The organism is Fictibacillus sp. 5RED26 (assembly GCF_015903895.1).
GTDB classification, from domain to species: Bacteria; Bacillota; Bacilli; order Bacillales; family Fictibacillaceae; genus Fictibacillus; species Fictibacillus phosphorivorans.
The window spans coordinates 748877-806547 of sequence record NZ_JACZDU010000002.1 but is presented as its reverse complement, the minus strand read 5'-3'; the positions used below and the strand labels follow the sequence as shown (position 1 = coordinate 806547).

Here is a 57671-nt window from a genome sequence, read left to right as displayed (position 1 = left end):
CCTCCATATTAAAAGATAAATTTCCAGTTTCAATAGTGACAAAACATTAGCAACAGCCTAGTGAAAGAAAAAAGACCTATGCTATTTTGCGGCATAGGTCTTAGAATTCAAAAAAGACCTCTACCAACAGGTAAAGGTCTTGCTAACAACAGCGTGTTGCCAATACAGCCGAGAGTAAACTCCGAATTGACGACTATACTGTAAAAGCTACTCCCCTTTAGGAGAAATATATTTTTTTCTGAAATCTCTTTAGATAGATATCGGTCATTAAGCTGTTTTACTGACCGTGTTAGAATAAATTTTTTCCAGAATGAAAGTGCATAAAGCACTGCAAACATTAACTGAATACACTACATCTCTCATGTAATCGCTCTCCAATTCATACTCTGCTAACAATTCTTTCAGAAAAAAAGATACGCTTTCTTTAGAGTAATCCTTTACCGCAGGCAAGGTCAGTCGATTTACCAAATTCAAAGTCTTTACCTTATTATCTAATGTTGCTTCATACTTCACGTGAGGTATCATGTAATCTTTAAATTCCCACCTTTGATTATGTGGAACGCAAAAAAAGTCAGTAACAAAATGGCAAATGACACCCATTTCAATTTCAATTCTTTTTTGTTTTTGTTTATCTAATAAATGGATTGCTGGTGTATTAATAAGAGCAACAACTTTATCTACGACAAAATCAAAACTCTCTTCTATATAATGTTTTCGTTTGGCAAGTTCAGGAACAAAATCTGGTTTCATATTAGCCCAATAGAATGTTGATTTGTTTAAGTCATACTGAACATTTTCTTTAACATGTGTCTTTATATGAAAAGCCATCACTTTATGTGAATATGCAAACAGAATAAACAGTCCTTTCTAATAGAAACATTATTTTCATAAACATAGTACATTCGTGAAATTTAGTCAACTTGTGTAATGTTTTTATATGTTATTAATTAATCGATTACCGATAAATGTCCCGGTCTAATAAGCTATGTTAAGGAAACATGAAATGGATAACCTAAATTCGAATAAATGATAAAGTACTGTATACACCGTATTTTGGTTAATACTCATTGTAAGCTCTGGCTTCTCTATGTGTGCGTATATTGCCTTTTTGATTGAATAAGATAATTTAAAACCCTCTTTAAAAACTTTGTAATTTCTCTCATATTCCCAGTTTAGAATCCCAAAATGATTATGGTATATCTACAAACACTAAGAAAAAATGACCTTGGAGGGTTTATAATTGAAAAGATGGATGCTTTCGTTAGGATTAATGACAGGACTCCTTGCATTGTCAGCTTGTAGTTCTGGAGAAGCTTCAGATTCAGAAGCTATTGTAGAGTCGAACGTGGGAGAAATCACGAATGAAGATCTTTACGCTAAATTAAAAGCTCGATACGGAGAACAAGTTCTTAGCCAAATGGTTGACCAGATGGTACTTGAAAAAAAGTATAAGGTAACTGACAAAGAAATAAAAAAAGAAATAGAAAAGATCAAGAAAGAATCTGGCGGGGAAGATGCGTTCAAAAAGCTTCTTGAACAGAACGGAATTACTGATGAAAAAGCACTTGAAGATCGTATAAAAACTATGCTCGTCAGCCAAAAAGCCACAACAGATGGCGTGAAAGTTTCAGCAGAAGAAATGAAGAAAGCATTTGAAGAAAAATTCAAAACTGAGGTTAAGGCTAGTCACATCCTTGTTGACGATGAAAAAACAGCACAAGAAGTAAAAGAAAAACTCAATAATGGTGGAGATTTCGCAAAGCTAGCAGAAGAGTATTCAAAAGATCCTGGATCAAAAATGAAAGGTGGGGATCTTGGCTTTTTTGGTAAAGGAGCCATGGTACCTGAATTTGATAAAGTTGCTTTTACAATAGAAAAAAATAAAGTAAGCGATCCGATTAAATCTAATTATGGCTATCACATCATTAAAGTGACTGATAAACGAGAGAATACTTTTAATGATAAAGAAAAAGAAATAGAAGAACAAATAAAACAAGAAAAAGCAAAACCAATTACTGAAATCGTAGAGAAGCTTCGCAAAGATGCAAATGTAAAGGTTAATGACAAAGAGCTAAAAGGGATCTTAGAGAAGAAGCAAGAACAAACTCCTCAAATGCCTCAATAATTTTTTTTTCAAAACTCGTTTTCGTAAATAAATAGCAAAGAATTCAAAAGAGCATCTAATACGATGCTCTTTTTTGATGGGATCGTAAAGGTAAAGACCACCATTTAGTAAACATCATACGTATAAAATAAAACTTAAATTGTGCTGGTATTGCTTTTATTGTGTCAGCACATTATTGTGCGCTTCAAAGCATTTCCGATTGTGAATCACAGTAAAGATAAGGGGAGCGTTTTCTCTCCTTTAAGGTACTTGGACATTCCATTTCTGAGAAAATAAGAAATAAAGGAAGAGATTTTCATCTCCTCCTTCTATGCTTTACATGCAGCCTTTTTCTTTTAAGCTTGTATAGTCTGCATCGGCATTTACTATCAGATGATCTAATACATCAATGCCAAGCATCTTGCCGGCTTCTGCTAATCGCTTCGATACTGCAATGTCTTCTCCGGATGGTGTGATATCTCCACTTGGATGCTGGTGCGAGACGATAATCGAAGCTGAGTTGTTTAAGATCGCCGCCTTGAATACCTCTCTTGGGTGAACAATACTTGAATTAAGAGCTCCTACATGACATCGGTGGACGGCTACAACTCTATTTTTCGTATTGAGACACATCACGAGAAATACTTCCCTGTCTTCATCTCCTATGAATGCAGCTGCAATCTTTGCTCCATCGATTGGTGAACGAATCATGTGACTCTCTCCTTCTCTCACCTCTGCGATAACTTGCTTGATTTGAAGAATTTCATACAGTTTTTCCATGCTTCAACAGCTCCCTTCTTTGTTTGAAGGCCAACTAATCTTTGCGATAAGAGCTGTCAAGGGACTTGAAGTTTGTGCAAGTTTTTTGGAGTGTTATCAAAAAAGTTCACAAAGTTTGCGGAGAGATAGCGAAGCATCCCTTTACTGATCTCATGAGCGAACGATTACACTTAAGAGAACAAAGAGGAAAGAGAAAATACTTTTTATTTTTCGGTTAAAAAGTACATCTAATAATTTAATTCTTGCTATTGACCTTCAACAATCGCACCAGTTAGTTGAAAAGAAGATCTTTGATAAGGAGTAACCTACCCCATTTTAATTGGTATTTGTCAGCCACCCTCTATACAAGTTGCAGTAGAGCTCCCAACAGCAGTATTTAATTTTTCAAGAAGTATAGATAGATGTTGTTCTTCCACTAATGTTTCTAAGGATTGATTTATAATTGGGATACGATATTTATTGAAAATTTCTGCCGTCATTTCCCAAACTTCAACTATTGCTCGGGGGGACATATTTGATTGTATAACCACTCTATTCTCCTTTTGCTTAATTTTATTTTAGATCTGATTCAATAAACCTCGCCTTTTGTTCAATAAAATAGTATACTTCTCCTTTTTGAAGAATTCACAAAGTTAGTGCAATCTAATTTAAAACGTTGTTTTTTACTAAAGCTTTATAGTAAAAATACAATAAAAAATAAGGTGCAAGATATGAAAGAAAAGTCCAACCTATATTCCAATTGTTACTGTATTCAACCCTTCCAATTATTAGATAAATGAACTCTAGTCCTGTTGTTACTAAAGAAAAAACTAATATAGTGAATAAAGCTTTTTTGTATTTTCGTATTAATAATATAAGTAAGAATGCCAAGATACTGTATAAACCTAAATTGAATGGCAGCTCAGCAATGGTATCATCATCAAATGGTTTTACGTTCCAAAAACCAAAATAAAAACCGAGTTCATCAACAAAAAAGGCTAATACACTTCCGAATGGAGCTATCGTTAATAGAAGTGCTTTATTCATTTTTTTGTGAAACATTAATATTATAGACCAGGGAACTAGGAAGGCAACAAAAATGTTAAAGAACATAATTAAATAATCACCCCTATCATTTTTCCTCTTATCCTTTCTAAATTTGACTGTTTCTATTGGTAATTAACACAAACTATCCCATAAAAGAGTTATTCTTGAGTGGAGGACTAAAAAATGTAAAAATATTATTTACTCCCTGCCATAAAAGGAACTTTATTCATCCCTTATGCTTTAGGTGAACATTCTACATTATTCATTTAACATCCTGCTTTTCAACTAACCCTTATTCTAATATCTGGCCCATTGAATAAATATAAGAAAAAAGATGTCCTTTTTAGCAAGACATCTTTCATTTTTATAATGGTTCAGCATCTAATTGTTCAAATCCATTGACTAACCACTTCTCTCCTTCCTTTTGTAAAAAGACTTCCAAAGTAATACGAGAGTTTTCTTTTTGATTATTAGCTAAAGATGTTATAGTCTCCTCAAATGTAACGACAGCACTACTGTTCTCACCTTCATTTTTGATGTAAACCCTTGAATCATTGACTTCATGTTCATAGAGAAGCTTTTCCCCTTCTTCAGTAGAAAAGTACTTGTTGAACAGTTCTTGTGTTAATACTGTTTTTGCTTTTTCACATCTTTGTTCAAGTTGATCATCTTTCACATGAAACATGGACTGTATAAAAACATTAATGCTCTCTTCAATCTTTGCATTTTCAGTTTCGTTGACTTCTTTTTCGTTCATTCTAGTATTGGTTTTTAAAAATTGTATTTGATCTTCTTTTCGTTCAACTTCTTTTGTAAGTCTATTAATTTGGACAGCTTGCTGATCGATTGTTCGAAAGCCGAACCAGATAAGTAGAATTAATATAATCGTGAAACCTAATAAACCTGTCTTTACTATGAATTCCTGTTTCAAATTTTCCTCCTCCCTATAAACCCAGTAGAGTATGTGGATTTAGGTGATTACTCCATTTGGATTCTTTAATTTCAAAATGGAGATGGGGACCTGTTGAATTTCCTGTGCTACCGCAAACTCCAATATTCTGACCGCTTTTGATCGATTCACCTTTTCTAACATTCGCCTCCGATAAGTGAGCATAACCGGAATATAAGTTATCTCCATGTTTCAATATAACTAAATTCCCATAACCTGCAGCTCCGTTTTTATTTTTATGAAAACCAGAATAAACGACTTTTCCTTCACTTGCTGCATGAATAGGTGTTACATGATTGATACAACCAAAGTCGATACCTTTATGATTCTCTTTGCTACCATCAGACCAAGTTCTCCATCCGAATCCACTGGTTACGTTCTTCAAACCTTTTATAGGAGACGACCAATCCCCCTTTCCTGAAGCAGGAAGAGTGTAATCATAGTACTGCAAAACGGCATCCACATAGCCAATATCTCCATAGCAAGCTTGCTCCGCTAAAGATTCAGGGCGTACGCAGCTATAAAGTCCAGTGTGTGCTAACTTTTGATATTGTTGTTGTGAAAATGCAATCGCTAGCTCTTTTGTATACTGCCCTCCATTTTGGTTCACATAGTCGATGAAGCCACTACCAAAATTATAGCTTTGAATGGTCGTTTTCAAATCACCCTCTGCTTCCTTAAGCATTGCAGAAAAGTACTTTACACCTTGCTCAATAGATTTTTCAGTATCTTTAATACACCCAACACTTCCACATAAGCTTTCACTCGCTTGCATTGGATCGTCACCTTTTCCTCCCGACTCTTGCATCATAATAGCAAGTAGAACACTGACATATTCGCTCACTTCGTATTCTTTTGCGTATTTCTCTACCGTTGCTTTATGTTTAAGGACATTTTGACTGACATTAGCCGTTCCTTCTTCTAACGTATTGTTTTTACCACCAAATAATTGATCAGCCATCATTAATACCATAAAGGCACTTCCGAAAAGCAGTCCAATAAATAGAATGATAGGTAGCAGATATTTCAGTACCAATACCCATATGGCTGTCTTCACTTTTACTTCTACAGCTTGTCTTATCAACTGGCATCCCTCCTAATCCTTGCTAGACGAACGAAGTCGGGGTGTTCGATTTAACTTTCCATGGGTCTGCTCCAATTGATTTTCGAAAGTCTTATCTTTTATTTGGTACGGGTTTCTTGCTGAAGATTGAGTCCGTTTAGGAGAGGTCATCGATTCTATTTTTTGTTTACGTGCATTTAATTGCTCGTTCTTGTCAGGGTTAGTGATTTGATTGGATGGTGAAGTTTTCTTATTTTTCATTAAGAAATTCTGTTCATCCTTATTGAATGATTGATGTTTTAATTTCTTCGGTTTCCGGTATTGGGATGGTAAGAATGAAGAATGGGAAGATGATTGTTCCATGGCAACAGCGGTGTCTTGTTTGGGTTGGTTGGGATATTTAAAGCTTCTTGAATGGGAACTACTAGTCTTTCCATTGGGACGAATAGGATGAACGTTTCCTGAATGTCTGCTTGAAGAGCTGTCTTGATCATTGGTATTTGTATTTTTTATTGCTGAGAATCTTCTTATAGGTTGACGAAGTTGTGAAACAGCACCTTGCATACCTCGTTTTGCTTTACTAATAGATTTACGATTTAAAGTAGATGCCCCCATTTGATGAAGATTTGGTGTAGCACCCTCTAACATACTAAGAGCAAACTGACGCTTGGAGTACATGAAGACGATTGCCACACAAAACATGATTTGAATAAAGATTCTGTAATAAATGTCATCCGACATGTTTGTCATCTCATACCCCAATGAAATAAAACTAGTCGCCACTAGTACAAAGAACATCGTCACTGACTTAAAAAGAATGAGAATGGTTGTCCCTTTCAGGTATCTGCCAACCAGTGCTTCAAAACTTGGAAACAGACTGATAAAAATCATGATGGGTGCTAAAAGCAGCATCATGATAAAAGCGAACTGCAGCATCACACGAATTAATGCGATAAAGAAAAACACGACACCTTGTATAACCGTTGAAAGTATCATAACGAGAATGTAACCGGCTTGCTTCCATCCATTACCCGCAAAGATATTTTTGTTATCGTATTGATCATATTCTTTCTGAGCAATTTCTTCTCGTTGTTTTACCCCTTCCTCAATTCTTGGGTCTGCTTTTAAGTAGTCACTGATTCGATTAGTATCTTCGGCCAGTATCTTCTTTTCCTGTGTAGTCCCATACTGTAGTAGTAGGTAAGGTTTATAGATTAACGCATCAAATACTTTATTCTCAATGCCAATAGAAACATTTTTTGCTGTGTTCTTATCAAAGCTATTAAACTGAAAAGCATCATCATCATTAAGAGTTGGATTGACACTCATTACAGCATTTTCTAGTGATGTAGAAAGACCATGTGCAAGGTCGATATAATTGAACTTCTTAGATTGAATGGAAAATAGGAGAGTAAGGCTTAGTAGAATTAGAGTTAATAGTTTAAAGAACGCCTGCCAGTTTTGTTGAATATAGGATCTTACAACGATTCCAATGGAAGCTACAGACAGTGCAAACAAGCCAAAATTAAATGTAAGGGTGCCGGCAGTTCCAGCTGTTATTTCATGGACGGCATCCTTTGTCATGTCCACTACATCGAGCGAAAAGAGTTGATAAACGACCATCATCGTGATTTGTGAAAGTACAATATTGATCATCCAAAAAAAGTTTTTCACCGCAGTTGCAGTCGCCGAACCTGTTTTCGCTGCGACATCCCACCAGCCATCATCCGCGTATGACATTAACTCATACGCAGATTCATCTCGTTCTTTCGCCTTTCTTTCCGTTTCTTCTGCAAAAACCACACTCGATTGAAATATGAGCAGAAGTAAGAAAAAGAAGGAAAGGAAAAATGGATGTTTCACATCCTTCACCTCCTCTAGTAATTAACACATTGATCGGAGTTAGATTTATAATTATTTGTTCCATAGGAGATTTTATAATCTTTCATAATAAAATCTCTATTATATTTATCATCCTTCGTTTTCCAGGAAACAATATAATCGCCCTTAAATTCTGATTTTCCATTTTCGATAGCTTCACAAGCTTTTACTAGCTGAATATCTTCTGCAGAATAATTCCCATCCTTAATTACTTTTTGTTCCAGTGCTTTCTTTGAAACGGCTTCATGAGTCTTTTTTCCATCAAGTCCAAGTTCGTTTGTCCCACATCCTCCTAAAAGGAAAACCCCTAATCCTATTAAAATCATTTTTTTCATAAGACTCTCTCCTCTCATGTTCAGCGAAAAGCTTCTTCCATTTGTACGGCTTGTGATTCTTTTTCAGTCGTTTTGAATGCTTCAAACCATTCGTCAAACAGGATATCAATTGCGATGGCTTGATTGCGGCCAAGATGGTCTTGGAATAGACACATACCCGACTTCAGAGAACTGACTACTTCGATATTTGCTTGGTTTTCCTCCATATCATAAAAACGTAAGATAGGTCTGATCGAATCATCTGACTTAGGACGGAACGAAAACTTGATTCCGATCTGTTCTTTAGTGGTGTCTACATTGAAGTCATCGAATGCTTGTGTAACAAGAACAATGTCTGTTCTCAGTGATCTGCCTGTTCGTAACATTTCATCGATAAGGTTCTGTCCATCTGCTGATCGTTTGAGTGTCCATGCTTCATCAAAAATGATCATGGCTTCTTCCTCTTGATTGGTAGAAAAAGTATGAACATATTTAGAGATTGACATCATCAGGCAAAGACCGATACGTTCTTCCTCGTTCATGTTTTCAGATGCAGGCAAACGCAGCCCCTGTAGTCCTAGTACATTAATCTGCTTTTGAAAATCAAGTCCTTTAGAATCTTCCTTTCCAAATAACATTCTCCCTAGTCCGTGCCGATATTTTTCAATGAATTTCCCAAGCGTATGATCTTTCTTCTGAATTCTTTGAAGTACTCCTGTTAGAGTAGGATTACTTTCTTGGTTAACTTCGTCAATGATGGCGTCATAGATTGTTACACTTTCATCACGAGATCCTCTAACTTCTGCTAACGTATTTAAAATCATCATTGCTGTTTGAATCGCTTGGTCGCCTTTTAAAAAGACGAGTGGATCTAGAGCACCGTGATACACACTATCTTCAGAAAGATGAATAAAGTTGATACGTTCGTATAGCGAGCGAAATTCTGGAATTTCACCAAATTTCTTGAGTGCCCTTTGATAATACCGTTGAAATTCATTCTTCGGATCAATATAGAGCACTTTTGAACCAAAAAAGGTACTCCAAGTAAAGAAATTCTTAACAAGCATCGACTTTCCGCTGCCTGGGGGACCAGTTATCAGGATGTTCCCATTCGTATGATCAGCTCCTGAGATTGCCTTTTTGGTCAAAAGGGGATTAAAGATGACTACGTTATTATTGATCTCTCTCGCTTGTTCCACATGAGATAATTTCTTTCCAGTTACCACTTTCCCTAGAACCATGCCAAACCGATTTCCTACACGATTGTTCAAGTTCATCCCAGTTTGTGCCAGATAAGATTCATCGACAACTTGTTCGAAGTACTGATAATCCACATATGAAGCTGGTAGGCTTTGTGAAAAAAGAGTAAGTTGGTCTACCAGAGGTTTTGTGACTTGAAACCCCGTATTTTTAAATAATGTTTGAAGAGCTCCTATCTTTTCATCCAATCCATTTTTACTAACGTCTGAGACAACAAGCGTAAATGTCATGAACAATAGCTGCCGTTTATTGGACTTTACATCATCAAGTAAGGTTGTTAGTCTGTCAGATGCCATCTCGACAATTCGGTCATCGTCTGCGGTATGAGTGGATTGAATTTCACGATCAAAGTTTGTGAATCGACGTTTTAATTTTCTCACTTGCCGAGCATTAGATCCGTTTTCCTTAAAATGATATCGAATCTGTATTTCAACAGGAAACGAAACACTCTCTAATATATCTTGAATGAAACGATAACCTTCAATAAAAGCCGGCATTTCAATGAAAGGCAGAAACGTTAAAAATTCTTTATGATTTTCGTGTGTAACGGTTAAGTAGCCGTACTCGTTCTTAATGACACCCTCTGTTAGATTATAAGAACCTTCAGGTATCGAAAAAAGATCACTGGTCCGATGAAACATATAATAGATCAGTTTATCCATCTCATCTTCACTTAGCTTTTGGAGGTGTTTAAGATTGGAAGCTTTAGAACTAAAGGTACGTTCCAACTCTTCGTAATAGCTAAAATCATCTTCTGCCTGCGTCTGAAAAAACATCATTTTAGAAACATCTTCTCTTACTCTCTTAAAAAAGAGGGAGATTAGTTCACCTGCGTTTGCGGATACTGCATCATCTGTTTTGTTCAAATGAACGCCTACATATACATCGTATTCATGTAAGAACACTTCTTCCTGTAATACCCTTGAAGCACGGTTGAAGTACTTATGTCCGATATCTGAAAACTCACCTTGAACAATATGCTCATTTACCACTTTCGTAAATGTGTCAAAGTCAAATCTCTTTGGAAGAATCATAATGTGATAATCATATTCTTCTTGTGTTAAGAATGCAGCCGTGTTTTCCATATAGCGTTTAAAGTCGTTATCGCTGTTTAATCTGACATACTCTTCATCGAGCCGATAAAAAGCCCAAACCTGCTTGCGTTTGTTAAACGCCATATTCATATGACGGTGTGCGATTGGAAATTCCAATACGTCTTTCAATGGCTCTCACCTTCTTTTTTTAGAAGAAATGGTTCAAACGTTATTTCTTTCTCCAATTGGTCACTTGCTACTTCGATAAAATGTTCATAAGACATGTTCTTTGTTCTGTAAAAAGTAATACGGTCTCTAACAAAAGGAATAACCCCTTTATGGTCATACTTCAGATTGAAAACAATGAATGTAATCACACCTGGGATAACGGTCAAAAGTATCAGCCAGTTCTTTACGAAAAAACGAAACAGATTGGTGTCATTTTTAATCCCAACAAGTACAAAAGATAATAAAAGAACGGCTGCAAGAACGATAGCAAAGATCATCTTTCTGACTTCAAGTCCGTTGGCGAATTCAATCGACCAGATTCGGTAGATTTTGATGGGGTACTTGTATTCCTGCGTATAATTTTCTCCCTTCATCCCACTCTCCTCCATCCATTTTACGAACCAAAATGTTTATTGAAACAACGCATTTCCGAGACCTTTTGCTAGCTCTTGTAGTTGCGGACCGAAAAAGACAACGACCAAGCAGCATAAACCAAGCGTTAGACCTGACCAGAACTGACCCCAATCTTCTCTTGTATAAGCGACTAATGCCCGAATGACCATGATTAAAAGGACTAAGAAGCCAATCTGCGAGATCAGGTTTTGAGTCACTTCCTGAAGACTAAAATTTATCATCGTTTTTCCCTCCCTATTCGATTCGAGTAATAAAGAACTTATTGTTTTCTTTTTCAAGCTTTAACTCATAAGAATAAAGATCACTCATTGATGTCTCACTGTTCTGGTAATGAACATCAGCATTTACCGTGTATCCAGAATCCATTTTCACGGCTTCACGCACATTCACGTCTTGAAGTGTCTGGTCTTCTAACCCCCCAGTAACGTCAGCCATGAATGGCAACTTCTCATCGCTCACTCCATATGAAGTGAAAAAATCGTTTAAGAAAGACTCCAGGAGTTTTGTTTCAGTAGAAGTGACCGGTTCTCCTTCCGGCATTTTCCCTTCATAAGACATGGTAGTCTTTAAATCTTCTTGAATCATATTGGGGTTCTGATAGACCGCAAAACCCTCTCCGTTACTTGTTACTGGAACTATGATATCTGTTTCGTATTTAGTAGTATTCGGAATTGATCTACCGTCTTTTTCTTGAACCTCAGTAATTTCATAGACAGTCTGAAATTTGACCTTCGCTTCACGGTTACTGAGGTGTTTTGTATCAATGTATTGCAGATCAGTGACTCGTCGCTCTCCTTTAAAATCTTTCAAATCTGCGACACGTTTTAAATCAAATCCTGATACAAAGTACTCTGAGAGCTCACCTTTACGGTCTTGGCGTTCTTTTTCGTCTTTAGGTACAGTTAGATAACTTTTTAGAAAATCTTCGGTAAACACTTCGATAGAATCAGAATACAAAAGATTAGTTTTCTCTACTTCTTTTAGCTGGTCATGAACATTTTCTTCAGAGGCTTTGACGGAATTTCGGATGGCTTGATATTTCGTAAAGAAAACCACATTGAATAACAGTGATAGAAACATAACAGAAAAAAAGAGGATAGACGCTGTTTTTGCAGCGTTTTTTCTTGAATAGGATAAACGGCGTTTGTTTTTTGAAGTGGATTGTTTTTGTTTAGAAAAAAGCATAGACTGATTCACTCCCTTCAACCTTCTGCCAACGGATGGCGGACATAAATGATTTCTGGGTGAACTGATTCTCTTGATGCCTTTCTAGCAAAAATAAATTGTCCTTGACGTAAATCTCTTATTTCGTCGGGGGATATCTTAAATTTTTGAACATGCCGCAGTGTACCTTTGTCGGCTTTTAAATCAACTCGTTTTAAACGACCTTCTTGTTTTTCAGTTGTGATCGTCAGATCGATATCTTTGAATGTGCCAAGTGTGTTTGCCCAGGAATCAACTTCATCTGGATTGTTGGTCTGGCCGATGGCATACGTATTCGTATTCCCTACAACTTGCTTGGCAAGGTACGGATCATTCTTTTCAAGATCGGCTAGCGTTTGAGTCGCGATGATGCAATGAAAACCGGCAGAACGTGATTTGTTTACGGTATCTACAATTTTATCATTTGCATAGACTGAAAACTCATCATAGATTGCGAGGATGGGTTGATCTTTTAATTGATTACGGTTCCGATATGAAACCAGATAGTTAATATCTAGTATTAAAAAACGTGCGATGACTTTGATAAACTTGTCATAGATCAATCCATCAAAACTGACAAATAATGCTTCCTTCTCTTCACTGATTCGGATTAGATCCAGACTATTATCGGTCTCTTCAAAAAGATGCCCTAACTCGCTGTCTAACAAGAGATAGATCTGCGTACGAACGGATGAAGCATTTTTGAATAAATGATTCTCTCCTGCCTCTTCATGACGGTACCGTTTAAACAAACGTTCATAATTTTTTTCAGCCCGTTTGCTTCTTACTGGTTTTACTTTTTGTTTTGGAGCTTTCCCCTCTGGCTTCTTCGTATCTTTAGTTGGCAAAAATGAAGAATAGGAAGTGCTTACCACTGCCATTTCTGCTTGTTCTTCTTCTTCCACTTCGATAACATCTTGATTTAATACTTCAAGAATTTCATTTGGATCTAAATATTTTGCAAACGTCCATAAGTCCCGGGTAAATTCATAATCATCGATAAACTGAATAAGAGCCTGAACGAGAGACGTTGAAATGGAAGAATAATAATCACTCTCTGTTTCAATTAACTGCTCCAGTTTATCTTTAATAACGGTTGGTCCTCCATACTTCAAAGGATTGTATGTTAATTTCCCTTTATCAGAAAACACTTTCAAATTTCTGTCGTATCGTTTACATAAAGTTTCCACTTCTTCAATACTTTCAGATGATCCCTTCCCATCGATAAAGATAAAGGGCAGGTTCTTTATCAGTGCGTACTCTACAAAATTTAAAAGTAAAATTGTCTTCCCACCTCCTGTTGTGGCAGGAATAAACATATGTTGATTGATCTCTTTAAAATCCATGTAGTATGGCTTCCCATTTTCGGTTATTCCAAGAAGCAGCTGATCTTGTTCCTTCTGGTTCCTCCATTTCTTTTGCGCTTTTAGTGTCAGTTGGAACCGGTTCTTTTTCACTTTTTGATAGTGTGAAGACGATTTAAATGTATCCCGTTTTTCCTCTGTTGATTTTACTCGTTTTGAACGGTGGTAATCCGTCATCAGTGACCAGCCATATGAAACGAATAATCCCCCTGACATATACAAAAACAAAGAAGTATTTGTAAACTCCATCTTCTGTTTTACGATTCGCTCTAACCATGTAACATCAAAAGGCAGAACGCCATACAAACCTAAATAACTATAAGGATTAGTGTAGACGATAAAACAAAAACTGATCAATCCTAACACAGCGCATGAAAGGTGAATCCTGTTTTGTTTTACGATACGAAATAAGATAAAGAAAGGTAGAGAAAAAACTAATAAAGGAAAAAAAGCAAAAACACCTATCAACATCGCAATGCCTAATCCGAATTCTTTTCCTAAGTCTTCATTGCTTTTCGGCAAAGTGCAATAACCTCCTTATCAACTCCAGCTGCAACATATCGCTGACTATTCCTGTCTGTTGCGCATAAGAGATGACGGTATCACGGATACACTCATTCTCACACAGATACCTGACTTGGTTATACTGACCGTTAAGAATCTCATTTCGGTAACGATTCATTTTTTCGATGTAGCGCTTTGAAGATTTTCGGGTGAGTTCTACTTCACATGCGATCCTTTCACCATTCTCCAGAAGTACAAAATCCGGAATGCGATCCGCGATTCTCTTTAACAATGTTGTGTTTCTTCGGTCTGCTTTAGTAAAGTTCTGCTCGATATACTCACTCCTAAGTTCACGCTCTGTGATGAACTCAAATGGCTGGCCTGTTTTCTCAGCAATATTTTTAAGTGCTAGGATACAATCGATCATGACGAGTTGATGATTAAGGGTAGAGTAGTTAAATTTTGTAAACCGCGTTAATGAACTTCCGAGATATTCGACACCGCTTGGGCGCATGGCTAAGATCAATTGATAACCGATCTTCTCTTCAGTCAAAAAACCTAATGATAGCAATTTGCGCTTCGTTTGATAGACCGTGACATGTGAAATATTACCCTTTAGAAAAGCTGAGAGCTGAGTTGTCGTAATGACTCCAAAGCGATTGATAACTTGCAGTACTTCTTCTTGTTTTTCGGCTAACAGATTCATAGGCATCATTTCCTCTCCAAAGAAATCCTCCCTTCAATCTTTAACCAAATCGACAATTGATCAACAACTAAAAATCATTAGCTTCTTTTAAATCTCTTGACCTTGAACTTACCCACCTCCTCTACTCAAAAATCACTTCTCTTTAAAATCTATTAAATCCCTAAATTATACTGGAATAATATCACAGTCAAATATATACAACAATAGGACGTCCGCTCTATTTATACATCTGTCTTTCCACCTTGTGCTCCCGTGACCTCACAACACATGATGTTGGTGGTGTGAGGTCACGGGATTTCCACGGCGATAGCCTGGAAAAACAAGGTGGATTTTCCTTACTAGTCAATGGATACGGACGTCCTTCACCTTTAAAATGAAAATCAGGCTGATTTCGCACATTTTAAACACATTTTTAATGACCTTTGGAGAGGAATTTTAGCACAAACCTGTAATGTATTAAAAAACAAGTAAACATTTTTATAAATTATTTAATTATAAAAATAAATGAAATACACACATTTGTTTCCTAGCTTAGTCTCCGGTTCAAAATCTTCTTATCCCCTTTGATGATGACCATATAGTTCCTGCACATCTCATAGAGTCGCGATCCTAACGCTTCGTCCACTGCTTCTATTTCATCCACTGTTAATTCGGATGAAATTAATACTGGCAGATGGTTTAAGTAGCGGTAGTTGATAAGAGCATACATTTTTTCAATCTGCCATTCCGTTGCTCTTGGTCGTCTTAGTTGCCCTACTGGTTTGAATAGATCATCAATGAAGAGTACGTCTACCTTTTTCATCCGAACCATCTTTTCTTCTAGCTTTTCAAAATCGTCTTTTAGATCATCAAAGCCTTCAACATATGGAAAATATAGAACAGATATTTGCATCTTCTTGATTAAATGATTAGCTATAGCAGTCAGAAGATGCGTTTTACCCGCACCTGGTTGTCCGAGCAAGGCAATACTGTTTGTTCTCATTCTCCGGATATCACTAAAGTCTAAGATATATTCCTGGGTACATTGATAAGCATCTTTTATCAATTGATCCTTTCCTTCTGTGATAAAGTTGCTAAAGCTGTTATTACTGAATTCATCTGTGATTTCTGATGACCGAAGAAGTTTTTCAACATTTTTTTGTTTGATGCAGCTGCACCTTTCAGAATAGCTATCATGCCATTCCCATGCATTATCAGGACCACAGACTTTACCAAGATAATAATCAGACTCAGGTACTTTACTGGCAGGAACACAAGATTGTGTACCTGAGTTCCAATGCCATTCTGTATCTTTGTGTACACGATAAAAGATGATCTCTTTGTCTTTACATTTTGTACAATGATAATCATCTAGCCTTTCGGATGCGACCAACCTTTCCGCCGGTAATTGAAAATGCTTTTGACATAGAGATTCGATTATATGGTTCAGACGACTTTCCATTATTAATCTCCTTTCGATGACTTGCAAATTGAATATCCAGGGATTTCACATCATCTAAACTTTGAACATAGCTTTTAACCCATTTTGAAAGTATGCCTCTTGTATATGTCCACGAAGCTTTATCACAAGCAACAGACCTTTTTATTGCCTCTATCACTAGCTCTTCATTCAATACTTTTGTCCAAACATTTATCTCATTTATAATTTTTTGAGATGCCTTTCCTATATGCTTTTGGAAGTATTCATGCACTTTTGTAGTTTTGTTCTCATTCTTTTCTTCTTTCGTGTTCTTAAATGCATTTTCTATATTTATATCTTTATCTATTTCTATATCTAATTCTTTATCTATATCTGTTGCGTTACTATGCGTTACTGTAACGTTACATGTATCGTTACCTGCTTCAAGCTGCTTTTTTTCTCTATGTTTAGCCACACGATTTCGTGTCTGCTGCCTAATCTTATCAAGCCCTTCGACATTTTGATGCTTCTCCCAGTTACTGATAGCGATAAAGTTTTCATGACTGATTTCAATCATCCCAAAGTCTTCAAATGTCTTTAGTGCAAGTCTGACAATATTCAGCGGACGATTAAAAATGGTAGCCAGCATTTCATCTGTATAGGGAATGTTTTCGTTCAAGTAGATGTAACCATTGGCGTTTGTTTTTCCGGCTTGAGACAAAAGCTTTATCCAGATGATCAGAAGCATATCAGATTCAGGCATGTTCTCAATCAACCGGATCTTTTCATCCTCAAACATGTTCGTACTAAGTTTGATCCACTTCACTTCAGCCATTTTGAATCACTCCTTATTCAAATGATTTATCTTAATTGTAATAACCACTTGTTCAGGAATTTTTTCGTTTCCGCTGCTGGAAAATACCACTTCCCACCAACTTTGATTTTTGGAAATTCATTCTCATAAAAGAAATTATTAAGAATGGTATTCCAGCTCATACATGTTCGCCTTTTTAGTTCTTTTGTATCCCAATACACCAACTCAGTATCAAGCTTCTCCATTCTTTTTTCGATTGCATCGTAATACATTTCTTTGATTGCTTCCTCATCAACTTGTACTTCTAACAACTTAGGGGATCTTTCTAACTGCATAATACGATTTGACATTTAGAATCCTCCTCTTTTCAAAAGTCAGCTCCTGTTGAGGTAATCAAATGGAACGTTTATAATAATGACAATACGATTCTTTAACAAACCTTTTAACATTAACGTCAGCTAAATCCGGAAATAAATACTCAGGAGTTGTATTTAAGTAATTCGATAACTTAAATAATAGTTTTGCGTCAGGATTACCTCTGCCACTTTCAATATTTCTAATATGGCTTTCGCTAACATTAAGATCTATAGATAATTGGCGTTGGGAAATATTAAGCTTTTGGCGTAGTGATCGAAAACGTAATCGGCGCACATTAGCGTTCTCCAAAATATCACCTCATTTCATTTTGTGTTTTTAAATGACACTTAAAGCTTAACACGTCATTTAAAAGCGTGTCAATATATAAAACGTCATTTAAATAAACTTTTTTTAGTTGGGGGTATACTTATGAATGAAGAAAGAAAAAAAGTGATTGGATTACGAATTAAAAAGTGTAGGCAGGATAATAAGTTGTCACAGGAAGAGCTTGCACAGAAATTGGATATGAAGAGATCAAACGTAGCAAATTATGAAGCCGGAAGAGTAGTACCTCCTGGTAGTGCGTTGCTGGAGATGTCCGAAATCTTTAATGTAACAACGGACTATTTGCTGGGAAGTACAAATGATCCTTATTCAAAATTCTCATTAGAAGACAATGATTTAAAACAGATTCAAAGACAACGAAACAAACTTACCGGTAAGGACAGAGAAAGATTTGAAAATATGATAAAAATGTTAAAGCTTTCATTTCTAGACACTGAAAATGAAGAAGGTGATGAATTTGACGAAGAAGACGACCTATAAAGCCGACTTCGTTAAAGCACAGAAATCTGCAGATAATGTCTTAAAGAATAGTACTATAAAAGAGTTGCCTGTTCGGGTGAAACAAATCGTGAACAGTTTCCCAAATCTCAAAATAAGAACTTATTCTTGGTTTGCAAAAAAGAGAGGATTTTCACATAAAGAAGTTTGTAATCTCGTAAACAGTCATGAAGGATGCTGTTTATATTATGAATCCTTAGATGAGTATTTGATTTTATACAACGATAAGATACCTAGTAAGGGCAGAAAAAGATGGACTCTTGCCCATGAACTTGGACATTATGTCATGAATCATAACAAAATCAGCAATAATTCTTCCTTGGCTAGAAGTTCACTTACAGAAGATGAATACAACGAATTTGAAAGTGAAGCAAACTGCTTCGCAAGAGAACTATTAGCCCCTCCTCCAGTCTTAAACGAACTAAAGATCAATGACCCAAATGACATTTCTAATTTATGCGACATATCAAGTGAGGCTTCTATAAATGTATATAAGTTTATAAAGCAAGGTGCTCAATTTGGTATCAAGTATTCTCCAAGCCATCCTGTTATCCAATTATTTCAAGAATTCATTTTTAAGATTAAGAATACTCAACGATGCATGAGCTGTAATTATCTCTTTTCAAATGCTCAAGCAGTCTTTTGTCCAAGCTGCAACAGCAATAATCTAAGAAAGGAAGAAAATATTTACCGTAGTGATTTGAAGAATACGGCAATTATAACAAGTCAAAATTTGAACAAGACTCATAATGTGTGCCCTAATTGCGAAAATGGAGATTTACCTTCAGGTTCAAATTACTGCAATAAATGCGGTGTTTATTTAGTAAACAAGTGTTCTGGGTATGCTTATGAAGATTCACACATGAATATTAAATGGCATGATTTCCATGGAGGTTGTGGTGAATTACTTCATAAGACATCTCGTTATTGTCACAGATGCGGTTCATCCTCTACATACTTTGCAGATGGGTTATTAAAAATAGAGAATTAATCATAAAAATTAATTGCTTATTAAAAGCAAATTTTATTATTAATCAGGTCTTGTTCAGAGCAAAAATAGAATAAAGGAGATACATGAATGGCTAATTTCCGAAAATTAAGCAGCGGCATGTGGCAAGCACGTGTTTTTAAAGATGGAAAAGTAATGAGTATTGGGACTTTTCGTACCAAAAAAGAAGCCCAAATAGAGGCAAATGCTGTAGAAGAAAAAATTTATTATGGTCACACACTAAATGACAGGGATTTAATGTTTGATGACGTTGTACATGAATGGTTATATAATCATAAAAAATCCTCTGTTAAAGATTCTACTTTTCGACAATTAGAAATCATCGTAAGAATACACATACTCCCTTACTTCGGGAATAAAAAGTTAATTCGAATTAAAAGACCTGAGATTAAGAGATGGATGAATCATTATGCTGAGCTCAAAGATGAAAGCGGACATGAGGTTTACTCCTATGGATCTCGATTAAAATATTTATCAGTACTCAAAAGCATATTCCATTATTCGGTTCACGATATGGAGATATTAGATAAAAATCCAACGAACAAATTGAAAATACCAGTTAAAGATAAAATACAAATTCATAAAGATATTAAATATTATTCTTTAGGTGAGTTACATCGATTACTTGACTTTATGGAAACTTATCAGCATCAAAGGTATCAGGAGTATCGTCTGTACTTTATGCTAATTTATTTACTAAGCCAAACCGGATTAAGAATAAGCGAAGCACTCGCCTTACAATGGACTGACCTTAAGGGTGATAAATTAACGATTGAAAGACAAACTAGCCGTGATGATAACAATAACGCAATGATAACTTCTCTTAAGAATTCATCCTCATATAGAACAATTAAACTTGATGAAAGTTTAGTAGCTGAACTTAAAAAGTTCAAGCTGTTACAAAACCAGATGATTTTACAACACACTCAATTCAAACGCAATAACGACGGAATTATATTCCAAAATTTTCTTGGAAGGTATCTTACACCCTCTATAATACGTGAGACATTTCAGGGGTATTGCACAAAAGCAAATGTCAGTTACAAAGGTACACATGTTTTCAGGCATACACATGCTGTTTTATTACTTGAAGCTGGAGCAAGTATTAAATATGTTTCGCAGCGCCTCGGACATCAAACGATAAAGACGACAGCTGATATTTATTTAGATGTTACGGACAAAATTGAAGCAGATGAACTAAATAAATTCTCAGTTTATACAAAGAGAAATAAAACCACACAAAAAAGAAACGATCCATTCTCTACGTAAAAGACCTTGGTATAAATAAAATAATCCAGGTCTTTTTTAAAACTTAAAAAGCAAAAAAAATTTCGAGTTGGCACAAAGTTGGCACGACATTAATTTACACATAAAAAAGCCTTGGTATATTGCTTATATACCAAGGCTTTTCATCATTTATCCGATTGAACCTTCCATCTCGAACTTGATCAGACGGTTCATCTCTACTGCATATTCCATTGGAAGTTCTTTCGTAAATGGCTCGATGAAGCCCATTACGATCATTTCCGTTGCTTCCTGTTCAGAAACACCACGGCTCATGAGGTAGAACAACTGATCTTCAGAAACTTTAGATACAGTCGCTTCATGCTCTAATGTGATGTTATTGTTCAGAATTTCATTGTACGGAATCGTATCTGAAGTGGATTGGTTATCCATAATCAGCGTATCACACTTGATATTGGATTTAGATCCGTCAGATTTACGTCCGAAGTGAGCAATACCACGGTATGTTACTTTACCGCCATGCTTTGAGATCGACTTCGAAACGATTGTAGAAGAACAGTCTGGTGCTAAGTGCAATACTTTAGCTCCAGCATCTTGGTGCTGTCCTTTACCAGCGATCGCGATAGAAAGGATCGTACCTTTCGCCCCGCGGCCTTTCATGATAACAGCCGGATATTTCATCGTTAGACGAGATCCGATGTTTCCATCTACCCATTCCATCGTTGCGTTCTCTTCAGCAACTGCACGCTTTGTAACCAAGTTATAAATGTTGTTTGCCCAGTTTTGAATCGTTGTATAACGGCAGTAAGCGTTCTTCTTAACGATGATCTCTACAACCGCACTATGAAGTGAGTTTGTAGAATAAACCGGTGCTGTACATCCTTCTACATAGTGTACAGAGCTATCTTCATCTGCAATGATAAGCGTACGCTCGAACTGACCCATGTTTTCAGAGTTAATTCGGAAGTATGCTTGAAGTGGCGTATCACATTTAACGCCTTTTGGTACGTAAATGAAAGATCCACCAGACCATACTGCAGAGTTAAGTGCCGAGAACTTATTATCAGTTGGCGGAATGATCGTTCCAAAATGCTCACGGAAGATCTCTTCGTGCTCTTTTAAAGCTGTATCCGTATCTGTGAAAAGAATTCCTAAGTCAGAAAGGTCTTCTTTCATGTTGTGGTATACAACCTCTGATTCGTATTGTGCAGATACTCCTGCAAGGTACTTCTGCTCAGCTTCTGGAATTCCTAGCTTGTCAAAAGTCGCTTTAATTTCAGCAGGCACTTCGTCCCAAGACTTCTCAGATTTCTCAGATGGCTTAACATAGTACGTAATATCATCAAAGTTTAAGTCCTTCATGTCTCCGCCCCATTGTGGCATTGGCATTTTATAGAACTGCTCTAATGACTTCAAACGGAATTCAAGCATCCATTCAGGCTCGTTCTTCATGCGGGAGATCTCTTCTACGATCTCTTTTGTTAACCCACGCTTCGATCTGAAAATGGAAACGTCTTTATCTCTAAAACCATATTTATATTCGCCGATATCAGGCATTTTCTTAGCCATTACAGAATCCCTCCTTACTGGATTGGCACTCTTTAACTCATTATCAAAAGGAACTTATTCTTCCTCTTCCTCATCTTTTCCTACCCCTTGCTCCATCGCCTTCCACGCAAGTGTGGCACATTTGATGCGAGCTGGAAACTTGGAAACGCCAGAAAGAGCTTCGATGTCACCTAGATCATAGGATTCATCATCATAGTCGTTCCCTAACATCATATCATAAAAAATGTTTGCAAGCTTTACAGCATCTTCGACAGGAAGACCTTTAACAGCCTGTGTCATCATAGAAGCTGATGCTAAACTGATCGAACACCCTTCACCGTCGAACTTAGCCGATTCGATCTTTCCATCTTCTACTTTTAAAGTGAGCTGGATGCGATCGCCGCATGTTGGGTTATTCATATTAATTGTCAGGGCATTATCTTCAATAACCCCTTTATTGCGTGGGTTTTTGTAATGATCCATGATGACCTGACGATATAGCTGATCTAAATTAGAAGACATGACCGAAATACTCCTTTGCTGTTGTTAAGCCTTTAAGAAAAGCATCGATGTCATCTTCAGTGTTATACAGGTAAAAGCTAGCACGTGCTGTTGCTGTAACATCTAACCATTTCATAAGAGGCTGTGCACAGTGATGGCCTGCACGAACAGCAATTCCCTCAGAATCTAAAACGGTTGCTACATCATGCGGATGAACATCATCTAAGTTGAACGTTACAAGTCCTGCTCGTTCTTTTGGACCAAATATCGTAACACCCTCTAACTCTGAAAGTCGCTCCATCGCATAGTCAGCAAGTACATGTTCATGTTTTAACACATTATCAAGACCTACTTCTTCTAAGAAATCAATCGCAGCACCTAGACCGATCGCACCTGCGATGATTGGTGTCCCACCCTCAAATTTCCAAGGCAGCTCTTTCCACGTAGATTCTTGAAGTCCTACAAAATCAATCATCTCTCCACCGAACTCAACAGGATCCATCTTGTTTAGGAGTGCTTTTTTTCCATAAAGCACGCCAATGCCTGTAGGTCCACACATTTTATGTGCTGAAAAGGCAAAGAAATCACAATCGAGATCTTGAACGTCTACTTTCATGTGAGGGGCGCTCTGAGCGCCGTCCACTACCATTACAGCTCCGTTCTTATGTGCGATCGCTGCGATCTCTTTGATCGGGTTGATCGTTCCTAATACGTTCGATACCTGCATAACTGAGACGATCTTAGTATGCTCTGTAACTGTATTTTCAACATCCACAAGATCAATCGTGCCATCCGGCTGTAAAGGAATGTACTTAAGCGTTGCACCAGTGGTTTTCGCAACTTGCTGCCATGGAATGATGTTGCTGTGATGCTCCATTGGAGTGATCACAATCTCATCACCTTCTGTCAGGTTTGCCATACCATAGCTTCTTGCTACCGTATTGATCGCTGTTGTTGTACCACGTGTAAAGATAATCTCCTGAGTGGATTTAGCACCGATAAAACGGCGTACCTTTTCACGCGCTCCTTCATAACCATCTGTAGCACGAGTTCCAAGTGTATGAACACCACGGTGAACATTCGAGTTGTACTCTTTGTAATATTTATCTAAAGCTTCAATAACTTGTATCGGTTTTTGTGAAGTAGCTGCACTGTCAAGGTAAACGAGAGGTTTGCCGTTAACTTCCTGATCCAGGATAGGAAACAGCTTTCTCCATTCGTTTGCACTCATTAGCGCACTTTCCTTTCAATAACCTCGACTAAACGATTTTTAACAGATTCTAAAGGCATCTGACTAACGACTGGTGCTAAGAATCCGTGAATGATCAAACGTTCAGCTTCAGCTTTTGAAATACCACGGCTCATCAGATAGAACATTTGAAGAGGGTCGATTCTTCCTACGGAAGCAGCATGACCTGCTGTAACATCATCTTCGTCGATTAAAAGGATCGGGTTCGCATCCCCACGCGCTTTTTCACTTAACATAAGTACGCGTTCAGTTTGCTCACCATGAGACTTTGTAGCACCGTGCTCGATTTTTGTAATACCGTTAAAAATTGAGCTAGCACTATCTTTCATTACCCCATGAGTAAGGATATAACCTTCAGAATGTTTTCCGTGGTTAAAGATTTGCGCTACGAAGTTTTGCTTTTGATCACCGCGTCCGATTGTTACAGTCTTCGTATCTGTAAAAGATCCATCACCGATCAAATGAGTAGTGTTGTCAGAAACCGTATTTCCGTCGTTAAACTGACCAAGCGCCCACTCGATGCGAGCATCTTTCTCAGCACGGCCTCTACGGTTCACGTATGTTGTCATTCCTTTTGCAAGGTTATCTACAGCACCATAAACGACTTTTGCACCGCTGCCTGCATATACTTCAGACACAATGTTTGCTACTGAATCTGTAGCATCGTTCGTTGATAAGTAGTTTTCTACATACGTTACTGAGCTGTTATCCTCTGCTGCAACGATAACGTGGTTGAAGATCGCTGCTTCATCGTCTTGATAATAAACGGCTTGAATAGGAGCAGAAAGTTCCACGTTCTTCGGAACATAAAGAAATGCTCCATTAACGAATAGTGCTGCATGAAGGGCTGGCAAACGGTTCTCATCAACCGCAACAGCTTTCATAAAGTACTTTTTCACTAGATCTTCATGCTCTTTTGCAGCTGTTAGAAGATCTGTGTAAATAACACCTTGTTCTTTTACCGACTCTTCAAGTGCAAAATAAACTGGTGTTCCATTATGGATAACAAGAACATTCTTCGCTTCTTCTTCAGAACCGATCAATGCCTTAACATCTTCAGGAAGTTCATTGAACGCAACAGGAGTGCCAGTTGCTTCATGTTTGAATTCTGTAAAGTTCCATTTATCGATTTTAGTTTTGTCCGGTTTAGGCATTGGAAGCTCTTGAGCTAATTCCAATGCTTGCAAACGAAGTTCCTGCAGCCAAGCGGGTTCCTGTCTGCTGCTTGAAAAACCGGTTACGTAGTCCTTATCAAATCTTAGGCTCGTATCAACTGACATGTATAGTCCCCCTTAATGCTTACGCTTCTTGACCTACAGTTTCGTCTTTAATTCCTAGCTCTTCTTTAATCCAGTCGTACCCTTCAGCTTCAAGACGTTGAGCTAATTCAGGTCCACCAGATTTTACAATACGCCCTTGCATCATCACGTGTACTTTATCAGGAGTGATGTAGTTCAATAGACGTTGGTAGTGAGTGATGATCAAGCAACCGAAATCCGGGTTACGCATTTCGTTAACACCTTTAGCTACAACTTTAAGAGCATCGATATCAAGTCCTGAATCGATCTCATCAAGGATTGCTAATTTTGGCTCAAGCATCATCATTTGAAGAATCTCATTACGCTTCTTTTCTCCACCAGAGAATCCTTCGTTTAAGTAACGGTGAGCGAACGCATTGTCCATCTCAAGATGATCCATCTTTTTATCTAACTCACGGATAAATTTCATTAGAGAAATTTCGTCGCCTTCTTCACGCTTTGCATTGATTGCAGAGCGAAGGAAATCAGCGTTTGTAATACCGCTTACTTCTGAAGGATATTGCATAGCTAAGAACAGACCAGCTTGTGCACGCTCATCAACTTCCATCTCTAACAGATCTTCACCGTTGAACGTAACTTTACCAGAAGTTACTTCATATTTAGGGTGTCCCATTAACGCTGCAGAAAGAGTAGACTTTCCTGTTCCGTTTGGTCCCATGATCGCATGGATCTCGCCACCATTTATTTCGAGATCTAAACCTTTAATAATCTCTTTATCTTCAATAGATACACGAAGATCTTCAATCTTTAAATTAGGTGCTGACATAATACAACCTCCATTAAGAAATCATTCTTAAGATTTTGATAAAAGGCACAAAATAGCCATTCTCAATTTATTCTCATTCTAATCTTATAACAAATGAAATGTATGTTCAAGGGAACGAGCTGTTTACTTTTCCATTGTTGTCATTTTAATTGTACATCAGTCACAAAATTTGAAAAAAGGCTGACTCATTAGGCGGTAGACCACCTTATGAATCAGCCTTTTGTAATTTTAAGTTCATATGTTACGGCGTATGATTTCTGTTCGCATTTGCCGCTATTTCTAACCCTTTTTTGTATTCCATATCTCGGACCTTCTCAACATCTAGGCGTTTTTCCAAATCCCTCTCATACTCTGCAAAACCACAGCCATGTGACTGGTGCATTGCTTTTTCCATCTCGGACGTATGTTTTACTTTAATGGGGTGGATAATGAATCAATCCTTTCAAAGTTAAAGTTAGTTAACAATAATAGCGTATCAGCATCACTCATTTTGCTCAATCCGTTATCCAAGTGAAATCACCTTGCATACCAGTGCATGATGATTCCTATTGAAAACAGATGTGACTTCCTATGTTATCCTGCTAAATGCGCTACATTACTTCCATTACCTTCTTAGGATGATTTCAAAACATGTAAGTGTGGAATTTTAGACTTTCTTTTAATGACGCGGGTTATTTAATTCTTTAATGCATTCTTGAACGAGGGTCACACCTTGGCTCATAGCCGCTCCTCCGCCAAATGCAGCAGAAACACCCACAGCTTCAAGAATTTCATTTTCCGAGCACCCTTGATCTAAACAACCTTTTGTATGATAGATGATGCAATATTCATCTTGAGAATAGATGCTGATTCCTAAAGCGATCAACTGCTTATACTTCTCAGAGATCTCACCTTCTTTAAAGCAATGGCGTGTAAATTCATTATAAGCATGTGTAAGTTCAGGCATATTCTCATTGTATTTCCCTAAGCCTTCTTTATAGCGGATCAGGTGATATTGCGTTGAATTCGATCCGGGTAGCGGCTGTTCTTCTTGTTTCATTTCATTCACTCCTGTCAAAATAGTAAACAGGTTTAGTATGGGTCATTCGCAAGCTGGTTATGTAATAAATGTTCATAAGTTTTTGTCGAAAAGCCTATAAATGACTTTGAAGGACTATAAAAAATTTTGTGGCCTATAAATTAAGTTCAAGGGCCTATAAATGGAATCGCAGGGTCTAAAAGTTAGTTTGAAGGACTATAAAGTGTTGTAGATCGATCTTTACTCAAAAAAAGAACTGACTTTAATCTCAAAGTCAGTTCTTTATAGAAAATTATTCTGTTACTGGCACTACTGCACCTTCATATTTCTTCTTAATGAAATCTTGAATCTCTTTAGAACGTAAAACTTCTACTAAAGCTTTAACTGATTTCTTATCTTTATCTCCTTCACGAACCGCGATGATGTTTACGAATGGAGAATCAGATCCTTCTAATGCGATCGCATCCTTTTGAGGATTTAGTCCAGCATCGATCGCGTAGTTTGTGTTGATTAGTACGGCATCGCCTTCACCGTTCTTGTAGGCTTTTGGAAGCATACCCGCATCAACATCTGCTTTAAATTTAAGCTTCTTAGGATTTTCTACAACATCCTTAATTTGTGCTTCTGCTCCAGCACCTTCTTTAACTTTGATCAATCCTTCTTTTTCAAGTAACCCAAGCATACGGCCATGATCTGCTACTGAGTTAGACATGATAATTGTTGCGCCCTCAGGCAGCTCATCTAATGACTTATACTTTTTAGAATAGATTCCGATCGGCTCAAGGTGAATGCCACCTGCGTTTTCGAATTTGTATCCGTGATCTTTCATTTGAGACTCTAGATAAGGAACGTGCTGAAAGTAGTTCGCACCGATTTCTTTTTCATCTAAAGACTTGTTTGGCAGTACATAATCTTGGAACGTTTTGATCTCAAGTTCTACACCTTTTTCTTTCAAAAGTGGTTTTGCTTCTTCCAAGATTTCAGCATGTGGTACGTTTGAAGCACCTACAATGATCTTCTCGTCGCTGATTCCGCCTTCTGTTTTGTTCCCGCAAGCAGCAAGTGCTGCAACAAGAACGGTTAATATAAGAACAGATAATACTTTTTTCATATGAACTTCCTCCTTGTTGTCTTAAAACGTTATCTCTTATCTAATGCTGTTGTAATGCGGTCACCGATCCATTGGATGACGAAAACGATGACTAAGATAAGTGCAGTTGAAATTAATGTTACATCCGCGTTGTCTCTTTGGTAACCTTCCATATAAGCCAAGTTTCCTAAACCACCAGCACCAACAACTCCAGCCATCGCTGTATAACTTACGAGTGCAATCGCGGTTACAGTGATACCAGAAACAAGAGCCGGCGTACTTTCGGGAATAAGAACTTTAAAGATAATCTGAGCGTTTGTAGCACCCATTGATTTCGCTGCTTCGATTACCCCTTTATTAATCTCTCTCAAAGCGATCTCTACCATACGTGCATAAAATGGCGCAGCTCCTACGATTAATGCAGGGAGTGCAGCTTCAGCTCCAAGCATCGTTCCTACTATTAAACGTGTAAAAGGAATCAATAAGATGATTAAGATAATAAACGGAATCGATCGAAACACGTTAACGATTATGGCAATTACGCTGTTTAAAAACTTATTTCCCCACAAGTTTCCAGGAGAAGTTAGAAATAACGCCAATCCTAGAGCCAGTCCTAGGAAAAATGTAATCACTACAGAGATGGCTGACATATATAAAGTTTCATTTGTCGCTTCTAATAGAACATCCCATTGGACATTCGGGAACCATGTACTAAGCATTATGAATCACCTCTACTTCAACCTGCACACTGTTTAAAAACTCCATTGCACGAGCTAGTGCAGATTCTGTACCTTTAATCTGAATGAACAACGTCCCATAAGGTCCATTCTGAGTTTGAGTAATCTTTCCTTGTAGAATATTTACATCTACCTCATACTTACGAATCAGTTCCGTAATTAATGGCTGTCCTGCTCGTCCACCGATAAAAGTAAGTTGGACAATTCGGCCTTCCGGAAACTCAGAAATAAACTGTTTGATCGTGTCGACTGTTTCTTCAGGTTCTGTTACTTGTTTCACAAAATCCTTCGTGATTGGTTCTGTCGGGTTTTTGAAGACATTTAGGACATCGCCTTCTTCCACTACTCTCCCCTGTTCCATAACGGCTACACGGTGACAGATCTTTCTGATTACATGCATCTCATGTGTGATTAGAACAATGGTCAGATCTAATTTTTGATTGATCTCTACAAGCAAATCAAGAATGCTGTCAGTTGTTTTAGGGTCAAGTGCAGAAGTTGCTTCGTCACATAAGAGAACTTTCGGCTCATTCGCAAGCGCGCGTGCGATACCTACACGTTGCTTCTGCCCTCCACTTAGTTGCGACGGATAAGAACCACCACGACCTTCCAATCCAACTAGGTCGATCAGCTCATCAACACGCTGTTTGATCTTAGCTTTTGGATAACCTGCAATTTCAAGAGGAAAAGCAATGTTTTCTCTTACCGTGCGAGACCACAATAAGTTAAAGTGCTGAAAGATCATTGAAATTTCTTGTCGTGCTTCTCTTAACTTTTTTGATGACAGCTCAGACATGTTCTTGCCGCCAATCGTAACCGTACCGCTAGTCGGTCGCTCTAACATGTTAAGGATGCGGATCAGTGTACTCTTACCCGCACCACTATATCCGATGATTCCGTAAATCTCTCCTTGTTTTATGTTTAAATCTACCGTATCAACAGCCTTTACTTCACCATCTTTGGTTTGAAAGACTTTACGGACTGCCTGTAAATTAATCAAGATTCTTACCTCATTTCTTATCTAAATATTAGCTTATATAGAAAACGTTGCATTGGTTTGCTTAAGTGTTCCCTTCATCGATAAGTTGATTGTAGTGGAAGGTGCGAGACTCCTACGGGATCAGCGGGACAGGTGAGACTCTTAACAGCGCATAGCGCTAAGAGGCTCACCGCACGCCCCGTGGAAAGCGAGCATCCTGTAACGGAAATCAACTACTCCCAAGAGCTTCAATGTAAAACGAAAACATTAAACAAAAAAATGCCTCTCTGCTTCAATATGAGCAGAAAGGCATATTATATTCTATGCACGTTCTCCTCATCTCCCAAGACTACTTAAAGCCTTGCAGGAATTGGCACCTTTCTAGTTCATCATTCATAAGAATGCAATGATCTAGCGGTTGCCGGGTTTCATAGGGCCAGTCCCTCCACCTCTCGTGATAAGTAAAAAAGTGTTACTTTATTAAATTAAAGCGATGCATATTTGAATCACTGTGAAGAATATTATCATCCATGTCGATTCGTGTCAAATATTTTTAGCAGTTCGAACGAGTACTCCAGCGGATATCTCTTCCCAATGAGAGCTTAAGTAAAAAATCGCTTCCCATTTTAAGCGTTGTCTAAGAGTTCCCTGAAACTCAATCATCTCTTGTCTCAATAAAGTACTCAGCTTCATTTTTCCCTCAAGCAGCATACATAGATATTTCGGATTCCCGGTAAACGTAACTGTTCTGTTCCGCTCTCCTTCTCTGTATTCAATTTTCAGCGTCGTTTCGTCCTTACATTTAAAGCTAGGCTTTACCGGAATATTATAAAGAGAAAGATACGGACTTTTTGCTATTTGACTTTCAAAGTAACGGATATCCAACATAAAAAATCCCCCCGAATTGGTTGTTACTTCACCGATTCTAGAGGAATATACATATACCTTTATAAACCCTTCGACAGCAGCAAGGAATCGTAATTGCTATTACGACATGTTATCTCATAATTAGTGTTTATGTTTCTTTTCTTGCTTTCGATGTTCACCTTTGGAACGCTTATAATCATCATTAGAATGCCTGTCTCCATTCCATTGCTGTCTCTGTTCATGTTTATTACGGCCATTTTCTTTTTGTCGCTTGTTATGATTCTTATCCTGATATCTGTTTTCTTTTCTATGCTCTTTATTCTGATCGTAATCCCTATCGTGGTTTTGTGTTCTGACAGGTTCCTTCATCTTTTTAGGTTCTACTCTTTGCTCTTTTTGCTGAAGATGATTTCTATTGTTATTTTGACCATTCCTTTTTCCACGCTCTTTGCTATTACGTTTTTCATTCGTATTCTTTTGAGGCTTCACAAGATTTTTCTCGGTCGGTTTAACTGAGCTTTGGTGATCCGATTTTTTTTCTTTATTATTTACTGGCTTTACCTTGACCTCATGAGGTGCAGCCTTTATTTTACGAGGATGTGGTACAGATTTAATATTTTTAGAAGAAGTAGTATTCACTTTAAGCTCTTGAAACTTCACTTCTTTAATCTTTTCTTCTTTAAGATGCTTATCATTCTTCGTTGCTTCTTGGAATGCTGTATATTTCCCTGAAGATACGCCTAATTGTTTCGCCTTATCGCGAACTTCTTCGTTTGTTTCAGAAACAGTAATCGCTACAGGGTATTGAACGACAGCTTTTTTAACAATTGAATCCAATGCATGATCCAATTCCTGCTTCGTTTTCTTATCACTGGATTTATCGGATACTGTAGTGATAAGCATGGACTGATTCTCTTCCATATAGCCTTCTCGCTGATAAGCTTTGATCAGTTGATCCGCGAATACTTCAAACGGCATACGATCATCTGTAGAAAAATTGTATTTCTTAATGATTTTTTTTGCTTCGTCATTAAAAGCATCCATTTCAACCACTCGCATATTATCATCTACGCCAACCTCAAGGCTTGGATTGATATCAAAGCTAACATAAGCAGCAGCGGCAGAATGGCTGCTGTTGGGTAAAAGACCTGAAATAAAAAGAAATGCAATTAATGCTGCTACTGAAAACGAAATAGATGGCAGCACAAAAAGACTTCTTTTTTTGTGTGAAAAATAAGAAGCCTGATACTCATTACCTATAAGAGGTCTTTTACCTGCTGGTACTCTTACTGTGACAAAGGTTCCGTCCTTCATGAGAAGAGTTGCTTTTTTATTCTGAACTTCAATAACGATGCCGCTGCCGTTCTTCAATGATATCCCTCCCGCATGTAGCAGGATCAGTATAAATTACAGGCAAGAGAACATTACATTCCCTTGCCTAGTAACCTTATTTACCTCACCTTATGGCTGAATGTATGATTTCAGCGCTTGAAAATCGCCTAAATATATAAGTGATACTGCTATTATATACTTTCGATTTCTCTCTATGGTTTTACGACTACAGGATACCATATTTAATAAATCTTTTATTGGTAATTGCTTTTTTTCTTTTAGAAACGCGGCAAGTTCTTCGTTCTCAGCTAAAAGACGAGCAATTTCTTTTGCATTTTCGCGAGCATCCACATGCTTCGGACAATGCTTACTTAATACTTTAAAGTTCAATCCAAACGTTTTTAATAACTTTTGATACTCTTCGATCTCATAAACGCGATTCTCAACTTGAATCTGGTCTTCAAAATGATCCATCGCAGCTTTTTGCTCAGCATAACTTTCTTCTAAGCGACCTTCTTCATCTTCCTCATCTGGCTGTAAGAATATCAGTCTGTTCTGACGTACTTCTTTACGAATGTAATCAATAACTCTTCGTCTGATAACCATATCGGCGAAGGACAAGAAACGGCTACCTTGACCTTCTTGGTATTGATCAATCGCTTCGTTGAAGGCAAAAAGACCTACACTAAACTCGTCCATCGTACGATCTATATATTGACTGCAAACTTTCGATGTTACTTTTTTAATGAATGGTTGGTAATCACCGATCAGTTCGTTTCTTAGTTTCTCATCGTCTCTTTCTTGGATCGTTAGAACTTTATCTTCTATACTTGTTAATTTATTGTTCGATAATTTATTTTTACCAATAGGAAATACTGCATTTAAATTTAAAGATGCCATGTTTATCAATCACCTCTGTTAAAGAATTGCTTTGCATTTTGTTTCGTTTATTAGTGAATCGTATATTTTTATCTCAAAAATAAAATCATTCTTATTTACCACAATAAGCTAGGGAGCAAACATGCAAACAAGCTCTCCTATTCATTTATACCATGACTTTTGACATTTGTAGGATACAGTTCTATAACAATATTACAGCGCCCGTAACATTTGTGACGTTATCGTTAAAGTACTGAATTTGCAAAACAAACTGATAATTGCTCAAATACCTTGATAAACCCCTCTACTAAGGTCATCAGCGTTATTTCAAAATAAAAAAAAACACCCTTTATTGTTACAAAAGGGCGAGTGAACGACATTAAATTCCCATATTTTTCTTGAGATTTAACCCCCGAAAAATAAGTTTTTTTGTAGAATTAGACGATGAAATGAAAAATGTGGGGTATATCCCACATTTTTTTCACCCTTTATATTCCTTTTCCACTAGTTTTAACATGGATTTATATATATTTCCCGCAGATTGAAGTGCATAAATACGATCGATTGCAATTCCTCTAGAAAGAATGAGTAAACATGGCACGCTTGTTACCCCATACTTGGATGCAAGCTCGGGCATCTCATTAATATTACTAACACCTACAGCTATATTTTCGTCTTTTTGAACACGTATCGTTTCAACTGCTACCTCAAACATTCTTTTTCCCATTTTACAAGTTCCACAAAGCGGAGTCTCTAGGTATAGAAAGTACGGATTCTGAAGTGATTGTTCAATAACGGTGTTCCAATTTTTTCGAGTGATTTCTTTCATGGTATTACTCCATTACATTTTTTAGTGAAACTTTTAGCAGCACATCATCATCGCTCGACGGCTGTCCTCTACCATCTTTGTTATTCGTAACAACATACATGTGATTATCTTCAATAAGGATATCACGAATGCGCCCTTTATTGGAAACAATAGTGGTTATCTTCTTAGAAGACGTGTTAACCTTTATGACACTTTCGCCTCTCAATGCTGCAACAAACAGATAACCGTTTTTATAATCGATGCCTGAAGGTGCCCACGTTTCACGACCAGAGTGAACCCACGGTGATTCTAGCCCTTCCTTTTTTTCGTCACCACGAATGATCGGCCATCCGTAATTTTTACCCGGATCAATTTTATTAATCTCATCATAGTTAGATGAGCCATGTTCAGCAGCAAACATCTTACCTTCATCATCCCATGTCATTCCTTGTGGATTCCGATGACCGTATGTATAGACCGGTGAAGGATAGAACGGGTTGTCCTCTGGAACAGAACCATCATTATTCATTCTTAAAATTTTCCCAGCCAGACTTTTTAGATTTTGGGACAGCTCTTCTTCGCCACTATCACCCGTTGTGATATATAGTTTTCGATCTGGTCCCCACTCCATTCTTCCTCCATTGTGAGTGTAGCCTCCTGGAATATCATCTAGCAGGATTCTGCTTTCTTTCCATTCATTATTTTCAAAACGCATCTCGACAATCCGATTAACTAAACGATTCGATTTTTCATATGTATAATATCCATAAGCTTTTTTATTACTGTCGTAATTTGGGTCTAATAGAAAGCCAAGAAAACCTCCTTCCCCGTCATCAGCTATAGCTTCTGAAAATTTTGGGGAATAAGAGGTCTTTTTTTGTTTTGGCCCTAGTAAAACAAGCCCCCCAGTTCGTTCACTGATCCACATTTGTTTTGGGGTGCTGTTTATTTGCCACGGAATATTTAAATTTTTGCTCACGACATCTTTAGAATTCGTTTTTACTTCATCTTTATTTGAAGGACTGCAACCACTCACTAAGCAAAAGGTAGTTAGAAGACTCAACCATTTCTTTTTCATGGCTTATCCTAAACAATTCTTTTGAATATTAAAGTGTGCACCTACCAATACCTTTGCGAGGTACATTAGAGGTGTTTTAGCAACTTCTCTGTACATCTTATTAATATATAAATGCTCTGCATTAGGCAATTCACGTTGCAGTTGTTTTCTTAGTTTATGGCCAGCATCATCAGCATCGACCAAGATATATACATCTCGATCCTCAATGGCTAATGCAAGCTCTTCTAATTTATCCAAACCTAAAGTTCCATTCGTACAAATAATTTCAACCGGTTCATCCAAGATTGCAGCTAACTTATCCTTATCAGATTTACCTTCGACAATGATTACTTTGTTTTTGATTTCATTCATTACTCATCTCTCCTATACTTTGAAGACTATAAAATGAATGCATCGCTTAGATTATATATTTGCTTTATTTTATTAAAATCCTGCAAGAGATGTTCTTTATTACTATACCCCTTTTTCCTATTTTCCTACCTATTTCTGTTCGGTGTATGCGTTTAGTACTAATTCGCCTCAAACGTGTTTGACATCCTGTTATAAAAGGGAATTTAGGAGTCATAAAACGAATATTGGAGGAGTCATCACATGGCAAAAACAGAACCTAAAATGAGCCGAGCTGATGCAGGCAGATTAGGCGGCGAGAAAACATCCAAATCACGAGGAAAAGAATTCTATCAACAGATCGGAAAAAAGGGCGGTACCTCCACATCAAAAAAACATAGCACAACTTTCTTTCAAGAAATCGGGAGAAAAGGTGGGAGCTCTACCTCTAGTACACATAATAAAACGTTTTATCAAGAAATCGGAAAGAAGGGCGGTACGGCCACATCCCAAAACCAGGATAAAAGTTTTTATCAAAAGATCGGCTCAAAAGGTGGGAGTGCCGAACGAAACAAACAGATTTAAAATCAAAAAGAGGATGATTGCCAAGATAGATCACATTGACATCATCCTCTATTGATGCTGAAATCAGCACCAACCCTTATCACATTCATCCACATACTTTGATGGATTTGGTAATTCTACAGGTTTTTCACGTTTATAAATCTTGTCTGCATCAAATTCAAACCCCTCAGCCATCTCGTACATGTTCCCTTGATTCGTAAAGCGGATCTGGCCAATTTCATCCTTATCCAAATAAAGGGACATTGATCCACCCTTCATTTTACCAAAAACTCTTGATGTAACATCTCGTCTATCTTGGTTCATAAAAAAATCCCTCCAAAAAAGAATAGCAATATGTCTATTCTTTCCTGAAGAGATTGATTTCATTAATCTTCTTTGATTAATTCTTCGTACTGTTCAGCAGTCATTAACTTTTCAACCTCAGATGCATCTGAAAGTTCTACTACAACCATCCAAGCTTTTTCATATGGAGATTCGTTAACAAGTTCAGGGCTATCATCAAGGTCTGCATTTACTTCTACAACTTTTCCAGATACAGGCGCATATAACTCAGAAACAGTCTTAACAGATTCTACGCTTCCGAAAGGCTCGTCCGCAGTAAGCTCATCTCCAACTTCAGGAAGTTCAACGAATACGATATCTCCTAGTTCGTCTTGCGCAAATGCTGTAATACCGATACGAACTTTATTGCCTTCTTCTGTTTTAGTCCACTCGTGCTCTTCTGAATAGCGTAATTCTTTTGGAAATTCCATGTGTAATCCCTCCAGCTTTTCTTGGTTTTATAATAACTACAATAAATGATTTATCGCAGTCAGTAACATTTTTATTTTTTCCACGTGTTATCGTAAAGATCTTCTTTAAATCCTACTGTGACTTGCTTGCCATCAGTTGCGATCGGTCTTTTAATAAGCATGCCATCACTTGCTAAGATTTCGAGCAGTTCTTCTTCTGTAGCTGTTTTCATCTTTTCTTTCATACCCAACTCACGATACTTCATTCCGCTCGTATTAAAGAACTTCTTGATCTCTAGACCACTAAGATCGATCAATTTCTTCAGTTCATTAGCAGAAGGCGGGTTCTCCACAATATGTATAGGCTCAAAGGCTACATCATTTTCTTTTAGCCATTTTTTTGCTTTTTGGCAAGTTGAGCATTTTGGATATTCATACACTTTCAGTAGCATTATATCACCCCTTCTCATAGTACCACAAACTAGTGTTACCAATAAAACAAGAAATTCTGCACGTTGGCTAATTTCTTATATCAGGATGTAATGTGACGTGCAATGAAGGATATGAGAGGGAGATTTCCATGATTTTAATGAGGATGGGGGTATATTCATGTGTGGTAATTGTCGAGGATTGTAGACTCGCGGATAAACAGCTGAAACTTTTGGATTGGGAGCTAAAATTCGTGGATAAACTGTCTATATTTGTGGATTAAAGCCGTTTTTTTGTGGATTCAGTTTCAGAATACGACTACATACCCTATTAGGTATCCTCTAAAATCCAGTTCGGCACCTAAAAACTGCAGCTTATCTGGGTATTTTTCGATATCTAAAATCAAAACTTACTTTGTTAAGCTTCTCCTTAAAGATAATCGCTTTCTAAACTCATTTTTATTATCAACTGTAACAGTTGATTGAAGTACAAGGTATGATACTCCTACCGTACACGCTGAACGCGAGCGCTCGGAAACTAAACCATCAGCTTCCACTACAACATAAGCCTGTTAAAACAAAAAAAGCCCTCCTACAAATGCAGGAGGGAAAGATAAGATATTTTGAAGGTTAGCGTAAATAAATACAGATCAATTAAACGATATAGCGTTCTTCTTCAAGAAGCTGAACCGCGAGTTCTCGCTTCTTCTTAATCACATTAATTGGTGTATGGCGCGTTAGTTTCTTTAACGCGGACAGCATCATGCGGAGCATATCGCCTTCTTCTACGGCAATGATGGATTCTTTAGCATGTGCTTCAATGCGGTTGAATGCTTCTTGGCAATACACTTCTGTATATAACAGTTTTTGTTTTGCCTTTTCAGCTCCAGATCTTTCGATTGCTTTTTCAGTACGCAAGAGAACAGATTCCATGTTGTACACTTCACTAATGATATCTGCTAAGTTCGACAATACTTCTTGCTCTTGCTCTAACTTAGGTCCGAACTTCTGAACCGTTAATCCAGCTGTCATCAAGAAAATTTTCTTAGCCATAGAAACAAGGTATTTTTCCTGATCCAAGCTTTCCGTACCTACTTCAACAGGCATTAACATCATAAGCTCTTGTTGAAGCTGAGTTGCTTTTTGAATAAGCGGAAGTTCGTTCTTCATCGCTTTTTTCACAAGCGTTCCTGGTACTAATAAACGGTTGATCTCGTTCGTTCCTTCAAAGATTCGGTTGATACGAGAATCGCGGTATGCACCTTCAATCTCATATTCAGACATAAAGCCGTATCCTCCATGGATCTGAACGCCTTCATCTACTACATAATCCAACACTTCTGAAGCTGATACTTTGTTCAGTGAACATTCGATCGCATACTCTGCGATTGCTTTCGCTAACTCACGTCCGTCTTTTTGCTTTTCTTCAGATAAAGCGCCTAGACGGTTTTCAAATAGACCTACCGTTCGGTACACAGAACTTTCAGCTGCATACGTTTGGACAGCCATGTTCGCAAGCTTTTCTTGAATTAAGCTAAAAGAACTGATTTTACGCTTGAACTGTTGACGCTCGTTCGCGTATTTTACAGATACTTCGAATGCTCGTTTTGCAGCTCCTACACATCCTAATGCAAGCTTGTAGCGGCCGATGTTTAAAATGTTAAAGGCGATCAGATGCCCTTTTCCGGCTTCCCATAACAGATTTTCCTTTGGTACTTCTACATCTTCTAGGATAAGTGTACGCGTTGAAGAACTCTTGATTCCCATCTTCTTTTCCTCTGGTCCTGTGGAAACGCCTTTATAATCTCTTTCAACGATGAATGCTGTGAACTGCTCACCATCAATCTTTGCGTATACGACGAAAACGTCAGCAAACGCAGAGTTTGTGATCCACTGCTTTTCACCGTTCAATACATAATGAGTGCCTTCAGCGTTAAGCTTTGCTGTCGTTCTTGCGCCAAGTGCATCAGATCCAGAACCTGGCTCAGTTAATGCATAAGCTGCAATCTTCTCACCAGTTGCTAGTTCAGGTAAGTATTTTTTCTTTTGTTCTTCGTTACCAAAAAGAACAATTGGTAGTGATCCGATTCCTACGTGTGCTCCATAACTAATTGAAAAGCCGCGTCCGCGTGCGAACTTTTCAGTGATGAGTGAAGAAGAAATCTTATCTAGACCTAAGCCGCCATATTCTTCAGGTACATCTGCTCCTAGTAAACCTAGCTCTCCCGCTTTAGTTAATAATTTTCGAGAAACAGTAAAATCGTGATCTTCCATCTTTTCAAGTTGAGGAACAACCTCTTTCACAACGAAATCTTCAGTTGTTTTCGCGATCATCAAATGTTCTTCTGAAAAATCCTCAGGTGTATAAATATCTGCTGCGGAAACATCTTCGATTAAAAAGCTTCCACCAATGATTTGTTTTTCTGCTGTATTCGACATGTTTTCTCCTCCTTGTTATCCTACTAGTTCAAATACGCCTGCTGCTCCCATGCCACCACCGATACACATCGTAACAACTCCGAATTGTTCGTTGCGACGCTTCATCTCATGTAAAAGAGTTAATGTGAGTTTAGTTCCAGAACAACCTAGCGGATGGCCAAGTGCGATCGCACCACCATTCACGTTTACTTTATCTTCTGGAAGGTTCAGTTCACGAATGACTTGAACGCTCTGAGAAGCAAATGCCTCATTCAACTCGAACAAGCCGATGTCTGAAATTTCTAATCCTGCCATTTTTAAAGCTTTCGGAATGGCCGCAACAGGACCTACTCCCATGATGTCTGGAGCTACCCCAGCTACTGCAAAAGAACGGAATTTCAATAATGGCGTTAAACCTTCTGCTTCTGCTTTTTCTCTGTTCATCACAAGAACTGTTGCAGCGCCATCACTTGTTTGTGAAGAGTTCCCTGCTGTTACAGAACCAGTTGGTGTGAATGCCGGACGAAGCTTACTAAGTACATCAACGGTTGTTCCAGCACGGACACCTTCATCTACTGACACAGCAACCTCTTTTTCAACTAACTTTGATTGCTCATCTAACCAGCGTTTCATAACATGTACAGGAACGATCTCGTCGTTAAACTTCCCGTCTTTAATAGCTGCCGCTGCTTTTTGATGACTTCTTACGGCGAATTCATCTTGATCTTGTCTTGAGATGCCAAAACGTCTAGCTACTTCTTCCGCTGTATGACCCATGCCCATATAATATTGCGGCACCGTCTCAACTAAGTAAGGGTTAGGCTTTACGACATGACCTACTACAGGAACAAGGCTCATGGATTCAGCTCCGCCTGCAAGAATCGCTTCGGCTGCACCTAGCATGATTTTTTCTGCTCCGTACGCAATACTTTGCAGACCCGATGAACAAAAACGATTGATCGTAATCGCTGGTACAGTTTCAGGCAATCCTGCTCTAGCACCGATCAGACGAGCCATGTTCATCCCTTGTTCTGCTTCAGGAACGGCACATCCGATGATTAAATCATCAATCTCTCCGTTATAATCGCCTGCACGCTTCAACGTTTCTTTGATGGTTACCGCTGCTAGTTCATCTGGTCTCATATGTGCAAAAGAACCTTTTTTCGCTTTACCAACCGCTGTCCTAGCACCTGCTACTATTACTGCCTCTTTTAACATTGAGTTCTTCCCCCCTTAGTTTCTTAGCGGCTTGCCTTTAACAAGCATGTGCTGCATTCTTGCCTGGCTTTTTGGTTCTCCAGCTAGACTTAGGAATGCTTCTCTCTCCAAATCTAGTAAGTATTGTTCGTCTACCAATGTTCCTTCTGGCACTCTTCCTCCAGCGAGAACAAAGGCTAGTTTCTTTGCAATTTTTAAATCGTGCTCTGAAATATATTGGCTGAAGTGCATCGTCTGTGCTCCTAGTGCCAACGTTGCATAACCGGCTTCACCAACTACAGGAATCTTCTTTCTAACAGGCGGTGTATAGCCAATCCCTTCTAATGCAAGTACTTGTGTTTTTGCATCATGTAAGAGATGGTCACCGTTTACGGAGATGCTGTCTTCTTTTCGTAAGAACCCTAGCTTGCGTGCTTCTTGAGCTGAAGTTGAAACTTTAGCCATCGCAATCGTTTCAAAGGCTTGGTTCGCAACTTTTTGCAGATCTCCCTTAGCACCTTCAGGCAGTTGCTCTAATAAACGAAGATAAAGCTCTTTGTTTCCGCCTCCGCCTGGAATCAAGCCGACTCCTGTTTCAACAAGCCCCATGTACGTTTCAGATGACATTTGAAGTCTTGCTGCAGGAAGAGATACTTCAACTCCGCCGCCTAGCGTCATTCCGAAGTTAGCCGCAACGACAGGTTTTGCACTGTAGCGAACTCTTGCCATCGCTTGTTGGAATTGACGAACCATCATATCCAGTTCAAAGAAATTGTCATCTTGAGCTTCCATAAGGATAAGCATCAAGTTAGCACCAACACAGAAGTTCTTACCTTGGTTACCAATCACTAACCCTTTGTAATTCTTTTCAACTTCATCGATCGCCTGATGAAGCATCATGATGATTTCAGGTCCGATCGCATTGTTTGGAGAATTGAACTCAAGGCCTGCAACATCATCACCGAGATCGATTAACGTAGCCCCACCATTCTTTGTGATCACATTGCCTTTTTCTTTTAAACGGCTTAAATGAACGACTTTTTTGTTCTCTTCCACAGGAAGATATCTGCCTTGGTGGTAATACGAGCGATCACCGTCTGATTTTGTGTAGAAAGAATTCTTTTCTGATTGAAGAAGCTCTTCTACCCAACCAGGAATTGTCTCTCCTTCAGATTTCATTCGTTCTACAGATTGGGGTACACCGATCGCATCCCAAATCTCAAATGGACCATGCTCCCATCCGAATCCCCATTTCATTGCTTGGTCAATCGCAACAAGATCATCGGCGATTTCATAACACTTTTCCGCAGAATATAATAGAACCGGTTTAATGATGTCCCACAGCAGTTTACCTGCACGATCATCACTGTATAAAAGCGCTTTCACTTTTTGGTTTGTTGTCTTCATTTGTTTAGCTGCTTCGAGTGTAGCTGTTTTCATTTTGGAGCGCGGTTTATATTCCAACGTAGCAGGATCGAGCTCTAAGATTTCACTGCCTGCTTTACTTTTTTGTTTAAGATAGAAGCCTTGACCTGTCTTGCTTCCAGTCCAGCCTTTGTCTACCATTTCGTTTAAGAAATCAGGGATCTCGAACACTTCTTTTTCTTTTCCGTCAACTTGCTCATAAACATTTCTCGCAACATGAAGGAAAGTATCTAGTCCGACAACATCAAGTGTCCTAAACGTTGCAGATTTTGGACGTCCGATTAACGGACCCGTAACAGAGTCGACTTCACCGACACTGTAACCTTGTTTCATCATCTCTTGCATTGTAACCATCAATCCATACGTTCCGATGCGGTTCGCGATAAAGTTAGGCGTATCCTTCGCTTCAACGACTCCTTTTCCTAGTACGTTCTCACCAAAGCTGCGCATGAATTGAACAACTTCTGGTTTTGTATCTTCGGTTGGGATGATCTCAAGAAGCTTTAAGTATCTTGGTGGATTAAAAAAGTGCGTCCCTAAGAAGTTTGCTTTAAAATCTTCAGAACGTCCTTCAGCCATCGCAGAAATCGAGATTCCAGATGTGTTAGACGTTATAATACTTCCTGGTTTTCTATATTGATCGACTTGTTCAAAAAGTTTTTGTTTCACATCAAGGCGTTCAACAACTACCTCAATGATCCAGTCTACATCTTTTAATTTTTCAAGATCATCGGTAAGGTTACCGATCGAGATTAATTCGAGATTCTCTTTAACAGCAAGTGGAGCTGGTTTTTGCTTTAATAGTTTTTGTGTGGCAGATAGAGTAAATTTGTTGCGGAATGCAGGATGATCTTCCGTTATCCCTTTTGCTTTTTCCTCTTCACTTAAAGAAGGCGGTACAATATCCAATAATAATGTTGGTATTCCGACGTTTGCTAGATGAGCGGCTATGCCTGATCCCATTACACCAGAACCCAGTACGGCAGCTTTACGGATTTCACGAGACAAGATGGTCTTCCTCCTTTATTGAATGAATACTCATTCATTTTTTCTCCATAAAAAAATTTGTTACCCTATATCCAATATAAAATATATTCTGAATTTTAGCAATAGTAGAGGTTTTTTTCTTTTCTAAACTTTCATTTATATCTTATGCAGGAAGGTTGCCTATAGTTTTTCTAGTGGATTTGATGTCTTTTAATAAGGCTGTTTTCGTATTCATTGTTGCTTTTGAAAGAAGTTGATTTTCCGTTCTAGATGCTCCATTTCCGCGGGGGCGAGCAGTAAGTCACTTCTCGCTTCGCGCGGGTAAGTGTCTCACCTGCTCACTCGTTCTAGCCGAGAGTCTCGCATCTTCCACTCCAATCAACAGACAAAGAAGAAAAAGATTAGAAGCAACAATCCTTAGAAAACAGCATGAATAAAATAAGAGGAGCCTGTGTTTAAGACAGACTCCTCTTGATTACTACTATTTATTTTCCAAACACACCTTTTAATACGAACACAACGTTTGCCGGACGTTCAGCAAGACGTCTCATGAAGTAACCGTACCAGTCGTTTCCGTATGGTACATAGATTCGCATCTTGTAGCCTTCTTGCATCAGTTGGTCTTGTCGCTCTACACGAATTCCGTACAACATTTGAAACTCAAATTGATCATATGGGATGTTGTGTTTTTCAACCAAGTCTTTTGTATATTGGATGATCTCATCATCATGTGTTGCAATCGCGGTATAGTTTCCGTTCAATAGATGAGTTTCGATCAGCTTTTTAAAGTTATTATCTACATCGCTCTTTTCCGGGTATGCGACAGTTTGAGGCTCTTTGTAAGCACCTTTTACTAATCGCAGATTCGGATGATATTCATCTAACGTTTGAACATCTTCTAGTGAACGATACAAATAGGCTTGAATAACAGTGGAGATGTTATCATACTCACTCTTTAGCATCTTAAACACTTCAAGCGTTTTTTCACAACGAGAATAGTCTTCCATGTCGATCGTTATAAAAACATTATGTTTTGTAGCTGCATCCATAATCTTTCTCATGTTGCTCAACACGAGTTCATCACTAATGTCTAGTCCCATGGAAGTCATTTTTAGAGAAAGCTGTGAATCAAGCTTTTCTTTACTGATGGCTTTAATTGCATCTATACAATGCTGAGTCATTTCGGCAGCTTCTCGTTCGTTGTCAACAAACTCACCAAGATGATCGATCGTAACAGGCATTCCCTTTTCGTTCAAACGTTTGATAGCAGAAATAGAACTATCAAGTGTTGCACCTGCCACAAAACGACCCGCTCCGAAACGTAGACCGTATCTTTTAGCAAGGTTGGTTAACGATTTATTTTTAGCAAGAAATAAGAAAAAATTGCGCATGAGTTGTTCCAATCCAATTACCCCCTAGTACCCTTAAAATATTAAATAAGATTGGTTAAATTCTTTCTATGTTGTAACCGCTTTAAATATATCATTTTTTTTGCGAATATTGTCGATTTTGCAATATTAAAAATATTTTTCATGTAAAAAATGAATTAATCATGTCGTACTGCTATTTTTACGATACATGTTTTATGTTTCTGACATGTTCGCCGGTAAATGGCTGAGTCTCACCGATACAAGACAATGTTTCACCGCCAACACCTTACGCTCCACCCCAAAAACGTCCCTCACTACTTGGAACTACTAACTACCTTCATATCACTGATAGTATCAGAAAAAGAATGGCATACAAAAGAAAAGACAGTCTATATGACTGCCTCTATGTTATATCTTATTTATTTCTGTTCATTTCGGTGCTTTTCGTTCAATTCTTTAATCTCATGAACCACATTCTTCATCGCTTCCTTGGCATCTGGGTATTCTTCATTCCAATGTTTTACTAATGAAGGCATACTTTTTGCGATGAATGAATATAGAGCATAAGATTTCACCATCTCTATATGTTTTGGATCTGAACTTCCTACGAGAAGCTCAGCATATTTCTCCATTAGACCATCCAACTGTAGTTGTAATTTATCATCCATGGCTAACTACCCCCTAGAATCATTCAAAACATTTCTTATAGTGATACAGAAGACATGATGGCTAAATAAATCGCCATCGCTGCCAACACTGAAGCGACTACTGCAAGTATCATACTTTTGTTTCGCTTTATCGTGGCAAGTATAGATAATACAAGTACTATAGCAAATGCTAGCCAAACGAGACTCATCATCGAGAAGCTGAATGACAGCATCGGATTATCTCCTGGAATTAAACCAGTAGAAAAAGTAAACAGCTTAGATGGATCTTCCATTTTTAACGTATCGGCTACATCATGAGGTGGTGTTTGCTGAGTCATTAACGCTGTTGCTACAAATGCAGAAAACAATAAAATTCCTTCTGCTTTAATCCATTTGTTAAGTGATAATCCACTTTTTCCTTGATCTAATTTCTTTTTTAACCATATTCCGTTTATGAGACTATAAATAACGATGATAAACAATAGAATGTGTTTGATCAACAGTGCTTGGCCGTAGTCCAACAAGTAGCTGTTCAAATATTCAGGAACAATATAGTTCATCAACCACAATCCAGCACCGATCACGGTTGCTAAACAGGCAACAGCCAATGGCGTGAACCATTTATAAAAGGACAGGCTGGGTCCTTCTCCTTTGCTGAAATATCCGGTTACGAGTAGAACCCCCGACCATGTGGTCACAGCTATAAAATGTAAAGAGTGAGCCAAGAATCCTAACGATTCTAAACTTGCTGCATGACTCGCATATCCAACGGAAACTCCCATCCCCGCTATCAAAAAGACGGCTAATCCGGCAAAGAATCGATCTTCTTTAATATCATTAAATAAAACCATAAAAAACAATAACACGGAGATACCGGTTAAGAAAAGCCAACCCTTTCCTACTTCAAAACTAAAAACGATGTTCTGAAACGTCAACCAATATCCGAAATCCTCTCCAAGATGCATCGTAAGCCTCATAAGCTCTCCGATGCCAAACAAAGGGATTAAAGCAACTAAAAGTAAGATAAGCTTTTTTGAAATATAGATTTCCGGACGATTTCCTCGTGGAACTGAATATAGAATAAACGCACCCATTAATAAGGCAAAACAAACATATAACATGACTTTAGCGACAATAAACATAAAATTGAACTCCTTCACAACAATCTATGCTTATTGTATCAGGGAATCGGAAAGGAACAAAAATTAAGAATGACAATAAAATGAAATCTCTTATCAAATAAAAAAAAGCTAACAGGTGAGCGCTTTCCGCGCCTCTATTAGCTTTTTAATGAAGTTATCGATTTCCTCGCTGCACGACTTTGGATAAGAATTTGACTCCATCACCATAGCTTAACTTTCTTGCAGCACGTCTAAACTCTTTCAACCCTTTACGCGTGACGTTGAAATATGGATCAATGAGTCCTTCTTCTTTTAATTGATTGGCCGTTTCAATCGTTATGGAGTGTTGAATCTCTCTCATCTTGTGATTGAACTGCTCTAAACTTGCATTTAATACAAACTCTTTTCCTAATAACTGCACAATATCTTTTGCGTTTCCAGTCTGAGCAGCTTCTTCATCTAAGTATTCTTCTTCAACATATCCTTGTTCGAAGTCTTCTTCATCAGCAGGTTCTTCTAGAGGTTCTAATAATGAAGTAATTCGGATAATCTCTTGTTTTGCTAACATGATTTCTTTTTCTTTTTGCAGCAAATAGTCTATGTAATCTTTTTTATCTTCTTCATGAAGGTCTTCTGTTACTAAGCGGTTCTTAACTTCATTCTGAACTTGCTTCATTCGCTTAATCTGCTCTTCTTGAGATAATAATTCGCGCACAAGTTCTTCTTCCTCAGATTCCGTTAATATGACCTGATCTTCTTCTATGTATTCTTCCTCTATGCTCTCTTCTTGCGTTTCTGGCTCAATCTTATTTTTGTTAGCTATCGGTATAACTGACTTCCCGGCAGATACAAAAGCCATGAGTGCTTCATTTACTTTTACATAAAACATACTGCAGATCCCTATCGCAAAAACAGCTACAAGGAATGCAAGCAAGTCAGAAAAATGAAACGTAAATTCAGTGATCACTAACTTGTACATAAACACTAATGATAGTAGGCTGACTAAAATAATTTTAAACCAATGGTTCCTAATTTTAATTTTCTCATCTGTTGTACTCAAATCAATTGCCCCCTTTAACTCGTTATCCTATAAAGGAATAACCATATAAATATTCGCGATTGATTTATTTTTTTGTCCGCAGAAAGAAGAATACAAAGAAACAGCTTTCCATAACGAATGAAAAGCTGCTAAGATACATTATTCGATAACCCCAGACTCTACAATCTCTACTTCAGTTGATACATTGATTTTCATAGAAGGATATTGCTTCTGAAACACTTTATAATCCCAACCTTTTTCACGCCTTCTCACTTGATCACCTAGACCAAGGGGATCTACTTTTAATTTTTGAAACTTTTTAACGACTCCCTGCGCTTCTCGTTGTAATTGTTTCGTCAATGTCTTTTCAACGAGAGCGATGTTCGCTGGCTCCTCAAGGTTCAACCAATGTGGATACTCATGAATCTCACCAAGAATCTTCATCTTTATATTAAATTGAGGGATACCATTCACTTTTTTTAGTTTATAGGTTGTCGTTCCTTTAATGTTACGGATAACAGCATGGCCCTTCCTTTTTTCTTTTTCAATCTCCACCTCATAGTTACCTGACTTCGAACCGTCGAGAAGAACTTTAAAAGCAAAGGATTGACGATGATTTAACTTTCCAACATATTCGTCCCCTTTAAACAGAGCTATACCTTCAAGCTGAATTGATTTTTTGTGCGTTTTTACGATCGGTAAGAAAGGGTCCATACCTTCACCATAATAGCTATAAAGAAACACATGCAAATTCGTTTTGGGTAAATTCTCACTCTTAATATTCTGATCGAGCAAATCTGCTAAATACATGGACGGAAGAGCAGAAGCTGTATACTTCGTTGTTAAAAGTTCATTCGTGTTACCATTTACAACAGTTAAAAACAGCCGATTCCCTACATTAGGATCTCGATATAATGAATTCACGATCTCCAATATTCCTTTTTCGGCAAAGCGATCATTAAAAAGAACAACACGCAATTGTCCTGTTGTGAGTGTTTTAGGTGATTGTGTATTGAGTTTAGATCGTATAAACCGGCTCGTATGAGAGACTGCTGTTAATGTTTCAACTCGAACATTTCCATCCATATTAAACACGGGATAAGTGATCGTTCCTTGAATACTTTCATCTGGTTTCTTATCAAAACCAATAGCATGTATAAGCTGTACTTCATCAATGATCTCTTTAGGCACACATCCTGCCAAAATAAAGATAAGAGAAAGGAGGAACATTCTATAATATTTTTTCATTCGTCGATATCCTTTTTCTTTCTCATTTCTTTAACCTTATCTTTAGATGGTAGCTCAGTACCTAATGAGATGGGGCGTTTCAACAGTCGGTTGTATGGAAGTCTGAAAATCGTATCTGTCATATCCAATAAACGCGGCGGATAGATCGGCTGTAGATAAGGTCTACCTAATGACTCTAGTCGCAGAAGATGGACTAAAATAAATGACATAGCAAGTATAATACCCACTCCGCCCCAAAGTGCTGCAAAAAAGATAAATGGAAAACGAAGAATCCGAATCGTATTTGCCATTTTATAGATCGGTGTTGTAAACGAAGCTAGTGCAGATAATGATACGATGATCAAGAGAATATTACTCGTTAATCCCGCTTCTACAGACGCCTGTCCGATTACGATACCTCCAACGATCCCGAGTGTTTGACCAACTTTCGTAGGAAGACGAGCTCCCGCTTCCCTCAACAGTTCAATCGTCAACTCTAAAAACAATACTTCTAATATAGGCGGAAACGGAATGTTCACTCGTGACGAAATTAATGGTGCTAGTAGATCTTTAGGAATCATCTGATAGTGGTAAGTTAGAACGGCCACATAAAGCGGTGTTGCAAAGGTTGAAAAAATAACAGAAAGAAAACGTATGAAGCGGAAGAGTGAGCCTAGAACCCATGATAAATAATAATCTTCTGGTGAAGCAAAATATTCTGAAATTCCCGTTGGTCCGAGAAGCGCTTGAGGTGATCCTTCAGAGAGAATCGCAATTTGTCCATAATTTAACATGGACACAACCCTATCAGGTCGTTCAGTAGTTATAAGCTGCGGAAACACTGATTTCGTATTATCCGATATGATCTGCTCTAAATAAGAGCTATCCGGAATAACTTCTAGCTCAATATCCTTGATTCGCTGCATCACAGTGTTCAGGTTTTCTTTTTCAGCAACGCCTTCTAAATAAGCGATGATAACACGTGTCTTAGAAAACTTTCCAAGTACGACTTCCTTAAATCGAAGTTCAGGAACAGGCAATCTTCTTCTGATCAAATAAAGATTGCTATCTAAATTCTCTATAAAAGCTTCTTTCGGTCCAATAACAGAGAATTCAATTTCAGAAACAGATACTGGCCGGTTTGTCGCAAAGTTCTCTGCCCGGATGACGGCACATTCTTCGTCATATTCACCGAGTTGAACAACTATAAAGCCACGTAACAGCTTGTTTTGAATCTCTTTTACATCATTTGTGATTGTAACGCTCTCGATCGGCAGGATATCTTTTAAGTCTTTGATGTTCTTAAAATCTTTGCTGTGTATTAAGTAAGGCAGTAGATCTCGATGAAGCAATTCTCCATCAATCATCGCTTTATAATAGGAAATATAAATATTGTGATGAACCGTCTTTTGAGGATAATGGATAAAATCAGCAGACTCCTTGGCATTATCCACTAGTTCTCTAATGTCACTATAAGTATTATCAGAAAGATCAATCGTGTGGCTCTGCTCTTTCGGCTTCTTTTTTAACCATTTCATCATAACGTCTCACACCTCTTTTCTACTTCTTAATATGAGATGAGGTGAGTCGAAATATACAAAAAAGCATTCCAGCAAGTGACAGGAATGCTTTGTGAAAGTCGCATTTTTTAACTAAAGCATCATTTGCTTTTATTATTCACTTCATTCGTAAGTTGGTTGCATTTGAAGATGTGTAACCTATAACATGATAAGCTTCTCGCATGGATACGACGAGAAAGCTCACTGTGACCACCGAACGTTCGTGGAAAGCGAGCATCTGCAACGGAAATCAACTACTTTCAAAAGCAACAGTGAATACTAAAAACAGCATTTAAAAACGTATTTATACGAGAGCTGTTTCTATGTTGTGACTGATGAATGTCCCTACATCTTCACCGTTACAGATTTTAAGAAACGATCCTTCTTGGTTAAAATCAAAGAGGTGGATCGGCAAGCCATGATCACGAGCAAGAATTAGCGCCGATTGATCCATCACTTTTAAATTATTCCTTATGGCTTCGTCATAATGCAAAGTGGCATATTTCCTTGCTTGTTTGAACCGGTTAGGATCGCTGTCATAAACACCATCAACTCCCTGCTTTGCACAGAGTATGGCATCACAGTTCATCTCTAACGCTCTTTGAACAGCAGGATAGTCAGTCGTAACGTATGGTTGACCGTTGCCTCCAGCAAAAATGACGACATATCCTTTGTTCAAGTGATGTACCGCTCTTAAGCGAATGTAAGGTTCTGCTACAGCACTAATCGGAACAGAACTCATGACTCTTACTTCTTGGTCAATCTTACTTTTCAGGACTCCTCGAAGCATCAAGCTATTGATGACTGTACCTAGCGTTCCGATCTGATCAGCTTCTACTCTTTCAATTCCCCAATACTCTGCTAAATTCCCTCTAAAAATATTACCTCCACCTACAACGATAGCTACTTCAATACCTTTTTCAAGAACAGACAACACTTCTTTTGCAATATGGTTTAAAGAAAGATGATCAAAACCTGATCCTTGTTGGCCAGCCAAAGCTCCACCACTTAATTTAATCAGTACTCGTTTATAGCGCATCTGCTTTTTCCTCCTTCTTCATACACATAAAGAAAAATGAGTACAAAAAAAGAACAAATGACAATAAATATGTCATCTGTTCTTTCGATTAATAAGATGGATTGTAAAGAAATGAGTATTGTTGTTTCGTGTCCCGTTCATTACAACCCCTCCTCTTTTCTTCTTTTCACCCATTATATACAAAAAATGGGTCGAGGTGAAATCTTAATTTATTTTTCGCTAAAACATTCATCAAATAAATAAAAACAAAAAAATACGCTCTAATTATCAAAATTATAGACAAGTGTCACATGCACTTTCAAATCTTGTTACATATAATGCATGGACAAGAAATAGTCAATACCATTACCAGGAGGCAATATTTTGAATTGTAAAAACAAACTCTCACCTCGAGAGCTTGCTAATTTATTATGTAAGCATGTTACAGTCAGAGCAGGGGAAGATGTAGAAGAGTCTGGCAAACTAGTCTGTGTTGGAAGAGATTTTATCGCCATCAAAACAGATGACAGAGAGGTTCTTTATTTTCCTTTAAATAATGTAAGATCCGTTTCAGTAGCAACTGACAGAAACTGTTGCAACACGGACCGTAAGAAAGTTTGTAATGATACGTTCCAAAGCATCTTACGAAAATTAATCAACTGCAAAGTAAGAGTAAATGATGGAAGTGACGATGATGGCCAAGTTGAAGGCGTTCTAACTCGTGTCAACCGTACATCCATCCAAGTGGTTGAAGACGACGAACTCGTAATCATCGCGATCGGCTCTATCAACTTTATTACACAAGCAGGCGAAATCGGCGACGACGAAAGCAGCAACTGCAGAATCTTATGCTGTAAAAAGGAAAAGCCTTGTTGCAAGAAGAAAGAAGAATGTAAAGTAGAGTGTAAGAAAGAATCTTCTTCAAGTTCACCTATCATATGGTGTAAGCCTGAATCTTCATCTTCTTCCTCGTCTTCCTCAAGTTCATCTGTACTGTGGTGCAAAAAAGAATCTTCATCTTCATCATCTTCATCATCTTCTAGCTGGTGCAAAGAGTCTTCCTCAACGCATGATCATTGGAAGAAAAAGAAGCGCAAGAAGAGAAACTCAGAGGATCTAGAATCTAGAGGCTGGTTCAAGCTTTAATCATCATAAAGCTGTTCAAAAGTAAGGATACTTACTTTTGGCAGCTTTTTTTTATCGATTCCTAGGCTCATTTTATGATAGATGAGTCAGAAGCAACGAACATAGAAGTCCCAAGGAAGTAATAAAACCAACAGCTACTCCCGCCTCTTCATGAGCTTCAGGTAACATGGTAGACGCTACCATCGCCATGATAGCACCTCCGGCAAATGCGCCGATCAACGAAAGTGAAGCCACAGATGCATTTTCCAATAAGACATATCCAAGAAACGCAGCTAGTGCAGAAATAGCGAAAACAGAAAGCCACATACCAATAATTTTACGGCGTGAAAAACCTTCTCTTAACAACCCAATCGAGCTTGACAGACCTTCAGGAAAGTTACTTAAGAAGATGGCAACGACAAGAAGCCAGCTTACTTTACTATGATCGATTAAGCTCGCACCAATTAAAACAGATTCTGGTATGGCATCTAACAAAGTTCCAAGAAAGATCGCCATGCCTACACCTTTTGTTTTCTTATCGCCTGATTTCTTTCTCTCATGGCCACCCTTTTTAGCTAGAAAGCTATTTATACCAGTAAAGAGAGCTGCGCCAAAAATAAAGCCAGCAGATGTAACCATCAAATCACTCTGCTCTACTGCCTCAATTAAGAGTTCAAAAGAAACCGCACCTATTAATATCCCTGTTCCAAAAGCCATGATCCATGCTGTCCATTTTTTAGGAATTCGAAAAGCGAGGGCTGTAAAACATCCTAATAGTACAGCTGAACCTGCTATTCCTCCCCAAAAGGCGGCAAGTAGCATTCTCTTTACCTCCTTTTCCTCATTTATTATCACTATTAAAAACGACTCATAAAGGGATAGTTTCACCTCTATGAGCCGATTTCATTCTATTGTTTTCTTTAGTCATTTCGTTTTGGATTATTGTTGATGCCAAATTCATCACTAGGTGTGTTTAGATGATCAAACTGACGATCTTTTGCAGTTGTATGTGGTTTATTTATATCTACATCAATAAGATTGCTTTCCGGTTTAGAAGAGTCTGTACGGAAATCTTTTAAACTCGTCTTGTCTTTCCATTCTGCTGGGTCGGGACTTTGAATCGTTGTTTCTCCCATCTTGCGGCTCCATTTATTAAGAGTTCGTCCAGCCGCTTCACGACCACCGAGTCCGAATGCAAGACCAAACGCAATCGTAAATCCACCTAATATGAGGATGAATGCTGCGTTTACGATCGTTTTCGCTACTCCAAGCTGATCAAGAGCCATAAAGAAAGCAAGGGTAATAATCGTATATTTTGCAATGTTGCCTAGCAGCTTTCCTTCTGTTTGCTGTTTGAACATACTCTGAACAACGCGTTTCACAAGGTCTCCGGCGTAAAAGCCGATTCCTAGTATCAACACAGCCGTTAACACCATCGGAATATACGCAAGTACAACGGTTAGTATGTTAACTAAGCTCTCTAGCTTAACAAGCTGAAGTGCTTCAATCGTAAACAACAGCACAACCACCACTTGAGCTGCATATCCAACGATCTCAGAGATCGTGAACGTCTGATTCGTCTTATGAAGTGATCCAAGACCCATCTTATAAAAGATGCCATTGAATCCAATTCGTTCTAATAAAGTGGTAACTGCTTGTTTTACCCATCTACCAAGCCATAATCCAACTGTTGCTAAAAGGATAGCAACAATGATATTTGGAATCATGTCCATGATCTGACCTAACATACCGATGGCAGGACCTGAAATTCCATTAATATCAAGCGTTTCTAGAGCTGAAATCACAACTGGAATTAAAATAAAGACATACACGATTGTTCCAACGATTTGAGAAAGAGAGGTTTTTTCAAGCGCACGTTCAGCACCAAGTTTTGAAGCTAAACGATCTGTACCAATGCTCGCTAAAAAGTTAACTAAGATCTCTTTAACGATCTTAGCAACTAACCACCCTACAAAAAGAATGATTGCTGCTCCGAGCAGTTTCGGTAAGAATGCGAAGAGGCCTGTCAGCATACCTTCCAATGGTTCAGAAATGGCATCAATGCCTAAAGCAGATAACACAGCTGGCAGGAACAATAACAATGTGAGGTAAAATACAGCTTTTGATGCAGAGAAAACCGCCATGTCGGATTGTCGTGGATCACGAGTCAGCTTCCAACGATGTAATACCCTTTCAAATCTCGTGTTCTGACCAAGTTTTTTCACCAGAATGGATAATCCTGCTGCAATCAACCATGCAACTGCTGCGATAAGGGCTGCTTTTAGTAGGTTAGGAATCGCTGCCGCAATCACACCTAATGCATTTGAGACCGGTTGTGCGACATACGGAAGACTGAGCATGTTCAAGAACATGACAACGGCTACTGCCATCAGTATCCAAAATACAACCTTACTAATCACTTCTTCAGAAGAATACTTTCTAGTGCGCGTTTGTTCCACTTGATCTTCATGGATATCAGGTTTCATCCACTTCAAGACTTTGTTGTCAAAATCCGTTTTGTGTAACGCTTTTTTAACTGCTTTTGCAACCAATGAGGCGATCAGCCAACCAAATAATAAAACTAAAATAGCAAGAAGCAAATCTGGCAATCTTCCCAAATAGGCCATCCAAGAATCTGTAACTCCATTGTAATCGTACATGTTCGTCCTCCTTTTTCTCATTTAATAAGGCTGTTTTTCTATTCATGTTGCTCTCTGTAGTAATTGATCTCCGTTTCAGATGCTCGCTTTCCGCGGGGCAGGCGGTGAGCCACATTCGTACGTTTCACTTTTAAGTGTCTCACCTGCCCACCTGTCCCGCAGGAGTCTCGCATCTTACACTTCAATCAATATTCAAAGAAGGAAAAGACAAAAAATAGATACAACAATTTTCTAGAAAACATAGCCTTTCATAAAAACGTCTACATTAGCTCTACTTTCCCAAAGCTTGATTTCGTTAAACTAGCGCTTTATATTCGAAAACAAGGATATATTTTACATTTGTTGTAGTTTTCGGTATACTTAGTGCAACCGTTTTCAAAAAGGAGAAGGATAACATGTGGATTTCTATCATACAATCAAACTAACTTCATATCCCTTCTTAACCTGACGCGTTTTTTGGTGAGCAAAAAATTACATATGCACACATATCCGCAGGTATTTGTCTGTGGTTTTTTTGTGTTCATTTTTAAGGAGATCTAACATGATAGTTGTAAAAAATCTTGAAAAACATTATAAGATTGCCAAACGAGACCCTGGCTTAAGAGGAGCCATAAAATCGTTGTTTCATAGGAAATTCGAAACGAAAAAAGCGGTTAAGAAGATCAACATGCATATTAAAGCTGGGGAGATGGTTGGATATATTGGGGCGAACGGTGCTGGGAAATCTACAACGATTAAGATGTTAACAGGCATACTCACTCCAACATCAGGTGAGGTAAAAGTAAACGGCATCATCCCTTACGAAAACAGACAACAAAACGCAAGTCATATTGGTGCTGTATTCGGTCAGCGTACACAATTATTCTGGGATATTCCGGTCAGAGAAAGCTATGAACTTCTCAAACACATTTACGAGATTCCTCAAGCTCAGTACGAAGAAACTTTAAAAGAGTTCGTTGATGTACTTCATTTAGAGCCGCTGCTCGGCATCCCTGTAAGACAGCTTTCATTAGGACAAAAGATGCGTTGTGAACTTGCTGCCGCTTTTTTGCACCGCCCAAAAGTTGTTTATTTGGATGAACCTACTATCGGATTGGATGTTGCTGTAAAGGTTCGAATTCGCGCTTTCATCAAGCAAATGAACGCTAGATACGGTACAACCGTGCTTCTTACCACCCATGACATGCAAGACATAGAAGAGATCTGTCAGCGAATCATCATTATTGATGATGGTAGTGTGATCTATGATGGTTCTATCCAAGATATCAAATCGCAGTTTGGTGATAAGCGTGTTATTCATTTTGAACTTGTAGATGCTGCTGATTCATTTGTTTTGCCGGAAGCCATTAGTGCGGTAACAGAGGTTCTCCCAATCAGTGGTGAAAACCCGCATCTTGTATCCCTCTCCTTCAGCAACAAACATATCTCTGGTGCAGAAGTCATTAACACGATGATGAACCATTATTCTGTTGCTGATTTAACCATTGCCGATGCAAAGATAGAAACGATCGTTGAAGAAATTTATGGAAGAGGTATGAAAAAGGAGGTTCAGCATGAGGAAATACTTTGAGTTTGCTAGAGTTCAGATGCAAGTACATGCTGCTTATTCAGCATGGTTCTGGGCCAATACCTTCTCAATTCTGCTTCGGATGCTCGTCATCTATTTCTTTTGGAAAGCCGTTTATAGCAGCCGTACGGAAATCGAGGGACTGCCTTTTGATGGAATGATTACGTATATCATCATTGCGATGTTTTTACAGATGTTTGTTTCAGGCGTTGGTCAGGAACTGGCGCATACGATCAAGGACGGAAATGTGGCAATTGAACTGATGAGACCTTACAACTTAATTACCCGCTTGGTCGCTATGGATCTAGGCGATAAAGTTATTCACTTTGTACGTGGTGCTCTGCCCCTTAGCATTCTTGCATTTATTTTTATGGATATTACCTTGCCAACCACTTGGCAAGGCGGTCTCTTGTTCTTATTCAGTGCATTAATGGGTATTTGGATTGGTACTTTTTTTGATCTATTGATTGCGATTCTAGCATTTTGGACAATAAACCTTTGGGGTCTGCAAGTCATGAAAGAAGCGGTTATCTCCTTTTTTTCTGGCGCGCTTGTCCCGCTTATTCTCTTTCCAGAATGGTTTCAAACGATAAGTCTTTTTCTTCCGTTCCAAGCGATGGTGTATGTACCAGTTGCGATCTACACTGGCATCCTATCAGGAACAGAAGCATGGCTGGCGCTCGGATCACAAGTATTTTGGGCGGTTTCCCTTTTTGTTCTATTAAGAGTATTATGGTCAATCGCAATAAAAAAGGTAACTATTTTTGGAGGTTAGGAGGTGACGCTTATGCTATCACGGTACATAAAATTATATTATTTGTTCTGCAAACAAAACTTAAAAGTCATGTTGGAGTACAGGATGGATTTTTTACTTGGCGTCCTTTCTGTTATGCTTCAGCAATTTGCAGGTATCTTCTTCGTCAAAATTGTTTTTGATCATATCCATGCTTTAAACGGTTGGACCTTTTATGAAATTTTATTTATTTACGGAATTGCTGCTACCGGCCGCTCCATTCACCACATTTTCTTTGATAATCTATGGACACTTGGCTGGCAGTATATAAGACCCGGAAAGTTCGATCGACTTTTGATCAGACCGATCAATCCTCTGTTTCATTTTATTGCAGATCGATTGCAGCAAGATGGTTTTGGACAGCTGTTCATTGGCATTATCGTCATTGGTACAGCGATGCCACATTTAAGTATCTCATGGGGTGTTCTAGAGTTTTTCATACTTGTTGTCATGATCATCGCATCAGGTTTTATCTTCGTTGCGATCAACCTCTTTTTTGCAACTCTGTCGTTTTGGATGGTGGATAGTCTGCCGATCGTTTGGACGATCTTTAATTTAAGTGACTTCGCTCGTTATCCCTTAACGATCTATCATAAAGGAATTCGTCACTTTCTAACGTGGATTGTTCCTTATGGATTTACTGCTTTCTATCCTGCAGCATATTTTATCGAAGGTTCAGGATTCGAGAGGTTGGCTCTCTTAACGCCAGTTGTCGCCATCGTCTCTTGCCTCATTGCGTACTGGTTTTGGAATAGAGGGCTCAGGGCATTTACGAGTAC

At 38.2% G+C, this 57671-nt stretch carries 58 protein-coding genes and 1 riboswitch (1 of these 59 cut by a window edge); of the genes, 9 read left to right on the top strand and 49 right to left on the bottom strand.

What is annotated here, in order from left to right:
* Positions 1-267: 267 nt before the first annotated feature.
* Positions 268-828, bottom strand: coding sequence for a zinc dependent phospholipase C family protein (locus IHV10_RS12240; protein ID WP_197130015.1), 561 nt, complete (start codon positions 826-828; stop codon positions 268-270).
* A gap of 412 nt (positions 829-1240) precedes the next feature.
* Here IHV10_RS12240 and IHV10_RS12235 point away from each other — a divergent pair, with 412 nt between their 5' ends.
* Positions 1241-2125, top strand: coding sequence for a peptidylprolyl isomerase (locus IHV10_RS12235; protein ID WP_197129666.1), 885 nt, complete (start codon positions 1241-1243; stop codon positions 2123-2125).
* A 315-nt stretch (positions 2126-2440) separates the two neighbouring features.
* Here the strand turns inward: IHV10_RS12235 and IHV10_RS12230 are convergent, their stop codons facing one another.
* The 17 genes from IHV10_RS12230 to IHV10_RS12150 form a co-directional block, all read right to left on the bottom strand.
* A complete protein-coding gene (locus IHV10_RS12230) occupies positions 2441-2884 on the bottom strand; it encodes a JAB domain-containing protein (protein ID WP_197129663.1) in 444 nt (147 codons plus the stop codon).
* 329 nt (positions 2885-3213) lie between these two features.
* Positions 3214-3414: a hypothetical protein gene (locus IHV10_RS12225; RefSeq protein ID WP_197129660.1), complete on the bottom strand. Its 201-nt coding sequence runs from the start codon at positions 3412-3414 to the stop codon at positions 3214-3216.
* A 112-nt stretch (positions 3415-3526) separates the two neighbouring features.
* Complete coding sequence (locus IHV10_RS12220) at positions 3527-3976, bottom strand: CBO0543 family protein (RefSeq protein ID WP_197129657.1); 450 nt, start codon at positions 3974-3976, stop codon at positions 3527-3529.
* A 298-nt stretch (positions 3977-4274) separates the two neighbouring features.
* A complete protein-coding gene (locus IHV10_RS12215; protein WP_197129653.1) occupies positions 4275-4841 on the bottom strand; it encodes a hypothetical protein in 567 nt (188 codons plus the stop codon).
* Positions 4842-4854: 13 nt separating this feature from the next.
* Positions 4855-5943, bottom strand: a complete 1089-nt coding sequence (locus IHV10_RS12210) for a lysozyme family protein (RefSeq protein ID WP_197129650.1) — start codon at positions 5941-5943, stop codon at positions 4855-4857.
* 12 nt (positions 5944-5955) lie between these two features.
* A complete protein-coding gene (locus IHV10_RS12205) occupies positions 5956-7785 on the bottom strand; it encodes a CD3337/EF1877 family mobilome membrane protein (RefSeq protein ID WP_197129647.1) in 1830 nt (609 codons plus the stop codon).
* 14 nt (positions 7786-7799) lie between these two features.
* Positions 7800-8138, bottom strand: coding sequence for a hypothetical protein (locus IHV10_RS12200; protein WP_197129644.1), 339 nt, complete (start codon positions 8136-8138; stop codon positions 7800-7802).
* A gap of 20 nt (positions 8139-8158) precedes the next feature.
* The gene (locus IHV10_RS12195) at positions 8159-10600 is read right to left on the bottom strand and encodes an ATP-binding protein (RefSeq protein WP_231607360.1); all 2442 of its coding nucleotides are present in this window, start codon (positions 10598-10600) and stop codon (positions 8159-8161) included.
* Entirely contained in the window at positions 10597-11013 is a 417-nt protein-coding gene (locus IHV10_RS12190) for a TcpE family conjugal transfer membrane protein (RefSeq protein ID WP_197129641.1), read from the bottom strand. Before IHV10_RS12190 ends, IHV10_RS12195 begins: the two co-directional genes overlap by 4 nt.
* Positions 11014-11049: 36 nt before the next feature.
* Complete coding sequence (locus IHV10_RS12185) at positions 11050-11274, bottom strand: hypothetical protein (RefSeq protein WP_231607359.1); 225 nt, start codon at positions 11272-11274, stop codon at positions 11050-11052.
* A gap of 13 nt (positions 11275-11287) precedes the next feature.
* Positions 11288-12238, bottom strand: coding sequence for a conjugal transfer protein (locus IHV10_RS12180; RefSeq protein WP_197129637.1), 951 nt, complete (start codon positions 12236-12238; stop codon positions 11288-11290).
* A gap of 17 nt (positions 12239-12255) precedes the next feature.
* On the bottom strand, positions 12256-14142 hold the full coding sequence (locus IHV10_RS12175) for a type IV secretory system conjugative DNA transfer family protein (protein WP_197129634.1): 1887 nt from the start codon (positions 14140-14142) through the stop codon (positions 12256-12258).
* The gene (locus tag IHV10_RS12170; protein WP_231607358.1) at positions 14126-14839 is read right to left on the bottom strand and encodes a hypothetical protein; all 714 of its coding nucleotides are present in this window, start codon (positions 14837-14839) and stop codon (positions 14126-14128) included. Before IHV10_RS12170 ends, IHV10_RS12175 begins: the two co-directional genes overlap by 17 nt.
* 517 nt (positions 14840-15356) lie before the next feature.
* Complete coding sequence (locus IHV10_RS12165) at positions 15357-16271, bottom strand: ATP-binding protein (RefSeq protein WP_197129631.1); 915 nt, start codon at positions 16269-16271, stop codon at positions 15357-15359.
* On the bottom strand, positions 16177-17064 hold the full coding sequence (locus tag IHV10_RS12160) for a phage replisome organizer N-terminal domain-containing protein (RefSeq protein ID WP_197129628.1): 888 nt from the start codon (positions 17062-17064) through the stop codon (positions 16177-16179). Before IHV10_RS12160 ends, IHV10_RS12165 begins: the two co-directional genes overlap by 95 nt.
* Positions 17065-17090: 26 nt before the next feature.
* Positions 17091-17354, bottom strand: coding sequence for a group-specific protein (locus IHV10_RS12155; protein ID WP_197130003.1), 264 nt, complete (start codon positions 17352-17354; stop codon positions 17091-17093).
* Positions 17355-17436: 82 nt separating this feature from the next.
* Positions 17437-17694 (bottom strand): helix-turn-helix domain-containing protein, encoded by a 258-nt coding sequence (locus tag IHV10_RS12150; protein ID WP_312035278.1) that lies wholly within the window; start codon positions 17692-17694, stop codon positions 17437-17439.
* A gap of 135 nt (positions 17695-17829) precedes the next feature.
* Here IHV10_RS12150 and IHV10_RS12145 point away from each other — a divergent pair, with 135 nt between their 5' ends.
* The 3 genes from IHV10_RS12145 (at position 17830) to IHV10_RS12135 (ending at position 20521) form a co-directional block, all read left to right on the top strand.
* Positions 17830-18225 carry a helix-turn-helix domain-containing protein gene (locus IHV10_RS12145; RefSeq protein ID WP_197129622.1) on the top strand — a complete coding sequence of 132 codons (396 nt, stop codon included), beginning with the start codon at positions 17830-17832 and terminating at the stop codon, positions 18223-18225.
* Positions 18203-19234 carry an ImmA/IrrE family metallo-endopeptidase gene (locus IHV10_RS12140; protein ID WP_197129619.1) on the top strand — a complete coding sequence of 344 codons (1032 nt, stop codon included), beginning with the start codon at positions 18203-18205 and terminating at the stop codon, positions 19232-19234. Before IHV10_RS12145 ends, IHV10_RS12140 begins: the two co-directional genes overlap by 23 nt.
* An 87-nt stretch (positions 19235-19321) precedes the next feature.
* Complete coding sequence (locus tag IHV10_RS12135; protein ID WP_197129604.1) at positions 19322-20521, top strand: tyrosine-type recombinase/integrase; 1200 nt, start codon at positions 19322-19324, stop codon at positions 20519-20521.
* Between the two features lie 147 nt (positions 20522-20668).
* Here the strand turns inward: IHV10_RS12135 and sufB are convergent, their stop codons facing one another.
* The 16 genes from sufB to IHV10_RS12055 all read right to left on the bottom strand — a co-directional run bounded on the left by sufB (position 20669) and on the right by IHV10_RS12055 (position 35019).
* A complete protein-coding gene (sufB, locus tag IHV10_RS12130) occupies positions 20669-22066 on the bottom strand; it encodes a Fe-S cluster assembly protein SufB (protein ID WP_137791777.1) in 1398 nt (465 codons plus the stop codon).
* A 54-nt stretch (positions 22067-22120) separates the two neighbouring features.
* Positions 22121-22567, bottom strand: a complete 447-nt coding sequence (gene sufU / locus IHV10_RS12125; RefSeq protein WP_197129601.1) for a Fe-S cluster assembly sulfur transfer protein SufU — start codon at positions 22565-22567, stop codon at positions 22121-22123.
* Positions 22557-23777 (bottom strand): cysteine desulfurase, encoded by a 1221-nt coding sequence (locus IHV10_RS12120; protein WP_197129597.1) that lies wholly within the window; start codon positions 23775-23777, stop codon positions 22557-22559. Before IHV10_RS12120 ends, sufU begins: the two co-directional genes overlap by 11 nt.
* Positions 23777-25075 (bottom strand): Fe-S cluster assembly protein SufD, encoded by a 1299-nt coding sequence (sufD, locus tag IHV10_RS12115; RefSeq protein ID WP_197129594.1) that lies wholly within the window; start codon positions 25073-25075, stop codon positions 23777-23779. The genes IHV10_RS12120 and sufD overlap by 1 nt, the downstream gene beginning before the upstream one ends.
* Before the next feature lie 19 nt (positions 25076-25094).
* Positions 25095-25880 (bottom strand): Fe-S cluster assembly ATPase SufC, encoded by a 786-nt coding sequence (gene sufC / locus IHV10_RS12110; RefSeq protein WP_197129591.1) that lies wholly within the window; start codon positions 25878-25880, stop codon positions 25095-25097.
* A gap of 241 nt (positions 25881-26121) precedes the next feature.
* Entirely contained in the window at positions 26122-26262 is a 141-nt protein-coding gene (locus tag IHV10_RS12105) for a hypothetical protein (RefSeq protein ID WP_197130059.1), read from the bottom strand.
* A 276-nt stretch (positions 26263-26538) separates the two neighbouring features.
* A complete protein-coding gene (locus IHV10_RS12100) occupies positions 26539-26919 on the bottom strand; it encodes a carboxymuconolactone decarboxylase family protein (protein WP_197129588.1) in 381 nt (126 codons plus the stop codon).
* Between the two features lie 271 nt (positions 26920-27190).
* Positions 27191-28009, bottom strand: a complete 819-nt coding sequence (locus IHV10_RS12095; protein WP_197129586.1) for a MetQ/NlpA family ABC transporter substrate-binding protein — start codon at positions 28007-28009, stop codon at positions 27191-27193.
* A 29-nt stretch (positions 28010-28038) separates the two neighbouring features.
* The gene (locus tag IHV10_RS12090; RefSeq protein ID WP_197129583.1) at positions 28039-28707 is read right to left on the bottom strand and encodes a methionine ABC transporter permease; all 669 of its coding nucleotides are present in this window, start codon (positions 28705-28707) and stop codon (positions 28039-28041) included.
* On the bottom strand, positions 28700-29725 hold the full coding sequence (locus IHV10_RS12085; RefSeq protein WP_197129580.1) for a methionine ABC transporter ATP-binding protein: 1026 nt from the start codon (positions 29723-29725) through the stop codon (positions 28700-28702). Before IHV10_RS12085 ends, IHV10_RS12090 begins: the two co-directional genes overlap by 8 nt.
* A 312-nt stretch (positions 29726-30037) precedes the next feature.
* Positions 30038-30168: riboswitch (SAM riboswitch) on the bottom strand.
* 79 nt (positions 30169-30247) lie between these two features.
* Positions 30248-30592, bottom strand: coding sequence for a hypothetical protein (locus IHV10_RS12080; RefSeq protein WP_197129577.1), 345 nt, complete (start codon positions 30590-30592; stop codon positions 30248-30250).
* A 120-nt stretch (positions 30593-30712) separates the two neighbouring features.
* Positions 30713-31942, bottom strand: coding sequence for an anti-sigma-I factor RsgI family protein (locus IHV10_RS12075; RefSeq protein ID WP_197129574.1), 1230 nt, complete (start codon positions 31940-31942; stop codon positions 30713-30715).
* A gap of 90 nt (positions 31943-32032) precedes the next feature.
* Positions 32033-32803, bottom strand: coding sequence for an RNA polymerase sigma-I factor (sigI, locus tag IHV10_RS12070; protein WP_197129570.1), 771 nt, complete (start codon positions 32801-32803; stop codon positions 32033-32035).
* 460 nt (positions 32804-33263) lie between these two features.
* Positions 33264-33611 carry a thioredoxin family protein gene (locus IHV10_RS12065; protein WP_197129567.1) on the bottom strand — a complete coding sequence of 116 codons (348 nt, stop codon included), beginning with the start codon at positions 33609-33611 and terminating at the stop codon, positions 33264-33266.
* Positions 33612-33615: 4 nt separating this feature from the next.
* The gene (locus tag IHV10_RS12060; RefSeq protein ID WP_197129565.1) at positions 33616-34668 is read right to left on the bottom strand and encodes a PQQ-dependent sugar dehydrogenase; all 1053 of its coding nucleotides are present in this window, start codon (positions 34666-34668) and stop codon (positions 33616-33618) included.
* A 3-nt stretch (positions 34669-34671) separates the two neighbouring features.
* Positions 34672-35019, bottom strand: a complete 348-nt coding sequence (locus tag IHV10_RS12055) for a toprim domain-containing protein (protein ID WP_066397377.1) — start codon at positions 35017-35019, stop codon at positions 34672-34674.
* A gap of 240 nt (positions 35020-35259) precedes the next feature.
* Here IHV10_RS12055 and IHV10_RS12050 point away from each other — a divergent pair, with 240 nt between their 5' ends.
* Complete coding sequence (locus IHV10_RS12050; protein WP_197129562.1) at positions 35260-35580, top strand: general stress protein; 321 nt, start codon at positions 35260-35262, stop codon at positions 35578-35580.
* A gap of 63 nt (positions 35581-35643) precedes the next feature.
* Here the strand turns inward: IHV10_RS12050 and IHV10_RS12045 are convergent, their stop codons facing one another.
* From IHV10_RS12045 to pyrH, 13 genes are all read right to left on the bottom strand, one after another.
* Positions 35644-35883 carry a YusG family protein gene (locus tag IHV10_RS12045; protein WP_066397384.1) on the bottom strand — a complete coding sequence of 80 codons (240 nt, stop codon included), beginning with the start codon at positions 35881-35883 and terminating at the stop codon, positions 35644-35646.
* Between the two features lie 62 nt (positions 35884-35945).
* Complete coding sequence (gcvH, locus tag IHV10_RS12040) at positions 35946-36332, bottom strand: glycine cleavage system protein GcvH (protein ID WP_066397386.1); 387 nt, start codon at positions 36330-36332, stop codon at positions 35946-35948.
* 71 nt (positions 36333-36403) lie between these two features.
* The gene (locus IHV10_RS12035; protein ID WP_197129559.1) at positions 36404-36763 is read right to left on the bottom strand and encodes an arsenate reductase family protein; all 360 of its coding nucleotides are present in this window, start codon (positions 36761-36763) and stop codon (positions 36404-36406) included.
* Positions 36764-37393: 630 nt separating this feature from the next.
* A complete protein-coding gene (locus tag IHV10_RS12030) occupies positions 37394-39178 on the bottom strand; it encodes an acyl-CoA dehydrogenase family protein (RefSeq protein WP_197129555.1) in 1785 nt (594 codons plus the stop codon).
* Positions 39179-39193: 15 nt separating this feature from the next.
* Positions 39194-40375, bottom strand: a complete 1182-nt coding sequence (locus tag IHV10_RS12025) for an acetyl-CoA C-acetyltransferase (protein ID WP_197129552.1) — start codon at positions 40373-40375, stop codon at positions 39194-39196.
* A 15-nt stretch (positions 40376-40390) separates the two neighbouring features.
* A complete protein-coding gene (locus tag IHV10_RS12020) occupies positions 40391-42787 on the bottom strand; it encodes a 3-hydroxyacyl-CoA dehydrogenase/enoyl-CoA hydratase family protein (protein ID WP_197129549.1) in 2397 nt (798 codons plus the stop codon).
* 464 nt (positions 42788-43251) lie between these two features.
* A complete protein-coding gene (locus tag IHV10_RS12015) occupies positions 43252-44169 on the bottom strand; it encodes a proline dehydrogenase family protein (protein WP_197129547.1) in 918 nt (305 codons plus the stop codon).
* 386 nt (positions 44170-44555) lie between these two features.
* Positions 44556-44804 carry a DUF2573 family protein gene (locus IHV10_RS12010; RefSeq protein ID WP_197129545.1) on the bottom strand — a complete coding sequence of 83 codons (249 nt, stop codon included), beginning with the start codon at positions 44802-44804 and terminating at the stop codon, positions 44556-44558.
* 35 nt (positions 44805-44839) lie between these two features.
* Positions 44840-45925: a copper resistance D family protein gene (locus IHV10_RS12005; RefSeq protein ID WP_197129542.1), complete on the bottom strand. Its 1086-nt coding sequence runs from the start codon at positions 45923-45925 to the stop codon at positions 44840-44842.
* A 154-nt stretch (positions 45926-46079) separates the two neighbouring features.
* Complete coding sequence (locus IHV10_RS12000; protein WP_197129540.1) at positions 46080-46964, bottom strand: hypothetical protein; 885 nt, start codon at positions 46962-46964, stop codon at positions 46080-46082.
* 138 nt (positions 46965-47102) lie between these two features.
* Positions 47103-48191, bottom strand: coding sequence for a Ger(x)C family spore germination protein (locus tag IHV10_RS11995; protein WP_197129538.1), 1089 nt, complete (start codon positions 48189-48191; stop codon positions 47103-47105).
* A complete protein-coding gene (locus IHV10_RS11990; RefSeq protein WP_197129535.1) occupies positions 48188-49711 on the bottom strand; it encodes a spore germination protein in 1524 nt (507 codons plus the stop codon). Before IHV10_RS11990 ends, IHV10_RS11995 begins: the two co-directional genes overlap by 4 nt.
* Before the next feature lie 322 nt (positions 49712-50033).
* Positions 50034-50768 carry a UMP kinase gene (pyrH, locus tag IHV10_RS11985; protein ID WP_137791752.1) on the bottom strand — a complete coding sequence of 245 codons (735 nt, stop codon included), beginning with the start codon at positions 50766-50768 and terminating at the stop codon, positions 50034-50036.
* A 363-nt stretch (positions 50769-51131) separates the two neighbouring features.
* Between pyrH and IHV10_RS11980 the strand changes: the two genes are divergently transcribed.
* Positions 51132-51893: a hypothetical protein gene (locus tag IHV10_RS11980; protein ID WP_197129532.1), complete on the top strand. Its 762-nt coding sequence runs from the start codon at positions 51132-51134 to the stop codon at positions 51891-51893.
* A 72-nt stretch (positions 51894-51965) separates the two neighbouring features.
* Here the strand turns inward: IHV10_RS11980 and IHV10_RS11975 are convergent, their stop codons facing one another.
* Together IHV10_RS11975 and IHV10_RS11970 are read right to left on the bottom strand one after the other, a co-directional pair.
* Positions 51966-52694 carry a ZIP family metal transporter gene (locus IHV10_RS11975; RefSeq protein ID WP_197129529.1) on the bottom strand — a complete coding sequence of 243 codons (729 nt, stop codon included), beginning with the start codon at positions 52692-52694 and terminating at the stop codon, positions 51966-51968.
* A gap of 98 nt (positions 52695-52792) precedes the next feature.
* Positions 52793-54532: a mechanosensitive ion channel gene (locus IHV10_RS11970; RefSeq protein ID WP_197129526.1), complete on the bottom strand. Its 1740-nt coding sequence runs from the start codon at positions 54530-54532 to the stop codon at positions 52793-52795.
* 541 nt (positions 54533-55073) lie between these two features.
* Between IHV10_RS11970 and IHV10_RS11965 the strand changes: the two genes are divergently transcribed.
* The 3 genes in view from IHV10_RS11965 to IHV10_RS11955 are tightly spaced (at most 3 nt apart) and all read left to right on the top strand, a layout consistent with a single transcriptional unit that may run on beyond the window.
* The gene (locus IHV10_RS11965; protein WP_197129523.1) at positions 55074-56102 is read left to right on the top strand and encodes an ABC transporter ATP-binding protein; all 1029 of its coding nucleotides are present in this window, start codon (positions 55074-55076) and stop codon (positions 56100-56102) included.
* Positions 56086-56874, top strand: a complete 789-nt coding sequence (locus IHV10_RS11960; RefSeq protein WP_197129520.1) for an ABC transporter permease — start codon at positions 56086-56088, stop codon at positions 56872-56874. The genes IHV10_RS11965 and IHV10_RS11960 overlap by 17 nt, the downstream gene beginning before the upstream one ends.
* Before the next feature lie 3 nt (positions 56875-56877).
* Positions 56878-57671, top strand: partial view of an ABC transporter permease gene (locus IHV10_RS11955; protein WP_197129517.1) — the 5' portion only. It continues 10 nt past the right edge of the window; 794 of the gene's 804 nt are visible here — the first part of the coding sequence; it begins with the start codon at positions 56878-56880; its stop codon lies beyond the right edge, outside the window.

Excerpts from the sequence above, each read along its gene's own strand:
- IHV10_RS12240 (WP_197130015.1), bottom strand. The coding sequence starts at position 828 with ATGGCTTTTCATATAAAGACACATGTTAAAGAAAATGTTCAGTATGAC.
- IHV10_RS12230 (WP_197129663.1), bottom strand. The coding sequence starts at position 2,884 with ATGGAAAAACTGTATGAAATTCTTCAAATCAAGCAAGTTATCGCAGAG.
- IHV10_RS12220 (WP_197129657.1), bottom strand. The coding sequence starts at position 3,976 with ATGTTCTTTAACATTTTTGTTGCCTTCCTAGTTCCCTGGTCTATAATA.
- IHV10_RS12200 (WP_197129644.1), bottom strand. The coding sequence starts at position 8,138 with ATGAAAAAAATGATTTTAATAGGATTAGGGGTTTTCCTTTTAGGAGGA.
- IHV10_RS12190 (WP_197129641.1), bottom strand. The coding sequence starts at position 11,013 with ATGAAGGGAGAAAATTATACGCAGGAATACAAGTACCCCATCAAAATC.
- IHV10_RS12185 (WP_231607359.1), bottom strand. The coding sequence starts at position 11,274 with ATGATAAATTTTAGTCTTCAGGAAGTGACTCAAAACCTGATCTCGCAG.
- IHV10_RS12180 (WP_197129637.1), bottom strand. The coding sequence starts at position 12,238 with ATGCTTTTTTCTAAACAAAAACAATCCACTTCAAAAAACAAACGCCGT.
- IHV10_RS12170 (WP_231607358.1), bottom strand. The coding sequence starts at position 14,839 with ATGATGCCTATGAATCTGTTAGCCGAAAAACAAGAAGAAGTACTGCAA.
- IHV10_RS12165 (WP_197129631.1), bottom strand. The coding sequence starts at position 16,271 with ATGGAAAGTCGTCTGAACCATATAATCGAATCTCTATGTCAAAAGCAT.
- IHV10_RS12160 (WP_197129628.1), bottom strand. The coding sequence starts at position 17,064 with ATGGCTGAAGTGAAGTGGATCAAACTTAGTACGAACATGTTTGAGGAT.
- IHV10_RS12145 (WP_197129622.1), top strand. The coding sequence starts at position 17,830 with ATGAATGAAGAAAGAAAAAAAGTGATTGGATTACGAATTAAAAAGTGT.
- IHV10_RS12135 (WP_197129604.1), top strand. The coding sequence starts at position 19,322 with ATGGCTAATTTCCGAAAATTAAGCAGCGGCATGTGGCAAGCACGTGTT.
- sufB (WP_137791777.1), bottom strand. The coding sequence starts at position 22,066 with ATGGCTAAGAAAATGCCTGATATCGGCGAATATAAATATGGTTTTAGA.
- sufU (WP_197129601.1), bottom strand. The coding sequence starts at position 22,567 with ATGTCTTCTAATTTAGATCAGCTATATCGTCAGGTCATCATGGATCAT.
- IHV10_RS12120 (WP_197129597.1), bottom strand. The coding sequence starts at position 23,777 with ATGAGTGCAAACGAATGGAGAAAGCTGTTTCCTATCCTGGATCAGGAA.
- sufD (WP_197129594.1), bottom strand. The coding sequence starts at position 25,075 with ATGTCAGTTGATACGAGCCTAAGATTTGATAAGGACTACGTAACCGGT.
- sufC (WP_197129591.1), bottom strand. The coding sequence starts at position 25,880 with ATGTCAGCACCTAATTTAAAGATTGAAGATCTTCGTGTATCTATTGAA.
- IHV10_RS12105 (WP_197130059.1), bottom strand. The coding sequence starts at position 26,262 with ATGCACCAGTCACATGGCTGTGGTTTTGCAGAGTATGAGAGGGATTTG.
- IHV10_RS12100 (WP_197129588.1), bottom strand. The coding sequence starts at position 26,919 with ATGAAACAAGAAGAACAGCCGCTACCCGGATCGAATTCAACGCAATAT.
- IHV10_RS12095 (WP_197129586.1), bottom strand. The coding sequence starts at position 28,009 with ATGAAAAAAGTATTATCTGTTCTTATATTAACCGTTCTTGTTGCAGCA.
- IHV10_RS12090 (WP_197129583.1), bottom strand. The coding sequence starts at position 28,707 with ATGCTTAGTACATGGTTCCCGAATGTCCAATGGGATGTTCTATTAGAA.
- IHV10_RS12080 (WP_197129577.1), bottom strand. The coding sequence starts at position 30,592 with ATGTTGGATATCCGTTACTTTGAAAGTCAAATAGCAAAAAGTCCGTAT.
- sigI (WP_197129570.1), bottom strand. The coding sequence starts at position 32,803 with ATGGCATCTTTAAATTTAAATGCAGTATTTCCTATTGGTAAAAATAAA.
- IHV10_RS12065 (WP_197129567.1), bottom strand. The coding sequence starts at position 33,611 with ATGAAAGAAATCACTCGAAAAAATTGGAACACCGTTATTGAACAATCA.
- IHV10_RS12060 (WP_197129565.1), bottom strand. The coding sequence starts at position 34,668 with ATGAAAAAGAAATGGTTGAGTCTTCTAACTACCTTTTGCTTAGTGAGT.
- IHV10_RS12055 (WP_066397377.1), bottom strand. The coding sequence starts at position 35,019 with ATGAATGAAATCAAAAACAAAGTAATCATTGTCGAAGGTAAATCTGAT.
- IHV10_RS12050 (WP_197129562.1), top strand. The coding sequence starts at position 35,260 with ATGGCAAAAACAGAACCTAAAATGAGCCGAGCTGATGCAGGCAGATTA.
- IHV10_RS12045 (WP_066397384.1), bottom strand. The coding sequence starts at position 35,883 with ATGAACCAAGATAGACGAGATGTTACATCAAGAGTTTTTGGTAAAATG.
- gcvH (WP_066397386.1), bottom strand. The coding sequence starts at position 36,332 with ATGGAATTTCCAAAAGAATTACGCTATTCAGAAGAGCACGAGTGGACT.
- IHV10_RS12035 (WP_197129559.1), bottom strand. The coding sequence starts at position 36,763 with ATGCTACTGAAAGTGTATGAATATCCAAAATGCTCAACTTGCCAAAAA.
- IHV10_RS12030 (WP_197129555.1), bottom strand. The coding sequence starts at position 39,178 with ATGTCGAATACAGCAGAAAAACAAATCATTGGTGGAAGCTTTTTAATC.
- IHV10_RS12025 (WP_197129552.1), bottom strand. The coding sequence starts at position 40,375 with ATGTTAAAAGAGGCAGTAATAGTAGCAGGTGCTAGGACAGCGGTTGGT.
- IHV10_RS12010 (WP_197129545.1), bottom strand. The coding sequence starts at position 44,804 with ATGGATGATAAATTACAACTACAGTTGGATGGTCTAATGGAGAAATAT.
- IHV10_RS12005 (WP_197129542.1), bottom strand. The coding sequence starts at position 45,925 with ATGTTTATTGTCGCTAAAGTCATGTTATATGTTTGTTTTGCCTTATTA.
- IHV10_RS11995 (WP_197129538.1), bottom strand. The coding sequence starts at position 48,191 with ATGAAAAAATATTATAGAATGTTCCTCCTTTCTCTTATCTTTATTTTG.
- IHV10_RS11990 (WP_197129535.1), bottom strand. The coding sequence starts at position 49,711 with ATGATGAAATGGTTAAAAAAGAAGCCGAAAGAGCAGAGCCACACGATT.
- pyrH (WP_137791752.1), bottom strand. The coding sequence starts at position 50,768 with ATGCGCTATAAACGAGTACTGATTAAATTAAGTGGTGGAGCTTTGGCT.
- IHV10_RS11975 (WP_197129529.1), bottom strand. The coding sequence starts at position 52,694 with ATGCTACTTGCCGCCTTTTGGGGAGGAATAGCAGGTTCAGCTGTACTA.
- IHV10_RS11970 (WP_197129526.1), bottom strand. The coding sequence starts at position 54,532 with ATGTACGATTACAATGGAGTTACAGATTCTTGGATGGCCTATTTGGGA.
- IHV10_RS11965 (WP_197129523.1), top strand. The coding sequence starts at position 55,074 with ATGATAGTTGTAAAAAATCTTGAAAAACATTATAAGATTGCCAAACGA.
- IHV10_RS11960 (WP_197129520.1), top strand. The coding sequence starts at position 56,086 with ATGAGGAAATACTTTGAGTTTGCTAGAGTTCAGATGCAAGTACATGCT.